Origin of the sequence: Corynebacterium sp. CCUG 70398 (genome assembly GCF_024454055.1) — a bacterium.
Taxonomy (GTDB): Bacteria; Actinomycetota; Actinomycetes; order Mycobacteriales; family Mycobacteriaceae; genus Corynebacterium; species Corynebacterium genitalium.
This window is the reverse complement of the sequence record NZ_JAGPYZ010000001.1, coordinates 230,687-287,894: the sequence shown is the minus strand read 5'-3', so window position 1 is coordinate 287,894 and position 57,208 is coordinate 230,687. Positions and strand designations below refer to the sequence as shown.

Annotated in this window: 53 protein-coding genes, 3 tRNA genes and 1 pseudogene (1 of these 57 only partly in view); 15 read left to right on the top strand and 42 right to left on the bottom strand. The window is 61.6% G+C overall.

Going from position 1 to position 57,208, the window contains the following annotated elements:
• Positions 1-1,010: the 3' portion of an ATP-binding cassette domain-containing protein gene (locus KBX07_RS01380; protein WP_256022704.1), read on the top strand. 538 nt of this gene lie to the left of the window's left edge; only the last 1,010 of its 1,548 coding nucleotides appear in the window; its start codon lies beyond the left edge, outside the window; it ends in the stop codon at positions 1,008-1,010.
• A gap of 876 nt (positions 1,011-1,886) precedes the next feature.
• Here KBX07_RS01380 and KBX07_RS01375 read toward each other — a convergent pair.
• The 4 genes from KBX07_RS01375 to KBX07_RS01360 form a co-directional block, all read right to left on the bottom strand.
• Entirely contained in the window at positions 1,887-2,927 is a 1,041-nt protein-coding gene (locus tag KBX07_RS01375; protein WP_256022702.1) for a hypothetical protein, read from the bottom strand.
• Positions 2,928-3,185: 258 nt separating this feature from the next.
• A complete protein-coding gene (locus KBX07_RS01370) occupies positions 3,186-3,479 on the bottom strand; it encodes a hypothetical protein (RefSeq protein WP_256022700.1) in 294 nt (97 codons plus the stop codon).
• Positions 3,476-3,781 carry a hypothetical protein gene (locus tag KBX07_RS01365; protein ID WP_256022699.1) on the bottom strand — a complete coding sequence of 102 codons (306 nt, stop codon included), beginning with the start codon at positions 3,779-3,781 and terminating at the stop codon, positions 3,476-3,478. The genes KBX07_RS01370 and KBX07_RS01365 overlap by 4 nt, the downstream gene beginning before the upstream one ends.
• Positions 3,774-4,121, bottom strand: coding sequence for a hypothetical protein (locus tag KBX07_RS01360; RefSeq protein WP_256022697.1), 348 nt, complete (start codon positions 4,119-4,121; stop codon positions 3,774-3,776). Before KBX07_RS01360 ends, KBX07_RS01365 begins: the two co-directional genes overlap by 8 nt.
• Before the next feature lie 799 nt (positions 4,122-4,920).
• Between KBX07_RS01360 and KBX07_RS01355 the strand changes: the two genes are divergently transcribed.
• Positions 4,921-5,976 (top strand): site-specific integrase, encoded by a 1,056-nt coding sequence (locus tag KBX07_RS01355; RefSeq protein WP_256022696.1) that lies wholly within the window; start codon positions 4,921-4,923, stop codon positions 5,974-5,976.
• Between the two features lie 442 nt (positions 5,977-6,418).
• The gene (locus tag KBX07_RS01350; RefSeq protein WP_256022694.1) at positions 6,419-7,168 is read left to right on the top strand and encodes a hypothetical protein; all 750 of its coding nucleotides are present in this window, start codon (positions 6,419-6,421) and stop codon (positions 7,166-7,168) included.
• Positions 7,169-7,173: 5 nt separating this feature from the next.
• Here the strand turns inward: KBX07_RS01350 and KBX07_RS01345 are convergent, their stop codons facing one another.
• The 5 genes from KBX07_RS01345 to KBX07_RS01325 form a co-directional block, all read right to left on the bottom strand.
• Positions 7,174-8,025, bottom strand: coding sequence for an EamA family transporter (locus KBX07_RS01345; RefSeq protein ID WP_256022693.1), 852 nt, complete (start codon positions 8,023-8,025; stop codon positions 7,174-7,176).
• A gap of 32 nt (positions 8,026-8,057) precedes the next feature.
• On the bottom strand, positions 8,058-8,564 hold the full coding sequence (locus KBX07_RS01340; protein ID WP_256022691.1) for an O-acetyl-ADP-ribose deacetylase: 507 nt from the start codon (positions 8,562-8,564) through the stop codon (positions 8,058-8,060).
• A 7-nt stretch (positions 8,565-8,571) separates the two neighbouring features.
• Complete coding sequence (locus KBX07_RS01335; protein WP_256022690.1) at positions 8,572-9,201, bottom strand: YdhK family protein; 630 nt, start codon at positions 9,199-9,201, stop codon at positions 8,572-8,574.
• A 264-nt stretch (positions 9,202-9,465) separates the two neighbouring features.
• A complete protein-coding gene (locus tag KBX07_RS01330; RefSeq protein ID WP_256022688.1) occupies positions 9,466-10,674 on the bottom strand; it encodes an amidohydrolase in 1,209 nt (402 codons plus the stop codon).
• Positions 10,675-10,743: 69 nt separating this feature from the next.
• Positions 10,744-12,306: a sodium:alanine symporter family protein gene (locus KBX07_RS01325; protein ID WP_256022687.1), complete on the bottom strand. Its 1,563-nt coding sequence runs from the start codon at positions 12,304-12,306 to the stop codon at positions 10,744-10,746.
• 205 nt (positions 12,307-12,511) lie between these two features.
• On the opposite strand from KBX07_RS01325, the gene KBX07_RS01320 reads away from it, so the two are divergent.
• The 3 genes and pseudogenes from KBX07_RS01320 (at position 12,512) to KBX07_RS01310 (ending at position 14,550) form a co-directional block, all read left to right on the top strand.
• Complete coding sequence (locus KBX07_RS01320; RefSeq protein WP_256022685.1) at positions 12,512-13,087, top strand: GDSL-type esterase/lipase family protein; 576 nt, start codon at positions 12,512-12,514, stop codon at positions 13,085-13,087.
• A 153-nt stretch (positions 13,088-13,240) separates the two neighbouring features.
• Positions 13,241-13,693 (top strand): annotated as a pseudogene (locus KBX07_RS01315) (deoxyribodipyrimidine photo-lyase); the annotation flags it as partial.
• Positions 13,690-14,550, top strand: a complete 861-nt coding sequence (locus KBX07_RS01310) for a deoxyribodipyrimidine photo-lyase (protein WP_005290352.1) — start codon at positions 13,690-13,692, stop codon at positions 14,548-14,550. The pseudogene KBX07_RS01315 and the gene KBX07_RS01310, both read left to right, overlap by 4 nt.
• Here KBX07_RS01310 and KBX07_RS01305 read toward each other — a convergent pair whose 3' ends face one another.
• Positions 14,551-15,396 (bottom strand): cutinase family protein, encoded by an 846-nt coding sequence (locus KBX07_RS01305; protein WP_005290353.1) that lies wholly within the window; start codon positions 15,394-15,396, stop codon positions 14,551-14,553.
• A 147-nt stretch (positions 15,397-15,543) separates the two neighbouring features.
• Here KBX07_RS01305 and KBX07_RS01300 point away from each other — a divergent pair, with 147 nt between their 5' ends.
• The 4 genes from KBX07_RS01300 to KBX07_RS01285 all read left to right on the top strand — a co-directional run bounded on the left by KBX07_RS01300 (position 15,544) and on the right by KBX07_RS01285 (position 18,576).
• A complete protein-coding gene (locus tag KBX07_RS01300; protein ID WP_256022683.1) occupies positions 15,544-15,897 on the top strand; it encodes a hypothetical protein in 354 nt (117 codons plus the stop codon).
• An 85-nt stretch (positions 15,898-15,982) separates the two neighbouring features.
• Positions 15,983-16,882: an ABC transporter substrate-binding protein gene (locus KBX07_RS01295; RefSeq protein WP_256022681.1), complete on the top strand. Its 900-nt coding sequence runs from the start codon at positions 15,983-15,985 to the stop codon at positions 16,880-16,882.
• Positions 16,882-17,799 carry an amino acid ABC transporter permease gene (locus KBX07_RS01290; RefSeq protein WP_255997419.1) on the top strand — a complete coding sequence of 306 codons (918 nt, stop codon included), beginning with the start codon at positions 16,882-16,884 and terminating at the stop codon, positions 17,797-17,799. The genes KBX07_RS01295 and KBX07_RS01290 overlap by 1 nt, the downstream gene beginning before the upstream one ends.
• Positions 17,800-17,808: 9 nt before the next feature.
• Positions 17,809-18,576, top strand: a complete 768-nt coding sequence (locus KBX07_RS01285; RefSeq protein WP_305083298.1) for an amino acid ABC transporter ATP-binding protein — start codon at positions 17,809-17,811, stop codon at positions 18,574-18,576.
• 162 nt (positions 18,577-18,738) lie between these two features.
• Here KBX07_RS01285 and coaD read toward each other — a convergent pair whose 3' ends face one another.
• The 6 genes from coaD to KBX07_RS01255 are packed head-to-tail and all read right to left on the bottom strand — an operon-like array spanning position 18,739 to position 25,108.
• Entirely contained in the window at positions 18,739-19,224 is a 486-nt protein-coding gene (gene coaD, locus KBX07_RS01280) for a pantetheine-phosphate adenylyltransferase (RefSeq protein WP_256019071.1), read from the bottom strand.
• A complete protein-coding gene (locus KBX07_RS01275) occupies positions 19,221-19,808 on the bottom strand; it encodes an RsmD family RNA methyltransferase (protein WP_256022679.1) in 588 nt (195 codons plus the stop codon). The genes coaD and KBX07_RS01275 overlap by 4 nt, the downstream gene beginning before the upstream one ends.
• Positions 19,809-19,817: 9 nt before the next feature.
• A complete protein-coding gene (locus KBX07_RS01270; RefSeq protein WP_370687264.1) occupies positions 19,818-21,938 on the bottom strand; it encodes an ATP-dependent DNA helicase RecG in 2,121 nt (706 codons plus the stop codon).
• Positions 21,939-21,942: 4 nt separating this feature from the next.
• A complete protein-coding gene (locus KBX07_RS01265) occupies positions 21,943-23,481 on the bottom strand; it encodes a DAK2 domain-containing protein (protein WP_256022676.1) in 1,539 nt (512 codons plus the stop codon).
• 11 nt (positions 23,482-23,492) lie between these two features.
• Positions 23,493-24,137, bottom strand: coding sequence for a uracil-DNA glycosylase (locus KBX07_RS01260; protein WP_256022675.1), 645 nt, complete (start codon positions 24,135-24,137; stop codon positions 23,493-23,495).
• Positions 24,134-25,108 carry a thiamine-phosphate kinase gene (locus tag KBX07_RS01255; protein ID WP_256022673.1) on the bottom strand — a complete coding sequence of 325 codons (975 nt, stop codon included), beginning with the start codon at positions 25,106-25,108 and terminating at the stop codon, positions 24,134-24,136. Before KBX07_RS01255 ends, KBX07_RS01260 begins: the two co-directional genes overlap by 4 nt.
• A gap of 48 nt (positions 25,109-25,156) precedes the next feature.
• On the opposite strand from KBX07_RS01255, the gene KBX07_RS01250 reads away from it, so the two are divergent.
• Positions 25,157-26,113, top strand: a complete 957-nt coding sequence (locus tag KBX07_RS01250; protein WP_005290372.1) for a DUF3515 domain-containing protein — start codon at positions 25,157-25,159, stop codon at positions 26,111-26,113.
• Here the strand turns inward: KBX07_RS01250 and KBX07_RS01245 are convergent.
• Entirely contained in the window at positions 26,085-27,140 is a 1,056-nt protein-coding gene (locus KBX07_RS01245) for a D-alanine--D-alanine ligase family protein (protein WP_050748816.1), read from the bottom strand. The genes KBX07_RS01250 and KBX07_RS01245 overlap by 29 nt on opposite strands.
• A gap of 21 nt (positions 27,141-27,161) precedes the next feature.
• Positions 27,162-28,160: an NAD(P)H-dependent glycerol-3-phosphate dehydrogenase gene (locus tag KBX07_RS01240; RefSeq protein ID WP_256022671.1), complete on the bottom strand. Its 999-nt coding sequence runs from the start codon at positions 28,158-28,160 to the stop codon at positions 27,162-27,164.
• Between the two features lie 74 nt (positions 28,161-28,234).
• Between KBX07_RS01240 and KBX07_RS01235 the strand changes: the two genes are divergently transcribed.
• On the top strand, positions 28,235-29,242 hold the full coding sequence (locus KBX07_RS01235) for a bifunctional NUDIX hydrolase/histidine phosphatase family protein (protein WP_040424492.1): 1,008 nt from the start codon (positions 28,235-28,237) through the stop codon (positions 29,240-29,242).
• A 3-nt stretch (positions 29,243-29,245) separates the two neighbouring features.
• Here KBX07_RS01235 and KBX07_RS01230 read toward each other — a convergent pair whose 3' ends face one another.
• Genes KBX07_RS01230 through leuC form a run of 3 tightly spaced genes read right to left on the bottom strand, consistent with a single transcriptional unit; the run spans position 29,246 to position 32,326 of the window.
• Positions 29,246-30,271 carry a DUF418 domain-containing protein gene (locus tag KBX07_RS01230; protein ID WP_256022669.1) on the bottom strand — a complete coding sequence of 342 codons (1,026 nt, stop codon included), beginning with the start codon at positions 30,269-30,271 and terminating at the stop codon, positions 29,246-29,248.
• Between the two features lie 12 nt (positions 30,272-30,283).
• A complete protein-coding gene (leuD, locus tag KBX07_RS01225; protein WP_256022668.1) occupies positions 30,284-30,877 on the bottom strand; it encodes a 3-isopropylmalate dehydratase small subunit in 594 nt (197 codons plus the stop codon).
• A 9-nt stretch (positions 30,878-30,886) separates the two neighbouring features.
• Positions 30,887-32,326 (bottom strand): 3-isopropylmalate dehydratase large subunit, encoded by a 1,440-nt coding sequence (gene leuC / locus KBX07_RS01220; protein WP_256022666.1) that lies wholly within the window; start codon positions 32,324-32,326, stop codon positions 30,887-30,889.
• 194 nt (positions 32,327-32,520) lie between these two features.
• Here leuC and KBX07_RS01215 point away from each other — a divergent pair, with 194 nt between their 5' ends.
• The gene (locus tag KBX07_RS01215) at positions 32,521-33,207 is read left to right on the top strand and encodes an IclR family transcriptional regulator C-terminal domain-containing protein (RefSeq protein ID WP_256022663.1); all 687 of its coding nucleotides are present in this window, start codon (positions 32,521-32,523) and stop codon (positions 33,205-33,207) included.
• Here KBX07_RS01215 and KBX07_RS01210 read toward each other — a convergent pair.
• Positions 33,204-35,933 carry an FAD/NAD(P)-binding protein gene (locus KBX07_RS01210; RefSeq protein WP_256022661.1) on the bottom strand — a complete coding sequence of 910 codons (2,730 nt, stop codon included), beginning with the start codon at positions 35,931-35,933 and terminating at the stop codon, positions 33,204-33,206. The two genes, KBX07_RS01215 and KBX07_RS01210, sit on opposite strands and share 4 nt — an antisense overlap.
• Positions 35,926-36,885, bottom strand: a complete 960-nt coding sequence (locus KBX07_RS01205) for a pyridoxal-phosphate dependent enzyme (protein ID WP_256022659.1) — start codon at positions 36,883-36,885, stop codon at positions 35,926-35,928. Before KBX07_RS01205 ends, KBX07_RS01210 begins: the two co-directional genes overlap by 8 nt.
• A gap of 43 nt (positions 36,886-36,928) precedes the next feature.
• Between KBX07_RS01205 and KBX07_RS01200 the strand changes: the two genes are divergently transcribed.
• Positions 36,929-37,333 carry a carboxymuconolactone decarboxylase family protein gene (locus KBX07_RS01200; RefSeq protein ID WP_256022658.1) on the top strand — a complete coding sequence of 135 codons (405 nt, stop codon included), beginning with the start codon at positions 36,929-36,931 and terminating at the stop codon, positions 37,331-37,333.
• Here the strand turns inward: KBX07_RS01200 and KBX07_RS01195 are convergent.
• From KBX07_RS01195 to gltX, 8 genes are all read right to left on the bottom strand, one after another.
• Entirely contained in the window at positions 37,330-37,866 is a 537-nt protein-coding gene (locus tag KBX07_RS01195; RefSeq protein WP_256022656.1) for a hypothetical protein, read from the bottom strand. The genes KBX07_RS01200 and KBX07_RS01195 overlap by 4 nt on opposite strands.
• 236 nt (positions 37,867-38,102) lie before the next feature.
• A complete protein-coding gene (locus KBX07_RS01190) occupies positions 38,103-38,582 on the bottom strand; it encodes a DUF6114 domain-containing protein (protein WP_005290396.1) in 480 nt (159 codons plus the stop codon).
• Positions 38,572-39,141, bottom strand: a complete 570-nt coding sequence (locus KBX07_RS01185; RefSeq protein ID WP_256022655.1) for a DUF6230 family protein — start codon at positions 39,139-39,141, stop codon at positions 38,572-38,574. The genes KBX07_RS01190 and KBX07_RS01185 overlap by 11 nt, the downstream gene beginning before the upstream one ends.
• 451 nt (positions 39,142-39,592) lie before the next feature.
• Positions 39,593-39,665 (bottom strand) — tRNA-Glu (locus KBX07_RS01180).
• Between the two features lie 88 nt (positions 39,666-39,753).
• On the bottom strand, positions 39,754-39,942 hold the full coding sequence (locus KBX07_RS01175) for a hypothetical protein (RefSeq protein WP_256022652.1): 189 nt from the start codon (positions 39,940-39,942) through the stop codon (positions 39,754-39,756).
• Between the two features lie 244 nt (positions 39,943-40,186).
• Positions 40,187-40,259 (bottom strand) — tRNA-Glu (locus tag KBX07_RS01170).
• Positions 40,260-40,306: 47 nt separating this feature from the next.
• Positions 40,307-40,378: transfer RNA gene (locus tag KBX07_RS01165), tRNA-Gln, on the bottom strand.
• Between the two features lie 118 nt (positions 40,379-40,496).
• Positions 40,497-41,984, bottom strand: coding sequence for a glutamate--tRNA ligase (gltX, locus tag KBX07_RS01160; protein WP_040423753.1), 1,488 nt, complete (start codon positions 41,982-41,984; stop codon positions 40,497-40,499).
• 249 nt (positions 41,985-42,233) lie between these two features.
• Between gltX and KBX07_RS01155 the strand changes: the two genes are divergently transcribed.
• A complete protein-coding gene (locus KBX07_RS01155) occupies positions 42,234-43,349 on the top strand; it encodes an isochorismate synthase MenF (RefSeq protein WP_040423755.1) in 1,116 nt (371 codons plus the stop codon).
• Positions 43,350-43,365: 16 nt separating this feature from the next.
• Here KBX07_RS01155 and KBX07_RS01150 read toward each other — a convergent pair whose 3' ends face one another.
• The 11 genes from KBX07_RS01150 to KBX07_RS01100 all read right to left on the bottom strand — a co-directional run bounded on the left by KBX07_RS01150 (position 43,366) and on the right by KBX07_RS01100 (position 57,050).
• Positions 43,366-44,157 (bottom strand): fumarylacetoacetate hydrolase family protein, encoded by a 792-nt coding sequence (locus tag KBX07_RS01150; protein ID WP_256022650.1) that lies wholly within the window; start codon positions 44,155-44,157, stop codon positions 43,366-43,368.
• Positions 44,158-44,191: 34 nt separating this feature from the next.
• On the bottom strand, positions 44,192-44,776 hold the full coding sequence (locus KBX07_RS01145) for an exonuclease domain-containing protein (RefSeq protein WP_256022648.1): 585 nt from the start codon (positions 44,774-44,776) through the stop codon (positions 44,192-44,194).
• Complete coding sequence (locus KBX07_RS01140) at positions 44,777-46,627, bottom strand: DUF294 nucleotidyltransferase-like domain-containing protein (protein ID WP_256022646.1); 1,851 nt, start codon at positions 46,625-46,627, stop codon at positions 44,777-44,779.
• 46 nt (positions 46,628-46,673) lie between these two features.
• Positions 46,674-48,173, bottom strand: coding sequence for a hypothetical protein (locus tag KBX07_RS01135; protein ID WP_005290413.1), 1,500 nt, complete (start codon positions 48,171-48,173; stop codon positions 46,674-46,676).
• Between the two features lie 10 nt (positions 48,174-48,183).
• A complete protein-coding gene (locus KBX07_RS01130; protein WP_005290415.1) occupies positions 48,184-49,200 on the bottom strand; it encodes a 3-isopropylmalate dehydrogenase in 1,017 nt (338 codons plus the stop codon).
• Between the two features lie 10 nt (positions 49,201-49,210).
• Positions 49,211-49,414 (bottom strand): YbdD/YjiX family protein, encoded by a 204-nt coding sequence (locus KBX07_RS01125; RefSeq protein WP_005290417.1) that lies wholly within the window; start codon positions 49,412-49,414, stop codon positions 49,211-49,213.
• A complete protein-coding gene (locus KBX07_RS01120; protein WP_370687227.1) occupies positions 49,414-51,669 on the bottom strand; it encodes a carbon starvation CstA family protein in 2,256 nt (751 codons plus the stop codon). The genes KBX07_RS01125 and KBX07_RS01120 overlap by 1 nt, the downstream gene beginning before the upstream one ends.
• A gap of 214 nt (positions 51,670-51,883) precedes the next feature.
• Complete coding sequence (serA, locus tag KBX07_RS01115) at positions 51,884-53,467, bottom strand: phosphoglycerate dehydrogenase (RefSeq protein ID WP_256022644.1); 1,584 nt, start codon at positions 53,465-53,467, stop codon at positions 51,884-51,886.
• 41 nt (positions 53,468-53,508) lie between these two features.
• On the bottom strand, positions 53,509-54,426 hold the full coding sequence (locus tag KBX07_RS01110) for a hypothetical protein (RefSeq protein WP_255997380.1): 918 nt from the start codon (positions 54,424-54,426) through the stop codon (positions 53,509-53,511).
• Positions 54,423-56,171: a DUF262 domain-containing protein gene (locus tag KBX07_RS01105; RefSeq protein ID WP_256022642.1), complete on the bottom strand. Its 1,749-nt coding sequence runs from the start codon at positions 56,169-56,171 to the stop codon at positions 54,423-54,425. The genes KBX07_RS01110 and KBX07_RS01105 overlap by 4 nt, the downstream gene beginning before the upstream one ends.
• 15 nt (positions 56,172-56,186) lie before the next feature.
• Positions 56,187-57,050 (bottom strand): cation diffusion facilitator family transporter, encoded by an 864-nt coding sequence (locus KBX07_RS01100; RefSeq protein WP_005290428.1) that lies wholly within the window; start codon positions 57,048-57,050, stop codon positions 56,187-56,189.
• Positions 57,051-57,208 lie beyond the last annotated feature (158 nt).

Sequence of the window (57,208 nt, the reverse complement as noted above, 5' to 3'; positions counted from 1 at the left end):
CTTTAATTGAATTGATCAACAATTGGTCCGGACAGGTTGTTGTGGCCAGCCACGATACTGAACTACTTCACCATGTGGACGCTATTGTGGAAGTCCACCAGGGAAACGCCGTGGTTTATGGAGGGAACTGGGATCACTATGTTGAACAACGCGAGGCGATGCGCAAAGCCACCCTTCGCAACGTTACCGACGCTCAATCTGCACTCAACATAGAACGAAAAGACCTCGAGCAAATTCGTGCGCGAACCGCTCGCCAAGCCACACGAGCAAAGGCAAAATTCACGGCTGTCAAAGGCGGCCCCAAGCTCTCGGACCCTACCGCGAAACGGGCGGCAGAGGCACGCCGCACAGGTCGGGTGAAAGCCGCAGCCGCAAAGGTAACTGAAGCTCGCGAACAACTCAAGCGCGCCGAAGAGGACGTGCGCGAGTACGAATCGATCCGGATCCCGATCGTCGATCCGGATGTTCCTCGGTCCAAGGTGCTCGCCGAGCTTACCTTCGGGGATGTGGCAGTGACCGTTGGAGGAGGCGACCGCTGGCAGATCGCTGGAGACAACGGCGTCGGGAAGACGACCGTGCTGCGCGCAGCGCTCGCTCGAGCGACAGCGCGAATCGGTTACATTGATCAGCAACTCGCATTACCAGCCGGAACCGTATTCGATGCCGTTTCGACGTCGGCGCCAGGCAGGTTGAAACACGACACTTACGAGATCCTTGCCGCTTTTCGGTTGCACGGAAACACTGTGAAGCGCGACGTCTCCACACTCTCTGGAGGCGAGCGCTTCCGAGTGGCCCTTGCACGACTTTTGATGGCAGACCCGCCACTGGACGCCGTATTCCTCGACGAACCGACCAATAACCTCGATATCGATTCCGTCGATCAACTTGTGAACGCGCTTGCGAGCTACCGAGGTGCGGTTGTGGTGGTGAGCCATGACCAGCACTTCATCGACCGAATCGGGGTCAAGCGCATGTTGACCTTGCATAAGGACGGAACCGCAACGTTCTAAACCATTGGAGTTGAGGCGACGGGCCGCTCGGTGCTCAACACGACCAGCGGCTCGAAGCCTCACGAAAAGAAAGTTTGGGCCTCAGTTCCTCTTTCTTTTATTGACATCCAGTGCTGGGCGTCTGCGGCAAGTCCAATACCGATCCCAGAGCAAGGCCGACAACAATCCAACAATCTGACGCACACCGGGAGGAACTCCGTTGCTTAAGAACGCCGGCGATTGATCGTTCCGTCAAACGCTTCGCCTCTTGCCCATCAGAGTAATAAGCGTCGATGCGAGCTTCGTGAGATTCCATATGTCTCATCCCTACGTAGCTTCGAGCTTATGGCTTCACTCGCTCTATCCAGCGGTAAAGCCCTACACTCGCTTTCCACAAAAGCACACCCAGCACAACCAGGAGCGCCCCGATAAAGATCGATACAGGAAGCGAAACTCCCGAGTATCGCACCGCCTCAGGTACAGCTTTGGCAGCAATGTACACGCAACAAGACGTTATTGCCGAGCACGCGCTCTATTGGCTTCCAGTGAAGAGCGTATCGGAGGCCCGCTACCTAACCGCGATCCTCAATGCGCCAATAACGACCGAGTTGGTGCGCCAGTACCAATCCACCGGACTGTTCGGAGGCAGACACTTCGACACCTACCCCTGGCAACTTCCTATCCCAGCGTATGAAGCAACAGACTTACTCCACTCGCGCCTAGTGGCCCTCAGTGAGGCATGCGAGGAGGCTGCCGCAGACATCGAACACACCACGCAAGGATTCCAAACAACGCGAGCTAATATTCGTCGAATACTCAATGAACGAGGCCTCTCAGATGAACTGAACCTTGCCGTATCCGCCCTGCTAGATGCAAACATATCTCAGTGATACACCATCAAAAAGGTGGTTGTTCATCGGCAAGATCAATTGGTAAAGCCTCGGGTGTTTCTGATTCCTCACCTTCTACAACAGCCGGAACAGCTTCTAGAGCTGCAACCGGAGTCGTTGCGTTGAGGACCCCGAAGCGTGATTGCACAGACTCACGGTCAACCTCGTGGACGTGACCGTCCGCACCCATCACGAGCACCCGGTGAAGGCGTCGCGCGAAAGCACGCCTAACGATGGGTTGTTCCCAGTCATAGAGTAGCCATGGAGGCTGATTCGAGATGATCACCACGGTCTCATAACGTGCAGGCCGGTCGTAGTACCGCGCGGGCAGGTTGATCGGGTATCGGTCGAGCACGCCGTTAAGCAGGCGCAGGTCAATCTGCCCGCCGTACTCGTCTAAGGCAAGCACTTTCTCGCCGTTGTAGGCGTCGAAGTTCCGATAATCGGTCAACCGTGCCACGTCGTCGTAGTTGTCATAGAGCCATCGAGTTTTGCCAACGCCGGGGTCTCCATAGAGGTAGATCACCTCGACGTCTCGCTCCACCCCGCGCGCTGCGGCACGATCACGCGCGGCCGCCAACTCCGTGACGTACTTTGTCACCCGTGCCGCCTCGGGCATGGTGAGAATGACCTCGTCCACAGTCCGCCCCTCGTCGAGTATCGCCGCCCGGATACGGTCAAGGTCACTGCGCCGCCCTTTATCGTCACGTAACTGAATATCGCCATGCTGTAGTGGTGGCTCACCATCGACGCGGCTGTCCTCCTTCATGCAGTAGGCCACCGCCTCGGCAACGGTGCCCCGCCTCGGCTCAATGTGCGCCGTCGGCAGTTTCCGCTTCAACGTTGCGAACCTGATCGGCGTCTCATTCTCCACGAGCACCTGCCAGTGCACGAACCCACCCTTGCCGCGTTCGAGTTGCCCGACATACGTGTACGGCTCCAGTGCCGTTTCCACTGCGTCTCGGTCGTGCTTGTCCGCCGAAATCGTGAGCACCCACGACCTGGACTGTTTCGGCGTCGCCGTCCTGGACGTCTTTTTCTTTCCCACTGCTACAACCTCCGCTACATCTGAATGTGTCTCGTTTACCCCGTTGACCTGCTGTGTTACGGCTTCGCAGGTGATGGGTAGCACTAGGGCTGCGCCCTCCATCACCTGCGGCCCTAGGCTCGGCCAGCCATCCGCCCGGCCTGCGGCGCATGCGCGTGAACGCATAAAGGAAGCGGGCACACCGCCGTGGGCGTGTCCGCTTCCTCGTCGCCGCTCGTGCCTCGCTTGCTCCTCGGTCGCTACCCCGCCCCACGGGGGCTAGGCATGCTTCCTCGTTGCGACAACGACGCCGTTGCCAGCGGCCAGCGTGACGTCCCCGCCGAGCACCTGGGCGCAGGCCCGCGCGACCGGTGCGTCATTGGCCGCAGCGAACCGAGTCGGCTCCACCACGTCGAGAAACACCTTGCTCGACGTGCACGAGGAAAACCGCAGGCCAGCAGCGGCGAACGTCGCCTGATATCGCCGTGCCGTGTTGTGCCGCTTGGTCTGCTCGCCGTCCCAGATCATCCAGCCGAGCAGTGCCAGCATTGCCAGCGCGCCCGCCGCGATCATCGCTCACGCACCCGAATCCACGCGCACGTCTCTCCGCACGCCGTGTAGGTGTCTGCCACCGCGTCTTCTGCGGCGAAACCGAGTACCGCCCGTTCTTTCTCGTCCGCCGTGATCGGCCACAGCGACTCGAAATGCACGTCAGAGCAATCTTCGTGCTCTCCCGTGTCACGGTCGACGTCCTGGACGTACAAACCCCTAGCGTTCAGCAGCGCAACGCGGACAGTCTGGTCGGCCAAATGGCGCACGCGTGCGATCTGCTCTTGTTCGCGAGCGTAAGCCCGCTGCGAGAGTCGGCTAAGCATTGCCCTTGCCTCCGCCCCTGTGCAGGTCGTGCTCCTCGACGGTGTACGACCCGGTCAGACCATACTTTCCGACCACCGGCTTCACCGTGACCAGTCCCTTTGCCGCGAACTCCTCGCCGCGCTTGACCTTGATGTTGACCGCGTCGGTTGTGTAGACCCGCAGGTCGACCACATCGTCTGCGATCACCGGTGAAAGCCCCTCCACGACGTACAGGCCGCGACCAGCGCGATCGGTCAGACGCTCGTCGGTGCCGTACTCGGTGGCCTCGCGGGACGTGATGGTCGAGGACGTCGCGTGCAGCGCGTACGCCCCCGTCATGGACACAGATTTCAGAGCCATTTTCGGCTCCTCCTTTCGATTCGTAGTGCCACCCCGCGATCACGGGGCTGATTTCAAACGTGCACTCGAACGAGAAAGTTTGCAAGGGCATGACCTGCACAAACTAATTTTTTCGACCTGGTAGTCGCTTATTTGTTCGGCAAAAATGGTGCCCGCACCAGATCGTTGCACCGCTCCTGGTTGCGCTGTGTGACGCGACCCAAGGGGGGACCCTTGCCACTTTTCACACAAACGATCCTGGGGCGAGCACCGAAACATCGGCAGATTTCGAACATGTGGTGCAAAATCCTGCTGTATGTGAGAAATGTCACACCGGCGAAGTCCTCGGCCAGGCGTCGCCGTCGAGGCTGTCCGTCGCCGTGCGCCTGTCCGATAACGATCTCTTATGTCGAATCGGGGGCAAAAGACGGCGCAATATACCTGCGCAACACATACGGCGATAACGTGATCCAGCGATGCAGTGATACGGCACCTCGGAGCCCCTCTCGAACAGCGACGAACTTCTAAAATTGCTGGTAGCCGGAAATGCGAAGTTCTTCACCGAGGGAGTGGAAGGGCTTTGCATTGCCCGCCCTGCGGTAACCTGCGGAATAGTGCGGGAATAAGAAGGGCTATATTGGAGTAAATGCGTAGTTAACAGGTTTTAAGGGGGCCAAGTCTTGTGGAACTCAAACAGTAGATTGGATCGATCATGGCACGCCCCCGTCTCTCGCTAGGACAACTCGGTAACATCCGGGTTCACAAGGTGCAGGTTGCGAACGGTTCTCAGCGGTACGAAGCCACAGCTTGGCTTCGCCGCATGGATGGCAAGAAGGTCGTTATCCAGGTGCGCGGCACTTCGCCCTCGAACGCCCGCCAACGCGCTTATGAACGGGCCGAGGAGAAAAAATGGGAAGGAACGGCGCTTGGCATCACTGGCCTAACCAGCCGTTCCGATTTCGCTGACGTGGTGCGCGGCTTCTTAAAATCAGCCCGTGCAGAAGGGCGATTGGCGCCACAATCTATCGATCGATACGAGACAGTCGCGACAACGCATCTTGTACCGGCATTAGGCAACCTCCTGCTCAACGAAATTACCCGCAACACTCTCGCAATTTACGTGCGAAACATAAGCGCCTCGTCGGCAACAGAAAGCCGGAAAGTATTTAGGGCCACTTGGCGGTGGGCGCAAGACGAGGGCCTTACACACATGGATTGCCCGTGGAAAGACATAGTTATTGCACAGAAGGCCAGCTCTCCGGTCGCCCGCGAACTTCTGACTGCGAACGAGATGCGCCGACTCATAGACCTGGCAGACCACCACTCAAAATTCATGGCGGCACTCGTCAGGACGGCTGCGGATACGGGACTGCGAATAGGAGAACTCCTGGCGCTTTCGGTAGACGATTATGACCCCAAGGCGCGCACGCTGACAGTTCGCCACACGGTGATCTACGTCAAAGGGCAGGGTCTCGTCCGTTCAAATCCGAAGACTCCCAACGCAATCCGGACACTGAAGATCACACAGCGCACGGCCGATGCGATAAATTGCGTCCCCGATGAATGGTCGATAAAAGCGCCCCCTCTCGATCAGACTCCACTGCTATCCCTAGACGGCAAATTTAACTACCCCACCACCGTCGAGAAAAAGTTCCGGAAGATGCTTGACGGTTCGGGTCTAGAGGGAACCTCCTTCCACACGATCAGAAGGACGATTGGATCCGTAGTAGCGAGGCACACCGGACTGGACGAAAGTGCCGCTGAACTACTGGGCCACGCGAATACCTTGGTCACCGGCAAGCACTACTACAAACGCGAGACTCAACCCAGGGATGCAACAGCAGCCATGGCCGACTTTCTTAAAACCAATGGCTAGAGAAATTTTCCCCCTTCTTAAACCCTTCTTTTTGCACGGCGCTTCCTACGGATACCCCTTGGGTACCTACCTTGCTTCCTGCTGTACAGAGCAATTGGAGAACTTCCTAAAGCCCTAGATTGACCAATTCTCACACCCGTCCAGTGTGAGTTCGAGTCTCACCTGGGGCACCACTAGCAAGCTAGATCTCAGAGAGCTTGGCCGCCGTCCCCGTATTCCGCCGCGGGGGACATTTTGAATGTGCTCCCGAGTTGAGCAAAGCGACGGTAATCTGTCTCCTAGTATCCGTCTAAAAAGGAAAAGCTGTGTTTGGTCTCTCGGTAGCCACCATTATTGTGGCAGTGATCGCCCTGCTCATCGGAATCGTCGTGGGCATCGCCATCGGTAAGAACAACAACTCCCGGATCTAGAACTAAGACCCTAGCGACGCAGTCCACGCAGCATGACATCCTTCTTCCGCCGTTACCAACAAGGCGACGAAAGCAACGTGTGGGCTGAACTGAGGGCCCTGGGGCAGCGGGCGCGTGAGCCGCAGTTCGAGGAAGATGTGCGCGCGGTGTGCGATGAAATGGCGTTGCGGGCATTTTGGAACGTCGAAAAGCTCATAGACAGACTGAGTGCTGACGGATTCATCTTCCGGGACGCCACCGATCATATGGAGCAATCTCCACTGTTGCGGCCTTCCGAGAATGTGGATCCGTTGATCGAATGGCTCAACACAACAGCCGGAACACTGCCCCTGGCCGTGGAATCGTGGATGCGCACTGTCGGCGATGTCAATCTCGTCGGTACCCACCCCCAATGGCCCGATGCCGAACAGGCTGATCCGCTCGTTATAGAGATCGAACTCCTTAGGATCGGCAGCGAAGAAGCGCGCTCTTATTACGAAGACGAGCTTGAGATGTGGCGTGACGACGAGGACTCACTTGAACTTCCGCCATTCCTCCTGTCCGTGGCGCCAGATAGCCTGCACAAAGCGAATATTTCCGGAGGGGCACCGTACGGTTTCGAACTTCCCGATCCCACCGTTGAAGGCGCATTCGTGAACGAGGACGCGCACGCACAACCCATCCACGAGCCCTTCGTCGACTATCTCAACCGCGTGTTCCGGTCTGGCGGTTTTCCAGGCCAGCGCGTTTCCGCCCCCGATGGCTTTCGGGAAAAGTACTCCGCCGGCCTGATGAGGCTGTAGACCGATTAGAAAGGCTCGGGCTTTGTCTCGTTCTTCGGGGTCGACTGCCAGGTAATGGCCGCGCCCGCAACGGTCACCAAGGCAATGCCGACGACCATGCGCACGGTGAGCTGGTCGCCGGCGAAGAGCCATCCGAGCAGAGAACCAAGCACAGGATCAAGAGCAAAAAGCGTGCCGACGACCTGTGCCGAGGAGAACTTCGCCGCCAATGTGTCCGCAATGTACGGAATGACCACTCCCACAACTGCGGCAATGGTGAGGATCAGCCATGCGCGCTTATCGACGTTTCCAAGCACCGGCGCAACCAGTGGGAAGGTGAGAATCGCGGCGACTGCTACGGAGATTGCTAAGTCCCCAAGCCCGCCTTCGGCCTTTCCAACGCGTTCAGCGAACACAGTGTAGGCAGCAAAGAAGCCTCCCCCAATGAGACCGAATGTGATCCCGAGCGGGTCCAGACCTGAGGAAGGGCCCGTGATGAGCACGATCCCTGCAAACGCCACGAGAGCCCATACCCTGCCCTGCCAGAACTTGATCCCAAAAAACGACACTAAGCACGGCCCGAGGAAGTCCAATGTGACCGCGACGCCCAACGGGATACGGGCGACCGCAGCAAAGAAGAATTGGTTCATTGCCGCCATGGCCGCACCGTAGATGACGGCGTTCACCCACCGCCTCCGGGTGAGCTTGGTCAACCGGGGGCGGAAGAGCACAAAAAGGAATACAGCCGCTATGGCGAGACGCAGCGTCGAGACCGCCACGGTTCCCAGCTGTCCGAACAGCGTCGACGAGATGACGGAAGACGTCTGGATGCCCAGGGACCCGATGAGGACGTAGATCACGGGCCTCAGCGCTGACACAGCGCTGCTCTCTTGTGTACTAGCGGGCATAGTTACCGGCCGTCGAGTGCTTTCTGCAACGCTTCCTCAGTCTCCGGTGAGAAGGCGACAAAACGGACCTCGTCCATTTCGACGCCGGACTCGGTGACGCCTTCGATGGCGCAGCCAGCGGCGTCGTCAAGCGGCCAACCGTAAACACCGGCGCTCACCAGCGGGAAGGCAATAGTGCGGGCACCGATTTCGCCTGCTACCTCCATGGAGCGGCGGTAACACGATACGAGTTCTTGACGCGTGCCGCGACCGTGCACTGGGCCGACAGTGTGAATGACCCATGTGGCAGAAAGGTCGCCCGCGGTAGTCGCTACAGCGTCACCGGTGGGTAGCCCGTCGGGGCACTGCTCCGCACGGACCTTCTTGCAGGCAGCGAGGACAGCCGGGCCGCCAGCACGGTGGATCGCCCCGTCGACCCCACCTCCCCCGAGGAGGGAAGAGTTGGCGGCGTTGACGATAGCGTCGACAAGCTCTCGCGTGATGTCTCCGCGAATGACAGTGAGTTTCATGACTCTGCTAGTTCGCGGGTTTGATCTCGCTCTCGACGACCCACTTGTGGTTCTTCATGGTCATGCCGTCGGCCTCAACGTCGACCATGTAGACAGTCTCATCGGTAGAGCTGTCGATCGTGGCTGTCGCACCCTTCATGCCCTTCATGTGCTCGGCGGTGACAACTTTCTCGGTGCCGTCGGCCAAGCGCTCCTCGCCAGCATCCTCGAGCTCCTGCTGAACAACCCACTTGTGGTTGGTCACACGCTCGCCACCGTCGGTCGGGTCGTAGGAGATGGCGTAGGTGTACGTGCCATCGAAAGCGCCGACGATGGTGGCCTCCGCACCGTCCATGCCGGGCATGTGGTCCGCGGTGAGAATGACTTCCGTACCGACGGGATAGGTCGGAGCGGAAGCCTCTGTCATGCCTTCGGGGGCGGGGCCACCGTCTTCAGCGTGCTCGTGGCCCTCGTGGCCGCCGTGGTCGTGGTCGCTGGCGTCGTCTCCGTGCTCGTGGTTCTGTTCCGCGCTCGTCTCCTCCTGGACTGTGGTCTCAGGGGTCTGAGGCACCTCAGTATTCTCGGAGGAGCATGCCGTAGCAGCGAACAAACCCGCCACTGCAACGGTTGCGATTGCCATGGTCTTGCGTGTGGTCATGATGTGTACCTCATTCTGCGTAGGCGGACGGTAACTGAACCATTCTACATGCGCTTCGTGCTCGTTCCGTTCGTCACGATCATCTTCATGCTCGGCTTCACCTTCCCGATCAAGAATTCCCGTCAGCTGTGGACATCGGCACCGAAGAGATAGACAGAGGTTCATGGCACGTGCGGGCGAACGGGGCCTTGAAGGTCACGCCCTGGGGGTCATAGCACGTGGGCCCCAGAAGGCGCCCCGCAGGACCTTGTAAAGCCCAGCCGCCTAATCGTCCGTCCCCATCACCGTGGCGGCTGCGAGCAGCACGGAGATCGAGCCACGGTCCAAAGACGGCTGGATCTGTGGCACAAATCCCTTGGAGTGGTTCGGCGGGCCAGCCTGCCCCTCTTCAAAACCGGACCAGCCGATGAAGAAGTACGGTACGTCCCAGGCGTTCGGGATGATCGGGAAGTCTTCGGAGCCGGGGAACCCGGGACCGTACTGCACCAGATCCTCACCGAAGAACTCGGTGAAGGTGTCTTTGACCCGTTCAGTGAGCTCCGGGTCGTTGTAGACCACCGGGACGGAGTCGAGGTATTCGAACTCCGGCGGCTGCGGGCAGTTGCCCGCTTCGCACTCGGCGGTGACCACGCGCTTCATGATGTTCTGGATCTGCTCGGAGATCGCGTCAGTGGAGGCACGGGTGTTGATGCCTAGTTCCACCATGTCCGTAATTGAGTTCGAGGTGGTTCCGCCGTTGATGGAACCGACGGAGATGATGGCGATCTCCAACGGGTCGACCTCGCGCGCGACGGCGGCTTGCAGGCGGGTCACGATCGACGCGGCAGTTGGGATCGGGTCGACGGAGCGGTGCGGAAGCGACGCGTGCCCGGACTTACCGTGGATGCGCACTTTCCAATTCGATGCGGCGGTGGTCATGCGCCCAGGGGTGAATATGAAGCCGTACGGCGGGTCCTCGGCGAAGATGTGCTGACCGAAGACGTAGTCTGGCTTCGGCAGCCTATCGACGAGACCGTCCTCAACCATGCGGCGCGCCCCTCCGCCGGCTTCCTCACCGGGCTGGAACAGCGCGATGAACGTGCCGGACCACAAGTCCTTGTTGCGCACGAGTGCACCGACCGCACCGAGCTGGGCGGTGGTGTGCATGTCGTGGCCGCAGGCGTGCATCTTGCCTAGGTCGTACGGTGCGGCGTAGTCGACGTCGGATTCTTCGGCGATCGGCAATGCGTCGTGATCGGAACGGAACAGGACTACCGGGCCTTCACCGTTCTCGATGACAGCGACCTTGCCGGTGCCAGCGAATGTTTGCACGTCGAGGCCTAAGCGCTTGAGTTCTTCCTCAATGCGCGCGGCGGTCTCGTGCTCCTCCATCGAGAGCTCGGGGTGCTGGTGGAACCACTTGTACAGTTCCTCGCGCTCAGCCCGCGTGTTTTCCAGAGTGTCAATCAGTTTCTGAAAGTTCTCGGTGGCCATTGGGGATACCTCCTTAGAAAGGGTTCTACCTCCCAGCCTAGGCCCGTGGACCGCCACGCACGTGCGGTTTTAGGCCCGGGGATACCGTTCCAGAATGCTGTTGGATTCGTGGGTGGAGGGGGTGGTCCAGGAGCCGTCGATAAGCATTTGCTCTTTGCGCGCCTGCCAGAACGTCGCGTTGCGGATGCCCACTGCCTCCGGGTCGAACTGCGGGTCGAGGCCAGCCTTCTTCTGGCGGCGGTAATCCCAAAGGCACTTCAGTGCGGGAACTTGCAGCACGAGGATGGCAACGATGTTCAGCCACGCCGTCACGCCGACGCCAATGTCGCCGAGCGCCCACGCTGTGCCCGGAGTCGTGGTTGCACCGACCCACACAGACACGAGAATCAGACCGCGCAGGAACCAAATGACCACGCTGCGGGCGGTGTCGTTCTCGATCCACCGGTTGAGGTAGCTGAAGTTGACCTCTGCCATGTAGTAGTAAGCGACGATCGTGGTGAAGGCGAAGAAGAGAATGGCCAACGCCACGAAGCTCGCGCCGAAGCCCGGGATCAATGTGTCAAGACCCGACTGGACATAGCCGGGGCCGACAGCGATCGTCTCGGAGATCGCACCGGAGTAGCGGACCGGGCCTTCTTCGTCGCCTTCGAAGACGCGGTACATATCGGTGGAGATGATGATGAATGCGGTCGCAGAGCAGACGAGCAGCGTATCGACGTACACGGCGAACGACTGCACGAACCCCTGCTTCGCCGGGTGGGACACCTCAGCAGCAGCGGCCGACTGCGGGCCGGTGCCCTGGCCAGCCTCGTTGGAGTAGATACCGCGCTTGACACCCCACAGGATGGCGGCGCCGAGCATACCGGAGAACAGTGCCTCGCGATCGAACGCGGAACGGAAGATCAGGCTGAAGACATAGGGGATCTCCGACGCGTTCACAAACAGAATGATCACGGCGACCAGGATGTACAACACCGCCATGAAGGGCACGACCATGGACGCGAACCAGGCGATGCGCTTGACACCACCGAGGATGATGACAGCGAGCAGCGCGACCATCACCAGCGCAGTCGCCCACGTGGGAACGCTCCACGCATTATCGACGGCTGCGGCCACACCGTTGGCCTGAACTCCCGGCAAGAAGTACGAGGTAGCCAGGATCATCATGACGGCGAAGAGGACGGCATAGGCAAGCGCGAACGGGCGGGCCTTAGTGTGGGAGTACGCCTTTTCAATGTAGTAGGCCGGACCGCCGCGGTACTCTCCCGTGTCGCGATCCTTCTCCTTGTACACCTGGGCCAGGCAGCACTCGACGAAGGAGGTGGCCGACCCCAGGAAGGCCACCAGCCACATCCAGAACACCGCACCCGGACCACCGAAGGCGATAGCCGTGGCCACGCCGGAGATGTTTCCCACGCCGACGCGGCCCGCCAGTGAGACCATCAGCGACTGGAACGAGGAAATTCCCGCTTCAGAGTCCTCCCCCGAACGAATTTGTTTGATCATGTCTGGCAAGCAACGCACCTGCAAGAACAACGTCACGGCTGTGAAGTACACGCCAGCACCTAGACAGAGGAATACGAGCGCATTCGACCAGATCAGGCCTTCAAGCGTGCTGATGAGATCTTCCATGGGGGTCCTCCCACGTCGGCAAGTTCTAAATATTGGTCAAACTATAGACCATGGGAAGAGCCAACTATGCACTCATTCCCATATTTTTCGCAGTTACCCCCAACCGAGTGCGCACGCGGGGTCCGATACTCAAATGACAGGACAATTGAGCTCCACTACCCATCCAGAAAGAACATACGTCACTTCTGTCACATCAGTAACAGATGTGACGCTATCCGGTGGAAACTCGACCTCGCTGCTCCACCGCATCGACCGCGCCATTGCAAAAGGCGACCTCAACCGAGGCACCACCACCGTTTTAATATCCACCGGGTTCAACGACTACGCACCCATGAATGTCATGAACGGAGCGTCCGGCGACTTCCGGGACATCCAGAACGTCTACGTCCGCAACCTGCACACCGCTGCCGGCAAGATTCGCCGCATTGCCCCTAACGCCCGCATTATCATGCCCGGCTTGCTCTCCATTTCCGAACCCACCGGCCTGCAGCGCATCTGCCTGGTCAACGTGATTCCGAACATGCCCGGGGGCATTCCGCTCGGCCATCTTCAGGCGATGGAACTGGGTGCTCGCGACGTCCAGATGCGAGCAGCGCGTGAGATCAGCGCCACCTTCATTGACATCAAGAACGAATCCCGCAACAACCACTCCTGCGCGCCGGACAAGAACCGCTGGGGCACCGGGTTCATCGACACCACCACCGAGAACTACAACATGGCCTACCACCCCTCCCACGCTGGTTCGCGCTACGTGGCTACCCGCGTGATGCAGGTGCTCTAGCGTCTACGCAGTCACCCTCCCAAACCGCGCGGCTCCCCGCTAGCTGACCGGGTTTAGGCTGGAACGCATGGTCTCCCCACCCCGCAACCTCTTGCACTTGTCTGGTTCCGCGACGACCTCCGGCTCACGGATAACGCCGCCCTCACGTGGGCAGCGCAGCACGGCCATGTGGTCGGGCTGTTCATTTTCGAGGAGATCGATGCCGCTCGCCCACTGGGTGCCGCAGCGGCGTGGTGGCAGCGTGAAAGCGTCCGCAAACTACACGCTGATCTGGCGCAACGCGGTGTACACCTGATCATCGAGCACGGTGATCCCCGTGAGATCATCCCGAGGATCGCCGCCGAGCTGGGTGCCACGGCGGTGACGTGGAACCGCCGCTACCACCTCCTCTTCCGCGATGTCGATGCTGAACTCAAGCGCACACTGGCACAATCGTGCGAGGTCACCTCTCACCCCGGCTACCTGCTGAACGAGCCGTGGACTGTGCAGACAGGTAGTGGCACGCCGTTTAGGGTATTCACGCCGTATGGCAAGGCGTCGCAAAGCATGCTTATCGACGCTCCACCCACCCCCTCCCTATCCCCGACCTCCACGGAACCGACGTGACGAGTGCACCGCCGACCTTCGATGAACCGTTCTGGGCGGTGGAGACCCTCGCCACGCACTGCCATCCCGGTGAGATGCAAGCGCAACGGAAGTTCCGTGACTTCCTCGAGGGATTGGCGGATACAAGCTACAAGGACAACAACGACATCCCCTCGGCTGATGCGACGTCGGGCCTGTCAGCGCACCTGCGCTTCGGGGAGATCAGTCCCGCCCAGATCTGGGCGGAGACGGCCGCTTTCGCAGACGCCAATCACACCGTCGCCGCAGATGCTTGGGCGTTCTTGCGCCAGCTGCTGTGGCGAGATTTCGCGTGGCACCGGCTCTACTACATTCCCACTTTGGCCACGCGCAATGTCCGCGAGCAGTTCAACGCGTTTCCCTGGGCGTGGACGGACCAGCCCACCCCTGGCTCCACAACGCGAGCCTTTGCCCACCCCGAGATGGTGCCGAACGATCCGGACGAGGCCCAGCACCTCGATGAGCTCGCCCTGTGGCAGAAAGGTGAAACAGGAATCCCAATGGTCGATGCCGGGATGCGCGAGTTGTGGGCCACCGGAACGATGCATAACCGGGTGCGGATGGTCGTCGGCAGCTGGTTGACAAAGAACCTCGGCATCCACTGGCGTCACGGCGAAGAGTGGTTCTGGGACACGCTTGTCGACGCCGACTACGCCTCCAACCCCTTCAACTGGCAATGGGTCGCCGGCTGCGGCGACGATGCCGCACCCTATTTCCGCATCTTCAACCCCCTTCTTCAGGAGGAGAAGTTCGACCCCCAGGGGATTTACATCAACCAGTGGGTGCCGGAGCGACACACCCCGATGTACCCGGAGCCGATGGTCGACGTCAAGAACTGACTAACGGGCGGCGGTAATCCAGTTCACGGCCTCACCGTAAGAGACCTCGCCGTACTGGCCGTGGTTGTAAACGCTCAACAACAGCGGCAACGTCGTGGGAGAGCGCATTGCGACGATCGCCGCCAACTCAGTGATCGGCATCTGCCCCCTCAAAGTGGCCACGCGCAGCATGGGGTCGACGTGGCGGCGCCACTCGTCGGGAAGCGAACAGATCGGGTCATCGGGGCGGCAGATATCCAGCACGCGCGGGCCCAGCTCACCGTAACCACCCTCCAGTGTCTCCAACGCGCCCTTATCGGCGGCCGTGGCACCAGCGCGGAAGTGGCCACCGTTGTCAGCCAGGTGGGGGTTGGAGATCAGCGCAGCTGAGCGAAACTTCTCCTTCTGGATCGGCCCGCGGTCGTGGGCGATGTCGTTGATCAACTGCGCACCGATGCCAGCGCCTTCAGAGAAGCCGGTAATGCTAAAGGTCGCATCCGGGCACATGCGGGACAATCGACGCATCGTCGCAGAAGCATCGTTATATCCGGCACGGGCGGAATCCGTGTACGTCATCAGCGTGAACGGCACGGCCGGGTAGGTGATCCACACCGGCTGCGTCGTCCCACCGGTGCGCTGGTGCACGCGCTGCGCCACCGGAGTCACCTTCGGACCTACGGGCGCTTTCTCCGGGAGGAACGAAGCAGTGTTGGCACCACCGGGAATAGTAATGAGGAACTCGCGCGAGCACGTGTTCACATTCGGCGACTCCAGCACCGAGCTCATATCCTGAGCACTCGCCTGCGCAGCACCGCCCGCTACAAACCCGAGCGCGACAGCGACCGCCGCAATCTTCTTCAGCAACATTCTCTTATTCCTCGCGCCCCGTGAGGCATCGGTTTCCGCGTAAAGACCAACTAAGAATAAAGCACATACAAGGAAACCCCAACAGGAAACGGCCAGTTTGCTCTCAGCACAGTTTCGTCGGGGGCACCCGCGGGGTACACTGCCCGCATGCGCAAATCCATCGTGACTAAAGCCGTCTCCGTCGCCACCGTCGCTGCCCTGACCCTGGGAGCTTTCCCCGCCGTGGCAGACGCACAGGACAAGATCGGAAAAATCTCCGAGGAAATCACCACTGGCATCGAACGCGGCATAGATCCCGAGAAGTCGGTTCTGCAGGAAAACTCCAGCACCAAGGACTTCTTCAAAAATGGCCTCGAGCCCTTTGGGGATATGTCCTCTATGGACACTGCGACGAGTTCCGAGGGCTTGACCCGCGCCATCCTCAACTACGTCATCATCGCTGCGGGCATCACCATCATCGGCCAGATCATCCAGCTGGTCATGGCGAACCTGCCGCGCTAACCCGCATGCACGCTCGTTCCGAGAGGGACTGAGCCAAGACCGAGGCATACAATTTCTTCACTGGAAGGCATTGTATGCTTCTTCTATGTTCAAACCTTTCAAGGTGGCAGCCTGCGCGGCCAGCATTGCGTCGATAAGCATGCTCGCTGGTTGCGTCACCAACGTCGAGGGCGGACACCCTGACGGTTGGGAGCAGATCACGCCGGATGAGGTTCCCGAGATCGCCGCGATGGTGCCTGAAGATATACAGGCATCCGGCACCCTAACAATCGGTACCAACCCCCCGTTCGCTCCTTTTGAGTTCAAGGACTCGCAAGGCCGGATGATTGGTCTGGAGATGGATCTCGGCCACGCCCTCGCCAGCGTTATGGGTCTGGAGTTCCAAGCTCAGGAGCAGGATTTCTCCATGATCTTGCCCGCCGTTCAGGCCGGAACGCTCGACGCGGGAATGTCTGGCTTCACTGACACGGAGGAACGGCGCGAGAACTTCGAGTTCGTCAACTTCCTGTACGCCGGCATCCAGTGGGCGACTCAGCCCGGCAGCGGGGTCGACCCGGAGAACCCCTGCGGGCTCACCGTTGCCGTGCAGCGCACGACGGTGTCAGAGACTGACGACATTCGCCCGAAAGCCGAGAAGTGCGAAGAAGAAGGCGACCCGATCACGATCCTGTCTTACGACACGTCGGACAATGCCGCATTGGCAGCGCTCGTCGGGCGCGCTGACGCGCTTAGCGCGGACTCACCTGTGTCGGCCTGGGCCGTGGAACGCTCGGACGGCCAGCTCGAGCTCACCGGCGAGATGTTCGACGCCGCACCCTACGGCATCGCGGTGCCGAAGGACTCGCCGCTGGCGGACGCGCTCGCCGCTGCCATGCAACACCTCATTGACACCGGCGAGTACCAGCGCATCTTGGAACAGTGGAATGTGGAAACCGGCCTGTTGGATGAGGCCCTGATCAACGAGCAGCCAGTGGGAGGACACTAATGGCTCAACGCAACGAACGCCCACAACGCATCGAGGCTAAACCGCTGCGCCACCCGGGACGCTGGGTCGCCGCGGTGATCCTGTTGGTGCTTTTCGCGCTCTTCATCTTCGACGCCGCGCGCCGCGAGGCCTACGGCTGGGGCACATACTTCGCGTACCTCTTTGACACCCGCATCCTCACCGCCGCCGGCCACACCCTGGCGCTGACGGTGCTGGCCATGATCATCGGTGTGGTGCTCGGCGTGATCCTGGCAGTCATGCGCATGTCGCCGAACCCAGTGTTCAAGTCCATTGCGTGGCTGTACCTGTGGGTCTTCCGGGGTACCCCGGTGTATGTCCAACTGGTGTTCTGGGGACTTCTCGGAGCAATCTACCAGTCTGTCAACCTCGGCTTCACTGAAATCTCCATGGAGGCACTCACCTCCTCCGCTTTCGCCCTCGCGGTGCTTGGCCTGGGCCTCAACGAAGCTGGTTACATGGCCGAAATCGTCCGCTCCGGCATCAACTCGGTTCCGGAAGGGCAGATCGAAGCGTCGAAAGCTTTGGGCATGGGCTGGGGCATGACCATGCGCCGCACGGTGCTACCGCAGGCAATGCGGATTATCATCCCGCCAACTGGCAACGAGTTCATCTCCCTGCTGAAGACCTCCTCGCTGGTGGTGGCTATCCCCTACTCGCTCGAGCTTTACGGCCGCAGCCAAGACATTGCCGCCGCGCTCTTCGAGCCAGTGCCGATGCTGCTTGTCGCCGCCACCTGGTACCTGGTGATCACCTCGATCCTCATGATCGGCCAGTACTACCTGGAGCGCTACTTCGACCGTGGTGTCACTCGCGAACTCACGGCCCGCCAGCTCGCGGCGCTGACCGACGCTGAAGGCAAAACACCCCACAACGTCACCGTCATCGAGGAAAGGTAGGAAGCGCTCATGACTAGCACACCCATGGTTCAGGCCGTCGACGTCTGGAAGTCTTTCGGCTCGCTCGACGTGCTCAAGGGCATCAACCTCGAAGTGCAAAAAGGCGAGGTCACCTGCCTCATCGGCCCGTCGGGGTCTGGTAAGTCGACGTTCCTGCGCTGCGTGAACCACCTCGAGCAGGTCACCGCCGGCCGTCTCTACGTCGACGGGGATCTCATCGGGTACCGCGAGAAAGACGGTGTTTTATACCAACTCTCGGAGAAGGATGCCTCCCGCCAGCGCCGCGACATCGGCATGGTCTTCCAGTCCTTCAATCTCTTCGGCCACCGCACCGCCCTGGAGAACATCATCGAAGCGCCCATCCACGTCAAGGGCGAGAAGCCGGAAACTGCCAAAAAGAAGGCCATGGAGCTGCTCGAGCAAGTCGGCCTCGCCCACAAAGCGGAGGCCTACCCCGTCCAGCTTTCCGGTGGGCAGCAGCAACGCGTCGCCATCGCGCGTGCGGTGGCCATGGACCCCAAGCTCATGCTTTTCGACGAACCCACCTCCGCCCTCGACCCCGAACTCGTCGGCGAAGTCCTCCGCGTGATGCGCGAGCTGGCCGCATCCGGAATGACCATGCTGGTAGTCACCCACGAGATGGCGTTCGCCCGCGAGGTCGCCGATACAGTCGCCTTCATGTCTGACGGCGCCATTGTCGAGTACGGCACTCCCGAGCAAGTTCTCGACAACCCCCAGGAAGCCCGCACTCAGGAGTTCCTCTCGTCGATCTTCTAGGGATCTTCGGGGGCCGCGCCCCAGTGCGGATACTCGCCGATCACTGCGTGCGGAAAAGTTGACAAACTCGATTTCCGCCTAGAACCGTTTCCGCAGGTAGAAGGGATCTGGGGCGCTAGACCGGCTTCAGGTTTGTCAACTTTTCCGCAAGCGACCTTGGACCTAAGTAGTGCCGCTGAACTTCTGGTTCATCGCCTCGAAAACCGGGTCCGGAACGAGCCCCTTCAGGTCGCCGCCGTACTTGGCCACTTCCTTGCACAGGGAGGACGAGATGTAACCGTACTTCTCGTCGGTCATGAGGAAGAATGTGTCCACGCCGGAGAGCCGCCGGTTCATCTGCGCCATGGGTAGCTCGTAGTCGTAGTCGAGGGAGGAGCGCAGACCCTTCACCAGCGCGCCGATGTTGTGCGCGGTGGTGTAGTCCACCAGCAGACCGCCCCACGTGTCCACTGTGATGTTGGGAATGTGGCTGGTGACTTCGCGGATGAGGCCCATGCGCTCGTCAATGCTGAACAGGCCGGACTGCTTGTTCGGGTTGCCGGTCACCAGGACGGTGACTTCATCGAAGCTACGCGCGGCGCGGGTGAAGATGTCCAGGTGACCGTTGGTCACAGGGTCGAAGGATCCTGGGCATACTGCCTTCGTCATTGTTCTTCCTCGTTCTTGTCGGCACTGCCGTAGACAGCCATGTCCATACGAGCGATACCATACAGGCGCTTCTTCAACTTTTGACCGGTAGGTGTGTAGCCCTCCGGCCATGCGGTTTCTGCGCTGTCGCGGTGGCGTTCGATGACGACAGCTGCGCCGTCGATAAGCGCGGGCTTGAGCGCTTCGAGCATGGCGGCGACATCCTCGTCGGGCAGGTCGTAGGGCGGGTCGGCGAGCACCATGTCGAAGTACGCGCGCGGGGCACGCGGCACGTACGCGGAGGCCTTGACGGGCTCAATATGCACGTTCGGATGGCCGACGGCCTGGGCGTTGTGCTTGATTATCTCAACGGCTTTCGGGTCGGACTCGACAAGCACGACCTCCTCAGCGCCACGCGATGCGGCCTCGAGCCCCAGCGCGCCCGAGCCGGAAAACAGGTCGAGCACACGCTTGCCGACGAAGCCGAACCGCACCTGCAACGACGAGAACAACCCCTCTTTCGCTCTGTCTGAGGTGGGGCGGGTGCCTTCCGGAGGAACCTTGATCTTGCGTCCGCGGGCTTCGCCCGAAATGATTCGGCTCATGCGACCACTTTAACTTTTATCCAGATACTCGAATTCTTCGAGGATCATCTCTTCGGTGACGGAGCGGGCCAGCTCAATGTCGCGGGCGACAATCTCGGCGGCGTCGTCGTAGGCGCGCTGGATGATCTCATAGTCTTCGACAAGGTTGAGCAGCTTGAGCTGTCGCTCCTTGCCGGACTGGGATGTGCCCAGCACGTCGCCCTCTTGGCGGATCTCCAGGTCGAGCTCGGCGAGTTCGAACCCGTCGGAAACCTCGGCAATGCGCGAAACGCGCTCGAGCTGGGGTGTATCGGGCTCAGCGAAGGTATGGAACAAGCACAGCGACTGGTGCCCACCACGACCCACACGGCCGCGCAGCTGGTGGAGCTGGGAGACCCCGAAGTGCTCGGATTCGCGCACCATCATCACCGTTGCATTCGGTACGTCGACACCGACCTCGATGACCGTCGTGGAGATGAGCACATCGATCTCTCCGGCGCTGAACTCGGACATGATCCGGTCCTTGTCCTCGCCTTTCATGCGGCCGTGCAGAATCTCGATTCGCAGGCCCTGCAACTCCACAGCTTGCAGGCGTTCCGCCATCTCGAGCACCCCGCCGGGCCCCTCAATGCGCGGGCACACAATATAGGCCTGGTGGCCGGCGGCGACCTCCTCGCGAATCTTCACCCAGGCACGCGCCACCCACGTCTCCTTGAACTCCGGCACGATCGCCGACTGGATGGGTTTGCGGCCGCCGGGCAGCTCCCGCAGAGTGGACACCTCGAGGTCGCCGAAAACGGTGATGGCGATGGTGCGCGGAATCGGTGTCGCCGTCATTACCAGCAAGTGCGGGGTGATATCCCCTGCCTTGTCGCGCAGCATGTCGCGCTGCTCCACACCGAAGCGGTGCTGCTCATCCACAACGACGAAACCGAGGTTGAAGAACTCCACGCTCTGCTGAATGATCGCGTGCGTACCCACGACGATGTCGGCCTCCCCCGTCATGATCGCCAGCAGCGCCTCCTGTTTCTGCACAGTCGGCATCGACCCCGTTAGCGCCACCACGCGGGCGTGCACACCGGTGCGCATCAGGGTCTTACGCAGAGACTTTTCGTGCTGGAGGGTGAGCACTTCCGTCGGAGCGAGCAACGCACACTGCATGCCGTTGTCCACCGCTTGGAGCATCGCAGCCAACGCCACGATCGTTTTTCCGGAACCGACCTCGCCCTGCAGCAGGCGGGTCATTGGAATCGTGCGCTGTAGGTCTGAGGTGATCTCGTCGAGCACACCGAGCTGCCCGTCGGTCAGTGAAAAAGGCAACGCGCTCAAGAGTTGCGCTTGGTTGCGCTTATCGACGCGCGGAAGCGCCGGCGCCGTCCGATGCGCCGTATCCTCGCGGCGCACCGCCATGATGAGAGCCACCCGCAGCGCCTCGTTGTATTTCAGGCGGTTCCGGGCGGCGTCGGGGCCGTGGGGCCCGGGCAAGTGGATCTGCCACAGAGCGTCCTGAAGAGAAATGAAGCCCTCGGGAGTGAAGCCGAGCGGCTCTTCCACCTCCCCGATGTGTTCGAGGACGGTGGCGACCGCACCCATAATGGTCCATGTGGAGACGTTCTTCTTTGCCGCGTAGACCGGCAACCACTCACGGCCAGCCAACATCTCATCGGGGTCCCCGAAGGCGGCAAGCTGCTTCATCGACCCGGAACTGTGCGTAGCACCGCTTGACTTCTCGCCTGAGAAACTGGGCTGGTTGAGCAGAATGAAGTCCGGGTGCTGCAGCTGCGGCATGCCGTTGAAGTAGGACAGCTTCCCAGTGAACATGCCACGGGTACCCTCCTCGAGCACCCGCGGAGCGTAGCGGGCGTTGAAGAACGACATGTCAATTGTGTTGCGCCCGTCGGTCACCTGCGCCTTGAAGATTGTCCGCTTGCCGTGAATCATACGCGTGGACTGGATCACGCCGATGAAAGAGATCGTGTCACCTGGCAGCGCCCCTTCGAGCGCGTCGCCGTAACCGTAGTGAAGGTACTTGCGCGGGTAGTGCTCCAACAGCCCTTCTGCTGTCTCGATCCCGAAGTTGGTCGCGATGGCTCGCGCGGGGCGGGTGGGAATGACCAGGTTGAGCGGCGTGGAGTACGTCAGGCCGAGCACGGTGCTACTCCACTCCGATGTGGCCGAGCGTTCCGAGGCCATCTGCCGGGTAGACCAGTACCTCGGCCCCGAGTTTCTCTTCGAGGGCGTCGCTGTCAACCGCGGTGGCGTCGTCCGGGGCGAGAAGGAGGGTGATCAGCTCACCGCCGTCGGCAAGCAAAGCGGTGCACGCCTGCTCAATGGCCGAAGCGAGGTCGTCTGCCCGGGCAATAGCTCCGTTCGCACCGAGGACATCAATCCCGTCATCGGTGGTCTGGATATCAGCGACATCCATCTCCTGCGCGGCTTCCTGCATCAAAGCAGCCGCCTGGTCGAGCGGCAGGCGCGGATCATGAACGGCAAGAGCAGCGATACCGTTGACCAGGCGGACTGTCGGGAGCAAAACGATCTCCGTGTCATCCGTCTCGGCAACTGATTCGACTGCGCCGAGCGTTTCGGAGTCGAGCTGGCCATTGGGCAGCACAAGAACCTCGTGCGCGCCCGAGGCGACAATCTCGCGGCGGAGATCCTCAACCACACCTGGGCCGGGCACGACAGCGACCGCACCGGCTTGGGTGTACAGATCCATCAACGAACCGGCAGGAGTCACCGCAACGATGAGGCGGCCGACACGGCGCGCTTCATGCAACGGGGACGCATCCGGCAACACCTCGAGCCGCAACTCGGTCACCTCCCCCATAGCGAAGGCCTTCTCGATGACCGGCCCCGCTCCCGGGGTATGAATGTGCACCTTGCCCTGCGTGTCCGTCACACGGGCCACGACAAGGCTGCGCCCCATCCCGGAGAGCACCGACTCAAGATCATCGAGGGGACCAGAGAACATGAACAGAACTTCGAGCCAGCCGGGGGCGCCGTGTCCGTCGCCGTGCTCATGGTCCGAACCAGGCGCAGAACCTACGGGACGGTCACCGCCGCTTTCGCCGCTGACGCTGTCGTGCAGCACCTGAAGCAACAGCACCAGCCCAGTACCGCCTGCATCCACAACCCCCGCTTCGCGGAGTTCAGCGAGCTGTGACGGAGTGCGTTCGAGCGCTTCTTCGGCGGCACCAAGGGCTGCTGCAGTGACGTCAGCAAGCTCACCGGTCTCCGCGGCCGCTCGTGCCGCATTAGCTGCTTCGCGCAAGACGGTGATGATCGTGCCCTCGACGGGCGAATTGATAGCCCGCTCCACGAACGTGACAGCGTTGGTCAGCGCGTCTGCGACGCTTCTGCCGTCCAACTCCCCATCGAGTGCCGCCTGCGCGACACCCCGCAATACCTGGGACAGGACGATCCCCGAATTACCGCGGGCACCCTTAATGCTGCCGAACGCCAGCGCCTCAGCGACCGCGTCCGCGCCGGCGGACGGATCCACATTCTCGGCTTCGCGCACGGCTGCGGCCATTGTGTACGCCATGTTGGAGCCAGTGTCTGAATCCGGCACGGGGAAGACATTCAGGCTGTTGATGTCCTCGCGGTGCTCCTCCAACGCTTCAGCGCCGCTACGTGCCCACACCAGAAGGCGGGCACCGTCAAGCACAGAAACGCCGGAGAGGGTGGTCATGGGCACTTACTCTACAGTGCCCAGTCAACACCGTCGGCCCCTTGGGCCTGCAGCGCCTCATTGGCCCGCGAGAACGGCCGGGAGCCGAAGAATCCGTTGCGCGCGGAAAACGGTGAGGGGTGCGTCGACTCGATGCATGGAGTGTCACCTAGGAACTCTTTGGCGGTGCGGGCGTCGCGTCCCCACAGGATGGCCACGAGCGGTGTGTCACGCTCGGCGAGGGCGCGCATCGCTTGCTCTGTGACCTCTTCCCAGCCCTTGCCGCGGTGCGAGCCAGATTTTCCGGGCGCCACGGTGAGCACCCTGTTGAGCAGCAAGATTCCCTGGCTCGCCCAGTTGGACAGGTCGCCGTCCTTCCGGGGCGGGATGCCCAGGTCGCTTTCCAGCTCAGTGTAGATATTCACCAGGGAGCGGGGTGGGCGCACACCTGGTTGCGTCGAAAAGCTCAGGCCCATGGGGTGCCCTGGTGTCGGGTACGGATCTTGGCCGACGATGAGCACACGCACATCGTCGAACGGGTCCTGAAACGCGCGCAGGACGTCGTTGCCGGCTGGCAGGTACGGCTGGTTCGCGCGCAGGAAGTCACCCATTTCATGAATGCGCTTTTCGACGGGCGCCAGTGGTTCCTTCCAGCTCTCATGCACAGGCAAATTCATGCGAAGCTCTCCCATCCTCCGGAGTAATTGGGTGCAGCGCCATCGACGGTGATGCTCGCTGCGTCGTTGGTGCGGCACACCTTGCCGATGCTGCGGAACCCGACAGGCGCATTCCCATGCAAGGTGCCAAGCAAAGTGTGGTCTTCCCCGCCCTCATACACCCACTTCCACGGGTCAGCACCAAGAAGCTCAGCGGCATGAAGCAGCAAGTCGTCGGGGGCGATCGTGGCGGGATCCAGATCGAACCGCACACCAGAGTTCTGAGCGATCGCAGTGAGATCGTGCAGTAGACCGTCGGAGTTGTCGGTCATCGCGCTCGCTCCGGCGGAACGCGCGACCACGCCAGCGCTCGGCGAGAGAACGGGGGCCTGGTAGGCCAGCACGAGCGGTTCCAACTTCTCGGGGATCTCCATGCCCGATTCCAGCAGGTCCAAGCCAGCGGCGGAGTAACCGATCGCACCGTGGGCAACAAGGTTCTGGCCCGGGCGCGCACCGGATAGGGTCAGCGGCGGCCGGTTACCGCCGAGGGATCCGATAGCGGTGACCGAGAGAACAAGGCTCTCCCCCGCTGTGACATCGCCGCCGACGAGCTCGGCGGCGTACTTGTCGATCTCGTGGGCGATCCCACGGGCGATCTCCCCGACCACGGACGCCGCCATTGCCGGCGGAGCAGACAGGGAGAGCAACACAGCGATCGGGCGCGCTCCCATTGCTTCAATATCGGCGAAGTTCTGCACGACTGCCTTTCGGCCCAGATACCACGGGGTGGTCACATCCGCCCGGAAATGCCGCCCTTCCACGAGCATGTCCGTGGTGGCCACCACGCGCGAGTTCGGCGACGCAGGGAGCAAAACGGCCGCATCGTCCCCGTTGACCGGTGATGGGCTGGCATCGATGATCGACTGGATTACCGCGTGTTCCCCGACCTCCCCGAGCGTGGGGCCACTGGTGGGAAAACCGGTGTGAATCATAGGTGCGTGGGGCCTTTCTCGGTTCTGGGCCTTATAGACTGGGCCGTTATGACGAGCTCAGCCGAACAGACTACCGCCGCGCCGCCGATGAACAAGACACTGATCTACGTCAGTCTGGGCTTGGCGCTAGCGCTTGTCGTCGGAGTGCTCGTCGGGTCCAAGGTGGTTATGCAAAAGCTTAACAACCAGCCGGTCTCGCTGTCGGAGTTGCCGTCTCCTATGGCGGACTCCGCCGAATGCGCCCAGTTGGTCGAGTCTCTGCCCGACGAGCTTGCCGGTCACCGCCGCGCCGAGCTGCTCGACCCGGCTCCTGCCGGTGCTGCCGTGTGGCAGTCTACCTCCGACGAACGCGTCACGCTGCGCTGCGGTGTCGAAGCCCCTCTCCACTACACCGAGCTCACCCCCACGTTTGAAGCGGCCGGAGCACGGTGGATAGAAATCAGCGACCCTACGGCGGGGGCGGACTTGTCCACATGGTTCACAGTGGACCGCTCGCCGGTCGTGGCGGTGACGGCGGACCATCAGGCTGTGCGGGAGGGTGAGAGTCCCGTCGATAAGCTCGACCTGTCTGCTCTACCGGAAGAGGCGAGCGAACCTGCACCCGCGCCGCTGGCCGGGCTTGAACCCGCAGAGGGCGCTGTAGCCGAGTGCGAGACGCTATTGGGAGCACTCCCCGACGAGCTCGTCCCGGGCTACGCACGGTTGGATCTGAGCAACGTCGCTTCGCTTGACGACGCATCTGCAGCCGCATGGGGTGGGACTAGCGTGGAACCCATTGTCATCCGCTGCGGTGTCGCGGCACCGGCGAGCTATGAACCTGGAGCCCAGCTGACCCAGATCAACGACACCCCGTGGTTCCAGGAGGAGAACCCTGACGGAACTGCGACGCTGCTCTACGCGCTGGGCCGGCGCACCGATATCGCAGTGTCGCTGCCCATGGGTGTCGGCGAAGAAGCGCTGACGAAGCTAACCAACCTTATTGAGGAGAACGTTCCAGCGCAGTAGCAATGAGTGTTTCGAGCAGCTCCCCGTAGCTCATGCCCGCAGCTTGGAAGACCTGCGGGAACATCGAGATCGAGGTGAAGCCGGGCATGGTGTTGACTTCGTTGAGCATCGGGCCCTCCGATGTGACAAAGAAGTCCACGCGCGCCAAACCACGGCAGTCCAGAGCGCGGAAGGTGCGGATGGCCAGCTCTTCGAGCTTGGCGTTCATCACGTCGTCGTAGCCCGCCGGGATCGTCGCGGTGACAACGTCGTCGAGATACTTGGTCTCAAACCCGTAGAAGCCCTCCTCCGATTCGGAGGTGCCGTTGAGCTTTGCGGGAGGCGAGGCGATGAGATCGCCGTTGGGGCGCTCGATCACGCCGACTTCCACCTCGTCGCCAACCAGCTCCGCCTCAATGATGACCTTGGAGTCATACAGGCGGGCAAAACGCACGGCGTCATCGAGCTGATCCCAGCTGTCGACCTTGTTGATGCCGATGGAGGATCCACCGCGGGCCGGCTTCACAAACACGGGAAGGCCGAGGTAGTCGCGGTCGCTGTCGTCGAGGTGCTCGTCGTCGACAAGCACGACCTCGCGGGTGACAGGCACATCTGCCGAACGCGCGACAATCTTCGTGAACTGCTTGTCCATCGAGCAGGCGGACGACAGCACACCCGGACCGACATACGGCACGCCAGCAAGGTCGAGCAGACCCTGAATCGTGCCATCTTCGCCGTAGGTGCCGTGCAGAACCGGGAAGACAGCGTCGATGGTGGCCAGCACCTCGCCCGTGCGAGCATCGTAAAACTCACCGCGGCGGGAAGGATTGACCGACAGCGCGACCTCGCGCTCGCCCGCGACCGACGGCAGCTGAGAATCCCCGACCGGGTCCGTCGTGCCTTCCACCCACACGCCATCTTGAGTGATGCCTACCGGGAAAATTTTGTACTTGTCCTTGGGCAACTCCGCCATGATGGCGCCAGCAGAAATGCAAGAAATGGAGTGCTCGGAGGACATTCCACCGTAAATGACGGCAAGTGTGATCATGCAAACCACACTACAAGGCACCTACTCCGACTTTTTCGAGCGACCCATCAGTGCGACAACCATCTCATCGACCTTGAGGTCGCCGTGGCACACGGAGTGCACTGCCTCCGTGAGCGGCATGTCCACTCCGTTGGCCAGAGCCAGCTCGTAGATGCTCTTGGAGCTAATCACACCTTCTGCGACCTGGCCATGCGTCGCCTCGCGGGCGTCCTCAAGCGGCATTCCGCGGCCGAGACGTTCACCGAACGTGCGGTTGCGGGACAGCGGCGAGCCGCAGGTGGCCACGAGGTCGCCCAGCCCAGCAAGGCCCGCGAAAGTGCGCTGATCTGCGCCGAGCGCCATGCCCAGGCGTGTGATCTCCGCCAGGCCACGGGTGATCAAGGTGGCGCGGGTGTTCTCCCCCAGATCTTTACCCGCAGCCATGCCGCACGCGAGCGCGATGACGTTCTTGCAGGCCCCGCCAATCTCACAGCCGACGACATCAGTGTTGGTGTACGGGCGCATATACGTGGTTGCGCAGGCGGCCTGGACCAGCTTCGCGCGGTTGAGGTCTGAGCAGGCGATGACTGTAGCCGCTGGCTGCTCCTCAGCGACCTCGCGGGCCAAATTCGGGCCCGACAAAACGGCCACGCGGTCGCCGTTAATGCCGGTGACCTCTGCCACCACCTCGGACATGCGCTTATACGTGCCCGTCTCAATGCCCTTAGAGATAGACAGCACTGTGGCGTCCGAGCTGATGTGCGGCGCCCACGTGGCCAGGTTGTCGCGCATCGTCTGGCTCGGCACAGCGGGCACCACGATCTGTGCAGACTCGATTGCGGCTTCGGCGTCATCGGTCGTTTCAATCGCCTCTGGCAGTTCAATGCCCTCGAGGTAATCGGGATTCTCGCGTGTGGACGCCATTGTCTGCGCCAACTGGGTGCGGCGCGCCCACAGGCTCACAGAGTTTCCGGCGTCCGCAAAGACCTTCGCTAGTGCGGTCCCCCACGACCCGGCGCCGAGAACAGCCACCTTGACCATGTGCGCTCCTTCTCTCTTACGTTCCGTGCCAGTGTAGAGGAGCCAGGCTCGGTTGGGCGCATATGATGAATGCCATGGGCAAGAAGTCGAAGATGCACGAAGACGACAAGGACATCCAGGGCGAGATGTTCCTCACCGGCCGCCACCAGGAGATTCCACGGCGACCGGATGAGGAATTCAAGAAGACTACTCTGGCTGCGGGCGCCGTGCTGTGGCGCGGCGACGTCAACGACATCGACTCGATTGAAGTCGCGTGCATTCACCGCCCACGCTATGACGACTGGTCCTTGGCCAAGGGCAAGGTGGACCCGGGCGAGTCTCTCGTGGTCACTGCGGTCCGCGAGATCAAGGAGGAAACCGGCTACGACATCCGCCTGGGCAAGCTGCTGGGTAAGACGGTGTACCCCGTCATGGACAGCACGAAGGTGGTCTACTACTGGATCGCTCAGGTGCTCGGCGGCGAGTTCGAGCCGAACGACGAGGTCGACGAGATCCGCTGGCTCACCTTCGACGATGCCAAAGAAATCATGTCCTACGACCTCGACCGCCAGGTTCTGACGAAAGCGGAGAAGCGCTTCCGCCTCCCGGCGACGTGCCGCATCCTTTATGTGCGCCACGCGAAGGCGCACGACCGCGAGAAGTGGTCAGGCGACGACAACAAGCGCCCATTGGACAAGAAGGGCCGCCGTCAGTCGGAGATGCTCGTCCCGATGCTCGCGGCCTTCCACCCGGAGCGCATCTATAGCGCTCTTCCGGACCGCTGCCAGCAAACCATCGCGCCGCTTGCCGACGAGTTGAACATGCCTGTCGACGTCGACCTGCGTTTCGGTGACAACGCGTGGCAGTCAGACCCGTCCGGTGCCAAGCAGGCTTTCCAAGCTGTCATCGATCAAGGTGGCACGAGCGTCGTCGTAGCCCAGGGCGACGTGATGCCCAACATGATCCAGTGGCTCTCAGAGAACGGCCGCCTGCCGATCGACGGTGAGATCAACTGCAAGAAGGGCTGCGTGTGGGTCTTGTCCTTCAACAGCGGCGAGCTGACTGGCGCTGACTACATGCCGACAGCCCTGCCGGTGCGGTAGAAATTAAGCGTCTGGGTGCGCTGCCTCGGCTTGCTGCAGTTTCTTCGGCCCGCCAAACGCTTCCCAGGTGAGGTAGCGCCAGCCTTTCTCCAACGGCCCCTGGCCGAAGCGGCGCAGCCACAGCCAGCTGAGCACAGCTTGGATGACGAGCATCACTGCGGCGACCGCGAAAGCTGTGTAGAACTCTTCGTTCGTCGCTCCCGCATCTTCGCGTGGATATCCCAACAGTAGGCCGCTTCCGATGATCACCAACGTCGCCAGAATGTAGTTCGTCAGAGCCGTCCGGCCCAGCGACGCGAACATCGCTCCGAGCGCGGACCGCAGGGGCGTGCGCAGCAGGACATACACCAGTGCCATCCACATGGCTGTGTAGATCAGGCCAGTCACTGCAGCAACGTGGCTATATGCGACCGTTCCAAGACTCCGGTACTGGAGGTAGCTCATTCCCAGCGTCAGCGGAACCAGAACCAGCAGTGCCATCGCCGCCGGTTTCGGGTTCTCGTCCAGGGCTTGCGGTAGCCCCCACATAGCAAAGGCGAACCCGAGCAGCAACAGACCGGGAATGAGAATGATTCCTCCGAACGGCGCCCCGAGCAAAGTCAGCGCAACGCCTCCGACGGTGGCCAATGTGCGTCTGAGTTTCAGGTCGGAGACGAAAGTGAGCGGGTACAAGAACACAAAGCCGAAGGCTGAGTAGTACAGCAGCGCCTCCCCGGGGTGGAGGATCTGGTGCACGATTCCGAGCAGAAAAAGAGGCAGCAGCCGCCGCCACATGACGGACTGCGCCATCATCCCGCGTCGGCGAGCCCCATCGACGATCAGTGCGAATCCAATCCCGAAGAGAAATGTGAACGCTGTGAAGAAGCGTTGGTGAGCAAGGAGATCTAGCGCCCGGTACGCCTCCTTTTCCCCTTCAGGCCCTGGATAGAGGAGCCATTGTTGTTGAAAGTTCACGAAGGCGATCCCGCACAGTGCTATTCCGCGGATCACATCGAGCGAGAGCATTCTCGCGTTTGGCGTTTCGTTCATTCTCTGGCCTTTCTAGACGTCGATAGCTGGCTTGTACGCGGGCCGCTTCACTTCGAAGTCCTCGATTGCGCCCTCGTCACGCAGGGTCAGGCCGATGTCGTCGAGGCCTTCCATGAGGCGCCAGCGGATGTAGTCGTCGATCTCGAAGGTGAAGGTGTTCTCCCCCACCGTCACAGTCCGGTCCTCGAGCGACACCGTGACCACCATACCGGGGTTTTGCTCGAGCTGCTTCCAGATCAGCTCGATGTCGGATTCAGTCATTTGGCCGGCGAGCAGGCCTGCTTTGGAGGTGTTACCACGGAAGATGTCGGCGAAGCGCGGGCTAAACACGGCCTTGAAGCCATAGTCCATGAGCGCCCACACGGCGTGCTCGCGAGAGGAGCCGGTGCCGAAGTCGGGGCCGGCGAAGAGCACGGAACCGTTCTTGAACGCATCCTGGTTCAGCACAAAGTCTGCTTCGTTGTTACGCCAGTTGGAGAACAGACCGTCCTCGAACCCAGTGCGCGAGACACGCTTCAAGTACACAGCGGGGATGATCTGGTCGGTGTCCACGTTGGAGCGGGTCAGCGGAACGCCAACGCCGGTGTGGGTGGTGAACTTTTCCATGATTGCTCCTTAAAGGTCCGCCGGGGAGGCAAGGTGGCCAGTGATTGCGGTTGCCGCTGCGACAAGCGGCGACACCAGGTGGGTGCGGCCGCCGGGGCCCTGACGGCCCTCGAAGTTGCGGTTGCTTGTCGACGCTGACCGCTCCCCCGGCTGCAACTGATCCGGGTTCATGCCCAAGCACATCGAGCAGCCGGCGGTACGCCAGTCCGCTCCGAAGTCGCGGAAGATCTGGTCCAGGCCTTCTTCCTCCGCCTGCTGCTTCACCATTGCGGAAGAGGGAACGACCATCATGCGGGTGCCCTCATGAATCTTCTTGCCCTTAATGACCTCCGCAGCTGCACGCAGGTCTTCAATGCGCGCATTGGTGCACGAACCAAGGAAGACAGTGTCGATCTTGATGTCCCGCAGCGGGGTGCCCGGCTCAAGATCCATGTACTTCAGCGCCTTCTCGGCGGCCGCCTTGAGGGTGTCGTCGCCGAAGGACTCCGGGTCCGGCACAGACTCAGCCAGCGGCAGACCCTGACCAGGGTTGGTGCCCCAGGTGACAAACGGGGTGAGCGCAGAACCATCGATTTCGACGACAGTGTCGAACTCGGCACCCTCATCGGTCGGCAGGGTCTTCCAGTAGGCGACGGCGTCGTCCCAGTCCTTGCCTTGCGGTGCGTATTCGCGGCCTTTGACGTACTCGAAGGTCTTCTCGTCAGGGGCCACCATGCCAGCACGGGCACCGCCCTCGATGGACATGTTGCAGATGGTCATGCGTGCTTCCATCGACAGCTTCTCGATGGCCTCTCCGCGGTACTCGATGATGTGGCCGGCCCCGCCGTTGGTGCCGATCTTCGCGATGATCGCCAAAATCAAGTCCTTAGCCGTGACTCCGGGCTGCAATTCCCCGGAGACCTCGATAGCCATGGTCTTGAACGGCTTGAGCGGCAGCGTCTGGGTCGCCATGACGTGCTCGACCTCGGAGGTGCCAATGCCCATGCCGATCGATCCGAACGCACCGTGGGTCGAGGTGTGGGAGTCGCCGCACACGATCGTCATGCCCGGCTGAGTGATGCCCAGCTGCGGTCCAACGGTGTGGACAATGCCCTGCTTGACGTCGCCCATGGAGTGCAGACGGACACCGAACTCTTCGCAGTTCTTGCGCAGGGTGGACACCTGGGTGCGGGAGGTCAGCTCCTCGATCTCCAGCAGATTGCCGGACTTAATGCCCACGGTGGGCACGTTGTGGTCCTCAGTAGCTAGGTGTTGCTGGGGGTTGCGGATCGTGCGTCCGTTCATGCGCAGGCCGTCGAACGCCTGCGGTGAGGTGACCTCGTGGAGAAGTTGGAAGTCGATGTAAATCAGATCCGGGTCTCCGTTCTCACCTTTGGTGATCACGTGATCGCGCCAAACCTTTTCCGCCAAAGTCAATGGCTTGTCCGCATTAACGGCCACCTCAAACACTCTCCTTAAAGCATGTTCCCAATAGGCGGGACAATCGAGTCCATTCAATGGGACAGTCTAGCGGAGGCCAGACCGTTTCACGCAATCCTAGGCAAAACCGTTTTGCCACCCTCGTTCACCCTGCGCCCTGAACGAACACACCCCTACCACGGTCGATACCACTGTCCACATAGTGGATTGCTATCATCCGCACCGTGGGAAACACTGCAGAACTTTCCGGCATCAAGGTCCTTGACCGTTCCATCGCCATCATCGACGCCATCGCCGCCGGCGAGAAGACCCTCGCCCAGCTGAGCGCCGCGACGGAACTCCCCCGTGCGACGACCCACCGCCTTGCCACGGCGTTGGAGATTCACCACATCCTCGTCCGCACGGAAGCCGGCGCATGGGCGATCGGCCCCGCGCTCGCACGCTATGCCGCAGCTGGACCGTCACAGGTGATTGACGCTGCTAAACCCATCATGGGCGAGCTAGTGCGCACCACGCACGAGTCCGTCCAGCTCTACGAGCTCACTGGCGCAACCCGCACGTGTGTGGCGGCGATCGAGCCGCCGAGCGGACTCAACAACACTGTTCCCGTGGGCTCAAAGCTGCCCCTCGACCGTGGCTCTGCTGCGAAGGTGTTTGCCGCCTATGAGCACATCGACACCCCGTTCAACCCTGCGGAGCTCGACCGGATCCTCACCACCCGTCTGGCCGAATCCGTCGGCGAACGTGAAGTAGAGCTGGCCAGCGTATCCACTCCCATTCACAACGCCAACGGTGCGCTTCTTGCCGTGCTGTCCATCTCCGGCCCGGTCGAGCGCCTCAAGCCCTCCCCTGCGCAGATGTGGGGAACCGAACTGCTCAGGGCAGCCGACGCCTTGATGGCCGCAATCTAACCTGCGTCGATAGAGTCAAGCACGCCGTCCGGCCAGACCACGTTCTTCGCCAGCGGGATCTGGTGGGAAGCGCTTTCCAGAATGTGCATGAAGTAGCCGGCAGTGTTCGGGATCGCGACGATATCGCCCGGCCGTACCCCACGGGGGAAACGGATCCGCCGCCGCAGGATCACCTCGTCTTCGATGCAGTAGGCGCCCACCAGGAACGCCTCGACCTCCTCGTCGGTGGAACCGGGGGCGCCCGTCACCAGAATCGGATCGACCAGGTAGTCATCCGATGTGGTCCGGCATTGCGTCCGGTTCATCGCCAGGCCGACGAGTGGTAACCCATCGCTGCGGTGCTTGGTGAATTCGACGGTGGCGAGGATGAGGCCGCAGCCGTCGAGAAGCGAGCGGCCTGGCTCCAAATGCAACCGTAAGCCGCGTGAGGTGAGCTCTTGCGCAACACCGTCGGCGAGCACGTCGTGCAGCCATGCGCCACGCACGGGCCGTTGCCAGTAAGGGTAGGTGTTGTGCAGCGGGTCGCTCTTCCACGTGAACGGCTCCGCGTAGCCCTCCCGCATGGCGCGTAGCGAGTCTTGGGCGTGATTCCACTGCTCCTCATCGTCGAGGTAGCTCATCGGCACACCGCCGCCCACATCAATGAACTGCGGGTCGTGCCCGCCCGCCCGCAGCTTATCGACGAGCCCCACGCACTCCCGCAGCGCTGCCGAACGGTCCGCAGCAGCGTAACCGTGGAGGTGAACGTGCACCCCTGCAACCGTCACGGAGCCAGCTGGCTCGCTCAACCGCCGCGCCCAGACCTGGGAGCGCTCACCGAAGCGAGTCGGCGGCATGGTTGTCGGATCCGGCGCGAGACGCGGAGCCACCAAGGCGGTGCGGTCACCGGCAATGGCGATGATGCGCTCCAACTCGGTCACGTTGTCGGCGGAGATGACCACGCCGCTAGCGATGGCGAGCTCGAGCAACGCGTCCGACTTGATCGCCGCGGAGAGGATGATCCGCTCCCCCGGCACGCCCCGATCCAGGACTTGGCGCAGCTCGTTCTCGCTGGCTACGTCCACACCATGCCCGGCGTCGCGCATCGTGTCCACAAACACGAGTCCCTTGTTGGCTTTGCGGGCGAAGAAGATCTTCACCTCGACTCCCATGGAGGCGCCCGCGCTGACGAGCTCATCGACGTTCGCCAGCATCGGTTCCGGATTGAGCACGTTGACCGGGCTGGAGAATTCCTCGAGCAGGTTCCGGCAGTCGTCGTAGCTGCTGGTGAGTTCCTCAGCCCAGGGCTCGATCCGGGCCGTCATCGGCGGGACACCGTGCACGCGCTCGGGATTCTCCATCGCCTCAGTGACAACGCGGCGTGCCCACCGCGGGATCTCGTCATGCTGCGTCCGGTTCAGGGTGTCCAGGCCGAGAACCCACCCTTCGGTCATCCGTCCCGCCGCCGCAATGTGGCGCTGCCCGGTGATCGTGGCGTCTCGGTCAATGACCAGACCATTCGTTTCAGGGTCGATCGTGCCGATGCCGCGGACCACCAGGTCGGCCACCAAAGTGCCCGGAACGACACCGGGCGGCGCGATGACTCCATCGATCACGACTGTCGCTTCGACCTCACGCGCGGCGGCTGCCAGATCAGCGTTATCGCCCCCACGGTCGAGAATGTCGGTCCGCACGACACCCTTATCAATCAGATCCAGCAGGTCAGCAGCAGGGCCGGCAAACGGCCCGAACGCGATGCGCTCGAGGCGGCGGGTGAGGTCACCAAAGCTGTCCAGGCTCTTCCGCCCACCGAAGGATGCTCGCTCAATCACAGCCGGATAGGCCTTGCGGAAGGCGATGCCCACCGCGTGCGCGGGCGTGACCGGGTCAGTAACGGAGCGCCGGAAATCCTCCACCGGGTCGCCTTTGTCGGTCCCGGCGAGAACCTGCTCGATGGCATCGCGGTCCGAGTCACCGTTCTCTCGCTCGAGAATCCCTGCCGCGCATTCGGCCAGTGCGTCCACGATGTCCTGCGTGTTTGCTGCCGCACGGATTGCGTCCTGGGCGCGGTCGACGAGGTCGTCGATAAGCGTCGTGGGCTCATGCTTGGCCTCCATGAACCTGCCCGAGCGCGTCACGGGGTAGATCGCCTTCTCCGAGATGACGCGGGTGATGTCGATGAACGTCAGCGCGGCGCCGCGCACGACCACCACGTCGTCGGGAGTCACGGTCGCGAGAGTCTGAGGGGTGGCGGGCGCAATGACCCGCACGTTCTCCCCCAGGCCCAGATCCGCGTGGGCCAACGATCCGGGCCAGTCGTCGGCGTGGCCGGTGGTGATGAGGACGTCGTCGAAAAGCGTGCCCTCGACCTCCCATTGCTGACCGCGGGGACGAACGTCCTTGACCCACGTGCGTTGCCAGTCGATCGTGCACGTACGCGGCGCGAATGTCTGCAGATCGCGCCATGCTTTTCCGAGGAAGTCACCGGCGGTGCTGCGCGAGGCCGGTTCATCTTCACGACTGAAGTCCTCGAAATTGGAGCTGTGCGACCGGATCGCACTGTGCGGCACGTTGAGCACCCACTGCTCAGGCTGATCCAGCTCGTACGCGTTCCTCGCACCCACCGTGCCGGAGGAGAACACCGTGAGATCGATAGCCACGCCGCGCTGGCGGGCGAGCTCAAAGAGCTCCTCAGCGGCCCACAGTCCGCGCGGTCCGGCACCGATGATCGCAACTGTTCTACCCATTGAAATCCACTCCCAGCTTCTCTGCTACCCACTCGTCGTTGTACATCGTGTCCAGGTACGCGACGCCGGAATCGTGGAAGATCGCCACGACATCGCCTTCTAGTTCCGCATGCTTTTCGACGCACGCAGCCACCGCTCCCCCAGACGCCCCCGGCAAGAATCCCGTCGTGGCGGCCAGGCGGCGACCGGCCGCCACGCAATCAGCTGCGCTGACCCGCACGACCTCGTGCGGTGTGACGTCGCCGGCGAGATCCGGAACCACGCCAGCGCCAAAGCCAGGCAGCAGCCGCTCGCCGCGCTCACCGCCGAAAAGAACCGACCCTTCTGCGTCGACAGCAATGACAGTGGTGTCCATACTGTGCTCCTCGATGTAGCGCAGACATCCCCCGACAGTGCCTGTCGTGCTCACTGCCACGACCAAGTAGTCCGGCGCGTGCCCAAGTTGGTCCACGATCTCGCGCATCGTGCCCTCGCTGTGCGCAGTGAACGCCGCGCGGTTGGAGTACTGGTCCAAGTTGACCGCGCCGAGCTTATCGACGAGCTCCGCGACCTTGATCCTCCGCGCCGCCAACCAGTCCCCCGTGCGTGGATCCGGTTTCGTGACCGCATGGATCGTCGCACCGAGCGCCTCCATGTGCGCCACCGTCGACGAGTTCGTGCGTTGGTCCACAACGCAGTGGAAATCCCAGCCGCCGACCGCGGCCTCACGCGCGAGAGCGACACCGAGGTTGCCGGAACTCGACTCGACCACCGTCACACCGGGGCCGACGAGCCCCTGTTCTTCTGCGGCCTTCACCAGAGCCCGCGCTGTACGGTCTTTCGCGCTGCCACCTGGGTTGAACGATTCCAGTTTTCCCCATACCCGCCGGCCACTGGAGGCCCCGTCGCCGGTGTCGAGACGTATGAGGGGCGTGGAACCTATGGTGTCGAGCAACCGACGGTTTTCAATCATGCCCGCCAGCTTATGTGAAGCGGGTGGGGTTAGGCTTGGGCGCATGAGCGACAACACTACTCAGGACAACCGTTACGACGCTGGCATGGCCGTGCGCCGCGACGTCATGGGAGATGACTTTGTCGACGCGGCGCTCGAGCGCAACACCGGCAAAGACGGCGAAGAACTGCAAAACCACGTCACAGCCACCGTGTGGGGCTCGGTATGGACGCGCGACGGACTTTCCCGCCGCGACCGCAGCTTGCTCAACATCGGCATGCTGGTCGCACTGCGCGCCACTGAGGAGCTGCGTGGCCATGTCCGCGGCGCACTTGTCAACGGCCTCACGCGCGAGGAGATCACCGAGGCGATCATCCACTCCTCCGGTTACTGTGGCGCCCCCGCAGCGCTTTCTGCGATGAAGGTGGCCCAAGAAGTGCTCGAGAACGAGCTCGGCCCGAAGGACTAAGACTTAATGCTCAATCCCTGCTCAGCACGCAGGTCATCTGCGGAGATGTAGTACGTTTCCATCGTTCCGTCGACCACGACCATGAGGTTGGACATGTCATCGGGCAGCCCTGCACCGGCTTTGCTGAGCTCGGCACGGATCTGTTCCGGTGCCCACGACGCGTCAACCGTGATGGGAATGGGAAGAGTCACGCCTGCGATCTGAGACGTGATGGTCATCCTGGCCACGAGGATGTGAAAGTTCCCGTTGAGAGTGGTGATCACCCCTGGGCCGGACCGCTGCCAGATATCCTCCACACCGGCGGAAGCACCGGGGAACCGAACACGCAGGTTGTCCAACTCCACACGGTTGCAATCGATGCGGATCGCGGGTTTGGACCCCTGCATCGTGTCCACCTGGACGTAAGACATCTTGACGTCGCCCAGCAGCTTCGTGGAATCCGACTGGACCGTGTATGTCTCCCCCGAGGGAGTCATCATATTCTCGATCGGCGCCGGAGGGTCGAAGTCGAAACCGCCAATCTGCCGGGGCACTACACCGCGACCCGACAGCTGCGGTGGAAGGTCAAGGCCTTCAAGCTCGGGGGTTGGAAGCACCGGCGGCGGTGGAGGTAATGGGGGCAGTGATGACGGTGCTGGAAGGGGCGGCGGCGGTGGCAGTTCCAACGAAGGCAACGGAGGCACGGGAGGAAACTGCGCGACAGCGACCTGCGGCGCGGCCACGACCATGGTTGCGGCCGTGAGTGCAGCTGCTACTTGTCCCCTGACTTTCATGCGGTTTTCTCCCCTGGCGCCCAGGACAAGGCCCACGCCCCGCCGATGAGAGCGAAGAGGGTGCCGATGATGAAACCGCCGAAATTTGACGTGGGCAAAGCAATGAATCCGAGCAGCATGGCGGTCACCCCAGTGAGAATGCGGGCCTGTGGCTGCCCCCACGTCATCAAGCCACAAACGATGAGCAGAACACCCACGAGCAAGGTGGACACGCCCGAGATCGTGCTGATCTGGATCATGATGTTAGACACCTCGAAGGAGAGGTAGGCCGGCATGAGGATGATCACACCGGCGATGATCATGCACAGCCCCGCGCCGAACGGCCGTCCGCCGCGCCATCCCGCGAAACCGCGATTGATCTTCTCGACGTTGTCATCTGTGTCGGCGGGACCCTCCGCCGTGCCGGGGACGTTGGTGGGACCGTCGAAGAGTTCGTTGATGCCCCCGTGCTCCGGCCCACGTGAATTAGCACTCACCTTCGCCCTCTTTCACCACCTTAATCTGCCCGCCGGCGGCTGTGAGCTTGTCAGCGGACAGGGACGTGGCGTAGATCAGCTGGTTCTTTGCAGACAGGTGCGTCATGGAAATACCGAAGGAGCCCGGCTCAGCCTTATCGGACAACTGCTGGGCGTCCACACCGATCTGCGGGTTGGTCATTGTCATGGTGCCGTTGAGTTCCTTGGCGCCGATGACCAGGTTGGTAGCTTTCGTGCTTGCCCCCGGGGCCCTCATTTGGAAGCGACGATCCCCCAAACCGGGGAGCTTAATCGGCGCGGACATGCACAGGTCGGTGATCGTCGCGTCCTCCAGCTTGAGGCGAGACACGGCTACTTCACTGTCCTTCAAGGTCTCTCGGTCGACGAAGAGGCTGAAGTTGTCGGCCTCAATGCCGCCGACCTGCTGGGTGAAGATCACATTCGACAATGCGAGACCAGCGGTGAGCCCGTTCTGCGCCATCGCCACACCTTCACCGGCGAGAATGATCAGCCCCACACCGGTGATAACAGCAAACCGGAGTTTCTTGGTGTGTCCCATGCCCACGCTCCTTTATGTTTGTGTAGCAAACACTACTCCTGAGCGGACGCTACGTCAGCGAAACACGACAAAACCCCGGCGGTTTGCAAAGAACCGCCGGGGCGTGGATCGGTCACGGTTAGGTAGCCGCAGGAGCTTCTGGCTCATCGGGCTTGTTGCCCGAAAAGAAGAATGCGCAGAATATGGTCGCCGCTAGCGCACACGAAATCATGGTCCGCATGAGAGAATCTTCCACCCCGATCCGAACGGCGACAACTGTCCAAACCGTAGCGGCGAACAGCGCGAGCAACAGACCAACAATATTTCTAACCATGACAACCCCTCCATTGGCATCTCGTTTCACTGACCTAATCAGGATTCAACCGGGATTCGTTACGCCAATGTGCACCGGGCTTCGTGAACAACAGAAAACCCTTTCACTCCGGTATGGAATGAAAGGGTTGTAGCTTTGTACCCCGTACGGGATTTGAACCCGTGTTACCGCCGTGAGAGGGCGACGTCCTAGGCCGCTAGACGAACGGGGCGCGCTCGCTTGTTGCGACTTGCTCACTCTAAATGGTGATGGCGCCGAACGCCAAATCCCTAGGTCAACAAGCGGCTAAGCGTTCGCTTCTAACTTTCTCTGAACAGGGGCTTTCCGTTGGTGCCCACGGAAAAGATCGCCAGAAAAACAACCAGTCCCATAGCAACGGTGACAATGGCCGAAACAATTTGGTTTTCAATGCCGTATTGCGCGGAGACAATTGCCCACGCCATAGCGATAACGACCGCGACAGAAAAGCCGGCGATTCTCTTACCCATAATTCCCCTCCATGTGAGTAATCGGTTTCGTTTGTTAATTGCTCCGCAAACCCCCTCCGTTACACGAACCTAGGTCTCCACTTCTCCCTTAGGCTTTCGACCCACGTTGTAGACCGCCGTGAACACCGCCGCCCCGATTGCAACCGCGACAATAAGAGTCACAAAGTTGTTCTCAATGCCAAGATATTCAGACATATAGAAAAACCCTTTCACTCCACTGTGGAATGAAAGGGTTTTCTCGCTGTACCCCGTACGGGATTTGAACCCGTGTTACCGCCGTGAGAGGGCGACGTCCTAGGCCGCTAGACGAACGGGGCATTAGGACTTTTCCGTCTTGCAGTTCACTATTTGAAGCGGACTGCAGCTGGCCTACCAGGACTCGAACCTAGAATGACGGTACCAGAAACCGTAGTGTTGCCAATTACACCATAGGCCATCGTCATACTGTGCGGCTGCTTGTCAGCCGCACTGAACAACGTCGATAACTATAACCACGGTGCGCAATGAGCACCAAATCCGCTGGTGATGCCAGCATATTACGGCGCTGTCATTTGCTATTGCCCGGCAGCAAACGGGGTCTGCTCGCGCGCTACACGCAAACGCGCCATGGTCGATTCACGTCCGAGGAGCTCCATAGACTCAAACAGCGGCGGGGAGATAGCTTCACCCGAGATGCCCACTCGCAAGGCCCCGTAGGCTTTGCGGGGTTTGAGGCCGAGATCGTCGATAAGCGCCTTGCTCAAGGCCGCTTCGATGTTCGCGGTGGTCCACTCCCCAACTGCTTCAAGTGCCGCAAGGCCGGCGTCGAGCGGCTCCGCGGCATCTTCCTTGAGGTTCTTCTTCGCAGCTTTCTCGTCGAGCTCCAATTCTCCATCCGGTGTGACCAAGAACTTGAGCAGACCGTATGCGTCACCAAGCACCTTGATGCGCGTCTGCACAAGATCCGCAGCGATAGCGAACTTATCTTCGGGGTAGTCGGCCGGGAAGTCCGTGTACTCGGTGAGGTAGTCACGCAGGCGGTTCTTGAAATCCTCAGGCTCCAGCATGCGAATGTGGTCAGCGTTGATGGCTTCGAGCTTCTTCTCGTCAAAACGCGCAGGGTTTGATAGCACGTCATTGATATCGAAGGCTTTGATGAACTCATCGACGGAGAACACATCCTGGTCTGCGGACAAGGACCACCCCAGCAGCGCGAGGTAGTTGATCATTCCCTCGGGGATGATGCCGTTGTCGCGGTGGTTAAACAGGTTCGACTCGGGGTCGCGCTTGGACAGCTTCTTGTTGCCCTGCCCCATGACGAACGGCAGGTGACCGAACTCCGGAGTGATTTCAGCGACACCAATGCGCTGCAGTGCCTCGTAGAGAGCGATTTGGCGCGGGGTCGACGAGAGCAGGTCCTCACCGCGCAACACGTGCGTGATGCCCATGAGCGCGTCATCGACAGGGTTGACCAGGGTGTACAGCGGCGCACCGGTAGAGCGGGCGACAACGTAGTCTGGCTGCGTCGCGGCCTTGAACTCCATCTCTCCGCGGACGAGGTCGTTCCACGCCCAGTCCTTCTCCGGCATGCGCAGGCGCCACACCGGCTCGCGTCCCTCTGCCTTGTAGGCCGCGACCTGCTCTTCGGTGAGCTCGCGGTCGAAGTTGTCGTATCCCAACTGCGGGTCGCGGCCGGCCGCGATGTGACGCTCCTTGACTTCCTCTGCTGTGGAGTACGCCGGGTACACTTCACCGGCATCAATCAGCTTGTCCAGAACTTCTTTGTAGATGTCCATGCGCTGCGACTGACGGTACGGCTCGTGCGGGCCACCAGTGACCACGCCTTCGTCCCAATCCAAACCCAGCCAGGTCAGAGAATCGATGATGGCCTGGTAGGACTCCTCCGAGTCACGGGCTGCGTCAGTGTCCTCAATGCGGAAAACGAGCTTGCCGCCGGTGTGGCGGGCGTGCGCCCAATTGAAAAGCGCCGTCCGGACCATTCCCACGTGGGGCGTTCCGGTCGGCGACGGGCAAAAACGAACTCTCACAGGGGCATCAGTCATGCCCCCAACTGTAGCGGGCGGCTACTTGTGCACGCGCGAGAGCACCGCCCACATGTCGTTAGCTGCCGACGGGTCGTACCACCAGTTGTGGCCGGAGCCTTGCACCTTGACTCTCTGCGTCGGCTTGGAGCATCCCGCGGGACACACATGCCACTTGAGTAGCACGCACTAATTTGCTCAACGCGGAACCCAAATTGCCTGTCAACCCGGCGGATGCGGTGCTTGCCGGGGACGCTAAAATCGTTGCTCATGCCCTCACCCCGCCCTGAAACTGCGCCCGACTTCCTGTTGTCGCGGGCCAGCGGTTCCGTGCGCACTCAGGGAACCACCTCGACATTCATCGAACCGTGGGATGCGGTAGCTGCTCTGCAGCGTCGAGAGGTGAACATGGTGGTGGGAGCACTCCCGTTCGACCGGGATGCGCCAGCCGCCCTCACTGTGCCAGAGCAGATCATTACCGAGGCGGGAACCTTACAGCCGCACTCGTACTACCGCGAAGGGCCGGGCGCTCAACTCCACGCGGCGGTTGCCGGGTATGACCCAGAACCCCACGAACACCTACGCCGTGTGGAGGCGGCGGTGGACACAATCTGCAACTCGATCCTGGACAAGGTAGTACTGGCCCGGTCCGTCGACTTCGTCTTCGATCCCCCTGTCGACCCACGCCTTGTTGCAGCGCGATTGATTGAACTTTCCTCCACCCGCGACGGGTTCATCGCCGACCTGACTCCCGCTGGAAAGCCCGGACACATGATTGTCGGCTCCTCCCCCGAGCTCCTCATACGGAAGCAGGGGCTGGAGATCACCTCATATCCCCTTGCCGGTTCCGCACCCCGCATTTTCGACGATGAGGATGCTGACCGTGCAGCAGGCGAGAAGCTGTACAACTCTACAAAGGATCTCGACGAGCACTCCTACGTCGTCGAGCACATTCGAGACATTCTCACTCCGCTGTGCCGGGAGCTGACCATTCCGGACCGGCCCGTTCTCGACCGCACGAACGAGATGTGGCACCTTGCCACACCGATCAAAGGCGTGCTCTACGACCCCGCCCCCAGCGCACTCGACCTAGCCACCCGCCTGTACCCCACTCCCGCTGTCTGCGGATCCCCGCAGTACGCTGCGGAAGCGTTGATCACCACCGCGGAGACGGACCGATCGTTCTACGCAGGAACGGTTGGCTGGTGCGATTCCCACGGTGACGGTGAATACATGGTGTCCATCCGCTGCGCCGAGGTCAATGGTGACGGTACTGCTGCCCGCGCGTGGGCCGGCGGCGGCCTAGTGGCAGCCTCGAAACCAGAAGAGGAGCTCGCGGAAACAACCGCGAAGCTCCTCACCATCCAGCGTGCGCTGGGCCTCTAGTCAGCGATAGCGCTTGTTACGCGCGCTCAACCGGGTTGGCCAGCGAGCCGATTCCGGCAATTTCCACCTCAATCCGGTCGCCCGGAACCATTTCAGCAGTTCCTGCTGGGGAGCCGGTGCAAATGACGTCGCCCGGGAGCAGCGTGTAAGCGGAGGTGATGAACTCGATGATCTTGCCCAGCTTCCAGATCATTTGGTTGGAGTTGGAATCCTGCTTGGTCTCGGTCTCACCGTCGTGCGTCAAATGCGCCTTGATGGACAGGTCGTCGAAGTCGAACTTGTCCAGGTCGGTCTCGATCCACGGGCCCAGCGGGCAGAAAGTGTCGATGCCCTTGGCGCGCGCCCACTGGCCGTCAGCGAATTGCAGATCGCGGGAGGAAACGTCATTGACGATCGTGACGCCGCGGACGACGGACTTCCAGTCTTCAGCCTTGACATTCTTGCATGGTGTTCCGATGACCAATGCGAGCTCGCCCTCGAACTCGACGTGGGTGGCGAACTCGGGAATCTTGATGGCCGCCTCCGGTCCGATCACGGCTGTCGGCGGCTTCAGAAAAAGAGTGGGAGGCAAGTGCTCTGCGGACTGTTTGAACACCTCGGCGACGTGGTCGGCGTAGTTGCGGCCAATGGCCACCACCTTGCTGGGCAGCATCGGGGCGAGAAGGCGTACGTCTTCAAGCGCCCACTCCTTGCCCGTGTATTCCGGCTCAGTGAACGGAGTACCGGCGATCTGCTTGGCGGTCGTGCCGGCATCGTCGATGACTGCGAAAGTCATTCCCTCGGGTGTCGCAATTCGTCCAAAACGCATGGGGTTGAGCATACGCGACGAAAAATATTCAGGGCTATTTGGCTGTCAGCGCCAGATAGAGTTCCGCGCAGGCGAGCGCGTCAGTCAACGCGTTGTGGTTACCGTAATCGGGCAGGTTATACCGGCTGCGCACGCGAGCGAGACGCAGATCCTCCCCGCGTGGATAGGTGGCCATGCGCTCCATATGGCGGCGTTCGAGGGAGAGAGTGTCTTCGACTTCGTCCTCACGAAGCCGGAAGCGCTTTCCATACACCCTCTTGTGCAGTGCATCAATGAAGCCAGTCTCCATTTGCGCGAAATGCGCCAGCAGCGCGCGCCCCTCGATAGCCTGCAGGAAAGCATCGAGAGCGACCTGCGCATCCACACCCTCGCGCGCGATGTCGTCGTCAGTGACCCCGTGCACCGTTGCAGAGTCGCCTACCGACGCCCCCGCCAACACGAAATAGCCGGCACCGGAGAGATCAATCACTCGGTCCGTCACCGGCACCCACCCGATGGAGACGAGGTGGTGCTCATCCGGTTTCAGCCCGGTAGTCTCCACATCCACCGCCAGCAGCTGGCCGTCGACGATGTCTCGCTTGGGCGGACCGAACAGGCCGCCGCCTTTCAGACCGAGCATCTAGATCGACCCAACCGGGAATTTCGACGCCATCGCGGATTGCAGTCCCTTGATGATGCGGAAGGAGTCACGCAGTGCGTCGCGGTCAATACTGGACAGCTGGGTCGGGTCGATACGGTAGTTCGGTTCTTCACCAGCACGGACCTGATTCGCTTGGTGCCGCAGCGCGAGGTTGGAAATGTAGTCGTAGGCGCGCAAGAGATCTTCGGCGCCCCGCGGAGAAATGCTCTGCCCTGCCGATGCCTCAATGCGCTTCTGCGTGCCCACGTCGGTAGCGCTCGCCAGGATCGCATAAAGTCGCGCCATCTGCACCACCGCCGCAGTGCCACCCTTCTTCACGTCGAGGGTGGCGGCGTACTCGCCGGACCGCTCCACAACAAAGCCGCGGAAGAATCCGATCGGGGGTTCGCGTCGCGTCGCGAGCGCCGCGAGATGCGCGTGCAGGCGCTGTGAACCATGCGCGGCGACCACTGCGTTGTCGTGGACGCGCTGCGCCATCTCCTCGTCGCCGAACAGGCAGCGGAAGTCGAAGAAGATCTGCGCGTTAAGCAGCGCCTCGGACTCGGGAGCGGTGATCCACGTGTGGAAGGTCGCGTTCCACTCGTCCTCCGTCATCCGCCATTGCGGCTGGGAAGCCATCATTTCACCCGGACACAACGCCTGGCCAGCTTCGGCCAGTCCGGTGCAGATGAACTCCGTGAAGCGGCGAAAGTAGTCGCCGTGCTCGGCCTCGTTGTAGGAGTTATCCAACACCAGAGCGTTGTCTTGGTCCGACGCTGGACCCATTTCACGGCGTGCCTGGGAGCCCACTGCGACGAACGCGTACGGCACGGGCGCGGGGCCGAACTCTTCAGCCGCCAGTTCAGCGAGTCTGCGTGCAATCGCATCAGCGATGCTGGTCAGGAGTTGCTGCACTTCGCGTGCCGACGAGCCCCTGTCCAGGAAGCGGGCCGCCACGGCGGCGGCTCGTCGATAAGCATCTTTGAGCTCCTCCCTGCTGCTTCCCGCCACGTCTGCGGCGAGGTAGATCGGGTCGGACTGGAGCTGATGCATGACATCCGAACTGGTCAGCACACCGACGATCTGGTCGTCTTGGGTCACCGGGAGGTGGTGAATGCCCAACTCGCTCAAGATGAGCATGGCTTCAAACAACTTCGTGTCCGGGGCGATCGTGCGCACCGGCGCTGTCATCACCTCCGCCACCTGTACCGAGGTGTCCAGACCTTTAGCGACCACACGTTTACGCAAGTCGCGGTCGGTGAGAATGCCTGTTTCCGCGCCGCCGCAGATGACGATGCTGGACACGTTCGCCTCAACCATCTTCACTGCGGTTGCGCGGATAGACTCATCGAAACGCGCGGTGACCAGGTTCCCCATCCGGATCATGTCGCTGACGGTCATGCGCAGGGTATCGGAATTGCCGGGGTCATTGATCTCGTGGGCGTGCACAGCGACACGGCGGGACAGCGACTCGAAGAACCGCTTGATGTCCGGGTTGTCAGTGATCAGCTGGGTGAACGGTGCGCGCGGGAGCACGAGCAAAATGCTGTCCTCGATGGCGACCATGGCGTATCTGGACTCAGGCTCATCGACAAGTGTTGAGTATCCGAAGTTGCGGCCGGAATCGCGCCTGTCAATGAGGGCGTCCCCCTCGGCCAGAATATCCACCGCTCCCGACCGGATGATGTACAGGTTGTCGTTCACCTGGCCGTAGTCAACAACCGTCTCACCGCGCCGGACGTAAATGATCCGCATGTGCCGCGGCAGCTCACGAAGGGTCTCCTCTGGCAGGTGCGAGAAGGGCTCGTGCTGGGCAAGGAAGCTGCGGACTTCGTCGAGCTCAACTGTCATGGGGCTAACGTTGCCAGAAAGTTAGCCCGGATAAAGCAGTTTAGAGTTACTGGTAGCTCACAAACCAGGGGCGTGGATCGACCTCGTTGTAGGTCTGCTCCGGCGTGAACATCGGCTCATCTTCGTCAATGAAGTTCTTCCACGCCAGGAAAAAGCCCGGGTCCAAGCCCTCACGCAACACATTCCAGGTGTCGTACTTCTGGCCCGGGGAGCCGTGACCGTCCGCATGGAGAATGAAGGACAGCTCCGGGCGGGACGTGTCAATGTTTTCACGGTCCGGCAACATAGCCACCTGGAATTGGTGCACGATGAGCGCCTTTTGCGGCAGGTTATTCTCGCGGGTCAGATCAGCGAGCCACTCGGTGACCTCGTTGATCTCCGCCGCGTCAGCAGAACCGACCTGCGCGGCCGGCGCCTGGCCTGGCTGAAGTTTCCACTCCGCGTCGAGCGCCAGGCCGACGTTGGGGCGCTTGAGCAAGTCTTCGTAGAGAAGTGCCTGCTCCTTGAAGGTGGTCAGACCCGGTTGCAGGTCAATGACTGCATATCCCCCGGCGTCCACGATCGCGTCGATGTACGGTTCCAGCTCGGCGGGATCGAACTCGTTTGTGAAGTTGCCGTCGTCCCCTGGGTGTTCCGACGCGACAGTAGCGATGATCTCGAAGGCAGGAATGACCTGCTCGTCGGAGAACGCTTTGTATTCCTCCACATACTGGTTGACCACATCAACAGATTCCGCGGGCGGCTGCTCACCCATCTGACCCAGTGCGGGACCAGACGGGTGGCCGTACAGCGCGATCATCCGGCGTCCCGGGAACACCAACCCGCCACCGCCGGGAAGCTCACCGTTGCCGGCAAGAGAAATCACGTCGCGGAAGTGCTCGGTGTCGCCGAACTGTTGGCCCAGCGCGACCGCGTCGTGGCCATCGACCTGCGCGATGGATTCACTAGTCACCCGGGGATCTGCGTACGGCAGCACGGTAAGCGGAAGCTTTGATGCTGCTGCGGTCGCAGCTGCGGCACGAGACGTCAGCTCAGTGACGAAGATCAGCGTGCTGCTCCCGCCATCGTGGGTCTGCTCCCCCGCCTCAGCCACCGCAGCAACCTCGTGGCCGTCCTCTGCGGTGAGCGCAGCGGTGTCTTCGATCGCCTGCAAATCCTCGTCGTCCTGCTCGGATCCGGTGCCGACCTCAATCACACGCTCCGCCCCCAGGCGCTGCACCTCAGCGTCGACGGCCGAACTGGACTCCTCCTGCTGTGTCAGCATCGGCGCACCCAGATCAATGGCGATCGCTGCAGCCTGCAGCTGGTCGTCCTTCTCCGCAGAAGACACCACGACGGTGTCAGAGGATTCAAAGAACTGCTGGGATACTTCGGCGCCTGTGCCGTCCGGATCAGCGATCACCACCGAACCGTCCGAAACAAGATCAGCTGCGAGCTGCTCCTCGCGGCTGAGCTCTGGGTCTGCATCCTGGCCGTCGTCGGTGCAGGATGAGAGAACGAGAGCGGACGCTACCAGGACGGCAGCCGTGACTGGCCTATAAGACATAGGCCGAAGTCTACTTGAGAGCCTCCGCGATGCGGGTGCCGACGCGCTCCGTGGAGATCTCCTCCCCGCCCCGTGCAGACACGTCGTTGGCGACGGCAGCCTCGATACGGGAGGCTCCATCTTCATCATCAAGCCAGCGCAGCATCATGGCGACGGAGAGAATCATCGCGGTCGGATCCGCGATGCCTTTGCCCGCAATATCCGGTGCGGATCCGTGGACCGGCTCGAACATGGAGGGGTTGGTGCGGGAAGCATCGATGTTGCCCGAGCACGCCAAACCAACACCACCGGCGACAGCACCAGCAAGATCGGTGAGGATATCGCCGAAGAGATTGTCGGTGACAATCACGTCATAGCGCGACGGGTCGGTGACCATGTAGATCGTCGCGGCATCGATGTGGTTGTAATCGACGTTCACCTCCGGGTACTCGCGGGCGACATCGTTGACGGTGTTCTGCCATAGCGCACCGGCGTTGGTGAGCACGTTCGTCTTGTGCACGAGAGTGAGCTTCTTGCGTCGCTCCATGGCGGTCTCGAAACCGTGGCGGACAAGGCGCTCCACACCGTAGCGGGTGTTTTGGGAGACCTCGCTGGCAACCTCCGCGGGGGTGCCCTGGCGCAGGGTGCCGCCGTTTCCGCAGTACAGGCCCTCTGTTCCTTCGCGCACAACGACAAAGTCGATATCCCCAGGGTTCGCCAACGGGCTCACCGCCGTCGGGTACAGCTTCGATGGGCGAAGGTTGACAAAATGGTCCAGTTTGAAGCGCAGCGGCAACAGCAAACCGCGCTCCAACACGCCTGCCGGAACGCGGTCTGGGTCGCCAATCGCGCCGAGCAAGATCGCGTCGTGCTCCCGCAAGCTGTCCAAGTCCTCATCGGTCAGCAGCTCGCCGTTGCGCAGGTAGCGGAGAGCGCCGAGGTCGTACTCGGTGAGCTCCACGTCTCCGCGCACCGCGCGCAGAACTCTGAGACCTTCTTCCATCACCTCGGGACCAATGCCGTCCCCTGCAATAACCGCAACTTTCATGCAGCTCAGCTTAACAACAACGGCTCCCCGGATTCGCCTCTTGGTGTGCCCACCGCGTCTTCCAGAACTCCCGTTCCGTCATCAATTCTGCGTCCGGGTGGTGGGCGCGCTGATGCGCACAATACTTCGCGTAGTCGCTATCGCCCATCAGCTCCTTGATGTACCAACTCGTCCACTTGAATGCCGAGACGGCACCATGTGCGATAGCACCCATTAATGCCCCGCTTCCGCCGGTGAATTCAATTCGAGCCCGTACTCCTTCGCCACTGCTTTCTCCTCCGCCGTGGCGAGCATCCCGCGCGGGGCGAACAGGGTGGACGAGACATCGGGTTCCTCGTTGGTCTCGATCTCTTCTCCGCGTTTGTGGGCCTGCACCGCACGCACGCACGCCACCACCGTCGCCACGACCACGACAATCACCAACACTGCGAAGAAGATGGACAAAATGCCCTGAATCATCGTGTTCCGCACGACAATGTCGATCTCCTCCGGGCTGCCCGCCGCCTGGAATGTCTCCAGGCCCTGGTTGCGCGCATCCTTGTACTTCGAGTGCTGCGCGAAGTAGCCGATCGCAGGATCGTCGCTGAAGATCTTCTGCCAGCTCGCCGTCATGGTGATGATCAGGTCCCACACCAGCGGAACCATCGGGATCCACGCCCACCTGAACAGCCCCTTCTTGAACACGATCGCGGTGACAAGGCACAGCGCGATCGCCGCCAGCAGCTGGTTGGCTATGCCGAACAGCGGAAAGAGCACGTTGATGCCGCCGAGCGGGTCGGTCACACCCATGACCAGGATCGCGCCCCACATACCGCAGACGAGAACGGTGGACACCCAGCTGCCCACGCGCCAGGACGGGTCCTTGAACTTCTCCAGGCCAGAGACATTGCCGATGATGTCGCCCATCATGAAGCGGGCGACGCGGGTGCCGGCATCAATGGCGGTAAGGATGAACAGGCCCTCAAACATGATGGCGAAGTGGTACCAGAATGCCTGCATGCCCGGGTGGCTGAAGATATTGGTCATGATCTCGGACATGCCGATGGCGAAGGTCGGTGCGCCGCCGGTGCGGGACACGATGCTCGGTTCCCCCACTGCCTCGGCGAGGGCCGTCAGCTGCTCTGCGGAGACTCCCTGCCCCGGGATGTTCAGGCTGTTAACGAATTCAGCCGCGGTAGCTTCTTCCCCGCCGGTTTTTGCCTTCGGGGAGTTGATGGCGAAGTAGATGTGCCGATCGAGCACCACAGCGGTGATCAGCGCCATGATGGCCACGAAAGACTCCATGAGCATGCCGCCGTACCCGATCGCGCGTGCGTGCGTCTCTTTCTCCAGCAGCTTCGGGGTGGTGCCGGAAGAAATCAGTGCGTGGAAACCAGAGAGCGCGCCGCAGGCGATGGTGATGAACAGGAACGGGAACAGGTTGCCGGAGAATACCGGGCCGCCGCCCTCTAGGCCGAAGGATGTGATCGCCGGCATGTGAACCTCGGGCCTGTCGATGAGGATCGCCAGCGCCAGCATGACAATCACGCCGATCTTCATGAAGGTGGACAGATAATCGCGCGGGGCGAGCAGCAACCACACCGGCAAGATGGAGGCGACCACACCGTAGATCAGGATGCAGACTGCCAGCGTGGCCTTGGACAGGGTGAACAGTTCCGCGCCCCAGGAGGTCTCCGCGACGTACCCGCCGCCGAGAATCGCCGCCATGAGCAGCACCACGCCGATGGCGGAGACCTCCGCAACACGGCCCGGACGAAGGAAACGGCCGTACACCCCCATGAACAAGGCGATCGGGATGGTCATCGCGATGGAGAACACACCCCACGGAGACTCCGCCAGGGCGTTGACCACGACCAGGCCCAGCACGGCGATGATGATCACCATGATGACCATGGTGGCGATGCTGCCGGCGACGCCGCCGACCTGGCCGACTTCCTCTTTGAGCATCTGCCCCAGGGAGCGGCCGCGGCGGCGCTGGGACACGGCGAGAACGAGGTAGTCCTGCACCGCGCCGGCAAGCACGACGCCGATGATGATCCAGAGCGTGCTGGGCAGGTACCCCATCTGCGCGGCCATGACCGGGCCGACGAGAGGGCCGGCGCCGGCGATCGCGGCGAAGTGGTGGCCGAAGAGCACGCGGCGGTCGGTGGGAACGAAATCAGAACCGTCATTGACATACTCGGCCGGTGTCGCCCGGGTATTCCGCGGCTTGACCACCTTGTACTCGACGAGACGGGCATACAGGCTGAACCCGATGATGTATGTGCCAATGGCGGCGAGCACGAGCCACACCGAATTGATGGTCTCGCCGCGGTGCAACGCGATCGCGCCCCAGCCGAGCGCGGCAAGCACTGCCGCGAAACCAATGATGACACGCTCGACGGCGCCGATGGCTTTCTTCGGCGTCACGCCGACGACGTGCTCTTTCCCGTCGGGTGTCGTGGTGATTTCGAGCCTTTCGCGCGGCACTGCGCCCGCTTGCGACTCGTCGCGTTCAACTGCGGTGGTCAAGTTCGCCCCCTTAATTAGGCTAAGAAAATGAAGTGCGTAAATACTCGCATATGCGCGGAGACGGGCGCAGAAAAAATCCCGGATTAATTCACATCCGGGATAAGTTTCTTTCGCTGGAGCATATCGGTCGAGCGAGATGACCTAATCAGCCACGAATATATACGCGCATGAGCTAGTCGAGCACCAGCTGGAAGCAGTCCGCTTCGATGGACTTCGCGACGGAAGCTTCAAGATCAGCAGGCACCTCGGACTCCACACGCAGGATCAGGAAGGCACCGTCACCCTTGACGGACTGTGTCAGCGCCGCAGCTTCAATGTTGATGTCGTGCTGGCCCAGCTGGGAACCGACCTTGCCCAGGGCGCCCGGCTGGTCGGTGTAGGACAGGAACAGGTTGCGGCCCTCTGCGCGCATGTCCACACCGCGGCCGTTGATCCGGACGATCTTCTCCACGTGCTCCAGTCCCGTGAGCGCGCCTTCGACGGTGGCGGTGTCACCGGAGGCGGACACGAGCTGAACCTCCAGGGAGGAACGGTGGCCGCGGGATTCGGAAGCAACACCGGATTCGACATTCAGGCCGCGGGCCTCCGCAATGGCCGGGGCGTTGACAAAAGTCACGGGCTCTTCGACGATGCCAGAGAACAGACCGCGCTCGGCAGACAGCGCCAACGTGGCCGGATCCTCGTGGGACAGCTCGCCGCGGGCGGTGACCTTGAGGGAGACCGGTGCGTCGTCGAGAAGCTTGCCGGCCAGCAGACCGAGCTTGCGGGACAGATCGAGCCACACAGCCACTTCTTCGTTCACCGCGCCACCAATGATGTTGACCGCGTCCGGGACGAATTCGCCCGCGAGAGCCTTGAGCACAGAGTCTGCGACATCAGTGCCGGCGCGGTCCTGCGCCTCCGCAGTCGACGCTCCCAGATGCGGGGTCACCACGACCTCCTCCAGCTCAAACAGCGGGGAGTCAGTGCACGGCTCGCTGGAGTACACATCGAAACCTGCACCGCGAATCGGGCCGTTTGTGATCGCGTCGGCAAGCGCGTGCTCGTCGACAAGCCCGCCGCGAGCCGCGTTGACAATGATCTGGCCTTCCTTCGCCTTTGCCAGCAGCTCAGCATTGAACATGCCCTGCGTTTCCTTCGTCTTGGGCAGGTGAATGGTCACGAAGTCTGCACGGGAGACCAGCTCCTCCAACTCGACCAACTCAACACCGAGCTGCGCGGCACGCGTCGGGTTCGCGTACGGGTCATACGCAATGATCTCAGTTTCAAAGGCAGCCAGTCGCTGCGCGAACAGCTGACCGATGTGACCGAAGCCGACAATGCCGACGGTCTTTCCGAAGATCTCCACGCCCTTGAAGGAAGAACGCTTCCACTCGCCGTCGCGCAGGGTCTTGTCGGCAGCCGGGATCTGGCGGGCAGTGGACAGCAGCAGCGCGATTGCATGCTCGCAAGCAGAGTGAATGTTGGAGGTTGGTGCGTTGACGACCATCACGCCGCGCTCCGTGGCCGTCGGCACGTCGACGTTGTCCAGGCCGACACCAGCGCGGCCCACGATGCGCAGGTTCGGAGCAGCCTCGAGAACCTCACGGTCCACAGTCGTTGCAGAACGCACGAGAAGAGCCTCAGCTTCGGGCACAGCTGCGAGCAGTTCCGCACGGTTCGGGCCATCAACCCACCGCACCTCTACTGCGTCTCCGAGGGCATCAACAGTGGACTGGGCGAGCTTGTCGGCGATGAGAACGACGGGCTTAGACACGGTGGGTACTCTCCTTGGAAACGGGGTATCAGCAGCGCTGGTTAGTTTAGCGCCCCCGCTTCCGCTTCCGCGATGCGGTCTGCCAGCTCCTCTCCCGTTCCAAAGTCACGCCCGAGGGCGACTAAGGGTTTGTCCGCCAAACCGGCTGTGGCAAGCAGGGTTTCCCGTGCGGCCCGGGGATCCGGATCCGGCACCACGGTCACCGCTGCTCCGTAGGCCCGGGCAGTAGCGATCGCCGGAACAGAAGCGCTGTCCAGTGCGATGACCTGCGGCGCCATCTCTGCATCCAGCCGCGACTGAAGAGGCACCGTCCCGCTTTCCGCGTTCTCCGGAACCTTCTGCTCCCCGGGGAATCCCGCGCGCAGCCATGTGGGTTCAGAGGCGTTGAGGTCCGCCACCGCCACAGCGGCATCGCCTGGCGATTCCACGACGTGTTCGGTGAATTTTAAAGACGTCGCTTGCTCAAGCGCCTCCAGCCCGCCCGGGTCACGCACGATCACGAGATCCTCCGTGTAGTTGAGCACCGGAACATAACCCACCGCGAAGATAGTGTGCGCGCCGAGTCGCTCAATTTCCTGAATGACCTGATTGTGGTGGTCGCTGTCGTAAATGACCATCGGGGCATGTGCGACCGCAGCCACGGATGCCGCGCGCAGCTGCGAATGCATGTCCCCGTCCGAGAGAATCAGAATCTCGGAGGATTCGAAGAACAATTCGGTCGCTGCGAACCCATGCGGATCGTCGAGCACGACGGGATGGCCCTCAAATTGCTCCGCCACGTGGCGGGAAGAATTCACAGTGCGGGCTTCCTGGAGTTCGGGGTCCTTGTTTGCCGTGTTGCTTGTGCTGCTCGTGCTGCCAGTGGTGGACGTGTCCGCCTCAGGGCCAGGACTCTCGGATGTGCAGCCGGCGAGCACAATGCACGAGCCGAAAACAGCGAGGCTGCGACGTAGCTTCATACGCGGTCTCGCTGCGCCGGCTTGTTCATGGCGTACTCGATCATGCCCAGGAACCGCTCGTGGCGGTCCGCGAAAAACGCCTGCCAGTTCGACGTGAGCAGGTACTCCGGCTCAATCTCGTGGGTGGCTAGCAGCGCATCAAATTCGTCATCTTCCATGATGGCTTTGGACTGTAGCCGGGACAGGTAACGCTTCGGGTCATTGCCCTCCATGACGCTTTCTGTCCGCTTACCCAGCGGTGTGCGGTTGAGCACGGAGGCCGCCAATTGCGGGTCGACATTGTGCACGCGGCAGAAACCGGGCGGGAAAACTTGGTAGAAGCCAGGTTGAAGTTCGGCGACGGTGGTTCCGTCGAAAAGCTTGCCCGTGCGCCAGTCCCTCGCACCGCGCGCCATGAGGAGTGAGAAAAGACCGCGGTAGACGCCCGAGTCTTCGTCAGCGGTGATGAGACGGGATTCGACGAACTCTGCATCCTGAACCGTCTTGGGCACAACCTCGGTCTCGCCCTTCGCCCATGGGGTGACCTGGTCCACGTCCGAGCCCGCGCGTATCGACGGCGAGTGCGCTCCGTACAGTTCTCCGAACACCCCGCTCCAGTACCACTGGTTAATGCGGTCCCACGTCGCCGGATTGTCCAGGCAACCGTCTTCGTAGGACAGGCGCGCGAGAATCACAGCCAGCGGCACCAATTGGCCGTTATAGGGCACTTGGTCGACGCTGAAGATGCAACGGTCCGAAAGGAACTGCGCAGCGCGCTCGAACGCGGCGAGCAGATCGCGGGAGGCCCACAGGTACTCATCCAGTTTCAGGTTGAGAATGTCACCGCGGTGACCGCGCGCGAAACCGTTCATGCCGGATACCAGCAGCGAAACACCGCGCAGGAAACGCACGCGCGTCACCGATCGCAGTGCTGGGTATTGGTGGAGCACCCCCTCGCACTCCTCCCAGTGAGCTGCCAATGAGAAGTCCGGGTTCTCCAGCGCGAACACTGCAGTGAGCAGCTCGAACACGTCCATCGACACGCCCTGGGAGTTCGCCTGCGCGAAAATCTGCCCGACACCGATTTGGGATGTGCCGCGTTCAAGACGGGTCATCGGCAAGTCGTAAGCGGCCAGCGGACGGACAATGCTGCGGTGGAAAGCTTTCACATCCTCGCGTAACGACGGATCCTCCGCATTGGCCGCCATATCGAACAGGAGATCATTTCCCTCCTCCCACAGCAGCGCCGACACCGGCACGACGTAATTGTCCACCATCGTCTGGCGGTCAGTGATGCCGCCGAGAATGTCCGGACCGAAGTGGGAGCGAATCACTCCCTCATCATCCACGGCGAAAATGGCCTCCTCTGGGATCGGCTCAGCCCGTACCGCCGCACGCACATCAACGAAGTAGCGGCGATGGATCCGGCGCTGACGGAAATCCAGCACCTCCAGACGACCGTCACCTTGCAGGGCGAGGTAGAGAGAGGCGAGGCGCTGTTGGCCGTCGAGAAGCAGAAGACCCGGCTCGTTGTCTGTCTCCGGCGCCCCAGGAAGCGTGCGCGGTTTGAAGCGCATCGGCTCATTGCGGGTATCCAACGCCAGCAAGGTGCCCACCGGGTATCCGCGCAGCACAGAGGAAATCAAGGTGCGCGTGCGATCCACATCCCACAGATATGTGTGCTGAAAGTCAGGAATCTGCAGTTCGCCACGATCAATGCGCGCAAACAGGTCGGTCAAGGAGTAGCTCGGCGTGGTAAACCCCATGACCACAACTCTAGATCACTGCGCGTGTTCATGAGGGGCGCAGAATACCTCGTGAGCTGAGTGCTCAGGCCCCTCAAGCTGAATGGTGGCGTGGTCGATCCCGAATTCGCGCAGACGCGCCTGCGCACGGTCAAGCAGCACCCCCTGATCGCCGCGTGTGATGAGGTGAACAGTGCACAGCACGTTGTTCCCACTCATTGACCACAGGTGCAGGTCATGAATGCCCTCCACATGGTCAATCGACAACAGTGCGGCCTCGACTTCAGCAGGGTCAATGTGCGCTGGCACTCGTTCCAGCAGCACGCTTATCGACGTCTTGAGCAGCTCCCACGCCCGCGGGAGCACCATCCCTGCAATCAAAAGGGACGCAATGACATCTGCAGCTTGAAACCCCGTGAAGGCAATGACCAGACCCGCCACGATGACCGCGACTGATCCGAGCAAGTCCACCATCACGTGAAGGAACGCACCCTCCACGTTGATGGAGTGCTTCCGCTGGGAATAGAGCACTGCCGCCGAAAGGATGTTGGCCACCAGACCCACGAATGCCACTGTGATCATGGTGGCCGTGTGCACCTCTTCCCCACTGCCCAGACGGCGCACCGCCCCCACAACGATCCCGATGGAGATGACCACAACGGTGACGGCGTTCAGTGCCGCCGCGAGCACCTCCACCCGGCGGTATCCGAAGGTCGCGTACGCGGAGACTTTCCGCCGGCCAATCAGCACTGCGATGAGTGCGATGATGAGACCGGTGGCATCCGACAGCATGTGCATCGCGTCTGCGAGCAACGCCATGGACCCGGACAGCCAGCCGCCGGCAAGTTCCGCGAGGAACACAATCGCGGTGATCCCAAGCGCGACCGCAAGCGCCCACATGGGCGCGGAATCATGGTGCTGGTGACCATGCCCATGGTGTCCATGGTCGTGCTTGTGTTCCCTCACGGTCACCACTTTATGACATTTTGGCTCTTATTGAAACTCTATTGAAAACTGGAAATCGACGAAAACTGTGCCTCACCTGGGAGTAAACTCAT

Coding starts and splice junctions, on each gene's coding strand:
- KBX07_RS01370 (WP_256022700.1), bottom strand. CDS start 3,479: ATGATCGCGGCGGGCGCGCTGGCAATGCTGGCACTGCTCGGCTGGATG.
- KBX07_RS01365 (WP_256022699.1), bottom strand. CDS start 3,781: ATGCTTAGCCGACTCTCGCAGCGGGCTTACGCTCGCGAACAAGAGCAG.
- KBX07_RS01360 (WP_256022697.1), bottom strand. CDS start 4,121: ATGGCTCTGAAATCTGTGTCCATGACGGGGGCGTACGCGCTGCACGCG.
- KBX07_RS01355 (WP_256022696.1), top strand. CDS start 4,921: ATGGATGGCAAGAAGGTCGTTATCCAGGTGCGCGGCACTTCGCCCTCG.
- KBX07_RS01350 (WP_256022694.1), top strand. CDS start 6,419: ATGACATCCTTCTTCCGCCGTTACCAACAAGGCGACGAAAGCAACGTG.
- KBX07_RS01340 (WP_256022691.1), bottom strand. CDS start 8,564: ATGAAACTCACTGTCATTCGCGGAGACATCACGCGAGAGCTTGTCGAC.
- KBX07_RS01335 (WP_256022690.1), bottom strand. CDS start 9,201: ATGACCACACGCAAGACCATGGCAATCGCAACCGTTGCAGTGGCGGGT.
- KBX07_RS01330 (WP_256022688.1), bottom strand. CDS start 10,674: ATGGCCACCGAGAACTTTCAGAAACTGATTGACACTCTGGAAAACACG.
- KBX07_RS01325 (WP_256022687.1), bottom strand. CDS start 12,306: ATGGAAGATCTCATCAGCACGCTTGAAGGCCTGATCTGGTCGAATGCG.
- KBX07_RS01305 (WP_005290353.1), bottom strand. CDS start 15,396: ATGTTGCTGAAGAAGATTGCGGCGGTCGCTGTCGCGCTCGGGTTTGTA.
- KBX07_RS01300 (WP_256022683.1), top strand. CDS start 15,544: ATGCGCAAATCCATCGTGACTAAAGCCGTCTCCGTCGCCACCGTCGCT.
- KBX07_RS01295 (WP_256022681.1), top strand. CDS start 15,983: ATGTTCAAACCTTTCAAGGTGGCAGCCTGCGCGGCCAGCATTGCGTCG.
- KBX07_RS01290 (WP_255997419.1), top strand. CDS start 16,882: ATGGCTCAACGCAACGAACGCCCACAACGCATCGAGGCTAAACCGCTG.
- KBX07_RS01285 (WP_305083298.1), top strand. CDS start 17,809: ATGACTAGCACACCCATGGTTCAGGCCGTCGACGTCTGGAAGTCTTTC.
- coaD (WP_256019071.1), bottom strand. CDS start 19,224: ATGACGAAGGCAGTATGCCCAGGATCCTTCGACCCTGTGACCAACGGT.
- KBX07_RS01275 (WP_256022679.1), bottom strand. CDS start 19,808: ATGAGCCGAATCATTTCGGGCGAAGCCCGCGGACGCAAGATCAAGGTT.
- KBX07_RS01265 (WP_256022676.1), bottom strand. CDS start 23,481: ATGACCACCCTCTCCGGCGTTTCTGTGCTTGACGGTGCCCGCCTTCTG.
- KBX07_RS01260 (WP_256022675.1), bottom strand. CDS start 24,137: ATGAATTTGCCTGTGCATGAGAGCTGGAAGGAACCACTGGCGCCCGTC.
- KBX07_RS01255 (WP_256022673.1), bottom strand. CDS start 25,108: ATGATTCACACCGGTTTTCCCACCAGTGGCCCCACGCTCGGGGAGGTC.
- KBX07_RS01250 (WP_005290372.1), top strand. CDS start 25,157: ATGACGAGCTCAGCCGAACAGACTACCGCCGCGCCGCCGATGAACAAG.
- KBX07_RS01245 (WP_050748816.1), bottom strand. CDS start 27,140: ATGATCACACTTGCCGTCATTTACGGTGGAATGTCCTCCGAGCACTCC.
- KBX07_RS01240 (WP_256022671.1), bottom strand. CDS start 28,160: ATGGTCAAGGTGGCTGTTCTCGGCGCCGGGTCGTGGGGGACCGCACTA.
- KBX07_RS01235 (WP_040424492.1), top strand. CDS start 28,235: ATGGGCAAGAAGTCGAAGATGCACGAAGACGACAAGGACATCCAGGGC.
- KBX07_RS01230 (WP_256022669.1), bottom strand. CDS start 30,271: ATGAACGAAACGCCAAACGCGAGAATGCTCTCGCTCGATGTGATCCGC.
- leuD (WP_256022668.1), bottom strand. CDS start 30,877: ATGGAAAAGTTCACCACCCACACCGGCGTTGGCGTTCCGCTGACCCGC.
- KBX07_RS01210 (WP_256022661.1), bottom strand. CDS start 35,933: ATGGGTAGAACAGTTGCGATCATCGGTGCCGGACCGCGCGGACTGTGG.
- KBX07_RS01205 (WP_256022659.1), bottom strand. CDS start 36,885: ATGATTGAAAACCGTCGGTTGCTCGACACCATAGGTTCCACGCCCCTC.
- KBX07_RS01200 (WP_256022658.1), top strand. CDS start 36,929: ATGAGCGACAACACTACTCAGGACAACCGTTACGACGCTGGCATGGCC.
- KBX07_RS01185 (WP_256022655.1), bottom strand. CDS start 39,141: ATGGGACACACCAAGAAACTCCGGTTTGCTGTTATCACCGGTGTGGGG.
- KBX07_RS01175 (WP_256022652.1), bottom strand. CDS start 39,942: ATGGGTAAGAGAATCGCCGGCTTTTCTGTCGCGGTCGTTATCGCTATG.
- gltX (WP_040423753.1), bottom strand. CDS start 41,984: ATGACTGATGCCCCTGTGAGAGTTCGTTTTTGCCCGTCGCCGACCGGA.
- KBX07_RS01155 (WP_040423755.1), top strand. CDS start 42,234: ATGCCCTCACCCCGCCCTGAAACTGCGCCCGACTTCCTGTTGTCGCGG.
- KBX07_RS01150 (WP_256022650.1), bottom strand. CDS start 44,157: ATGCGTTTTGGACGAATTGCGACACCCGAGGGAATGACTTTCGCAGTC.
- KBX07_RS01145 (WP_256022648.1), bottom strand. CDS start 44,776: ATGCTCGGTCTGAAAGGCGGCGGCCTGTTCGGTCCGCCCAAGCGAGAC.
- KBX07_RS01140 (WP_256022646.1), bottom strand. CDS start 46,627: ATGACAGTTGAGCTCGACGAAGTCCGCAGCTTCCTTGCCCAGCACGAG.
- KBX07_RS01135 (WP_005290413.1), bottom strand. CDS start 48,173: ATGTCTTATAGGCCAGTCACGGCTGCCGTCCTGGTAGCGTCCGCTCTC.
- KBX07_RS01130 (WP_005290415.1), bottom strand. CDS start 49,200: ATGAAAGTTGCGGTTATTGCAGGGGACGGCATTGGTCCCGAGGTGATG.
- KBX07_RS01125 (WP_005290417.1), bottom strand. CDS start 49,414: ATGGGTGCTATCGCACATGGTGCCGTCTCGGCATTCAAGTGGACGAGT.
- KBX07_RS01110 (WP_255997380.1), bottom strand. CDS start 54,426: ATGAAGCTACGTCGCAGCCTCGCTGTTTTCGGCTCGTGCATTGTGCTC.
- KBX07_RS01105 (WP_256022642.1), bottom strand. CDS start 56,171: ATGGGGTTTACCACGCCGAGCTACTCCTTGACCGACCTGTTTGCGCGC.
- KBX07_RS01100 (WP_005290428.1), bottom strand. CDS start 57,050: ATGTGGGCGCTTGCGGTCGCGCTTGGGATCACCGCGATTGTGTTCCTC.